The organism is Vibrio sp. 2433-A1, assembly GCF_056726085.1.
In genome coordinates this window covers 1-56,877 of the sequence record NZ_JBRESC010000025.1, presented here as the reverse complement: position 1 = coordinate 56,877, position 56,877 = coordinate 1, and the positions used below count along the sequence as shown (strand labels likewise).

At 45.4% G+C, this 56,877-nt stretch carries 49 protein-coding genes, 1 pseudogene and 1 other annotated feature; of the genes and pseudogenes, 21 read left to right on the top strand and 29 right to left on the bottom strand.

From position 1 onward, the window contains the following. Window positions 1-126: 126 nt before the first annotated feature. A complete protein-coding gene (gene tnpA / locus ACU01J_RS19060; protein WP_481083863.1) occupies window positions 127-573 on the top strand; it encodes an IS200/IS605 family transposase in 447 nt (148 codons plus the stop codon). A gap of 95 nt (window positions 574-668) precedes the next feature. Here the strand turns inward: tnpA and ohr are convergent, their stop codons facing one another. Then, complete coding sequence (ohr, locus tag ACU01J_RS19055) at window positions 669-1,091, bottom strand: organic hydroperoxide reductase Ohr (protein WP_481087119.1); 423 nt, start codon at window positions 1,089-1,091, stop codon at window positions 669-671. 123 nt (window positions 1,092-1,214) lie between these two features. On the opposite strand from ohr, the gene ohrR reads away from it, so the two are divergent. Next, window positions 1,215-1,673, top strand: coding sequence for a transcriptional regulator OhrR (ohrR, locus tag ACU01J_RS19050; RefSeq protein WP_481087118.1), 459 nt, complete (start codon window positions 1,215-1,217; stop codon window positions 1,671-1,673). Between the two features lie 19 nt (window positions 1,674-1,692). Next, window positions 1,693-2,250: a GNAT family N-acetyltransferase gene (locus ACU01J_RS19045; RefSeq protein WP_481087117.1), complete on the top strand. Its 558-nt coding sequence runs from the start codon at window positions 1,693-1,695 to the stop codon at window positions 2,248-2,250. Between the two features lie 20 nt (window positions 2,251-2,270). On the opposite strand, the gene ACU01J_RS19040 is transcribed toward ACU01J_RS19045, so the two are convergent. From ACU01J_RS19040 to ACU01J_RS19000, 9 genes and pseudogenes are all read right to left on the bottom strand, one after another. Next, on the bottom strand, window positions 2,271-2,960 hold the full coding sequence (locus tag ACU01J_RS19040; RefSeq protein ID WP_481087116.1) for a DNA-3-methyladenine glycosylase I: 690 nt from the start codon (window positions 2,958-2,960) through the stop codon (window positions 2,271-2,273). A 111-nt stretch (window positions 2,961-3,071) separates the two neighbouring features. Beyond that, on the bottom strand, window positions 3,072-5,519 hold the full coding sequence (locus ACU01J_RS19035; protein WP_481087115.1) for a molybdopterin guanine dinucleotide-containing S/N-oxide reductase: 2,448 nt from the start codon (window positions 5,517-5,519) through the stop codon (window positions 3,072-3,074). Between the two features lie 19 nt (window positions 5,520-5,538). Further along, entirely contained in the window at window positions 5,539-6,633 is a 1,095-nt protein-coding gene (locus ACU01J_RS19030; protein WP_481087114.1) for a NapC/NirT family cytochrome c, read from the bottom strand. Window positions 6,634-6,829: 196 nt separating this feature from the next. Further along, window positions 6,830-7,012, bottom strand: a pseudogene (locus tag ACU01J_RS19025) (hypothetical protein); the annotation flags it as partial. A gap of 173 nt (window positions 7,013-7,185) precedes the next feature. Further along, window positions 7,186-7,704, bottom strand: a complete 519-nt coding sequence (locus ACU01J_RS19020; protein ID WP_481087122.1) for a lipocalin family protein — start codon at window positions 7,702-7,704, stop codon at window positions 7,186-7,188. Window positions 7,705-7,716: 12 nt separating this feature from the next. Further along, window positions 7,717-7,986 carry a hypothetical protein gene (locus ACU01J_RS19015; protein ID WP_481087113.1) on the bottom strand — a complete coding sequence of 90 codons (270 nt, stop codon included), beginning with the start codon at window positions 7,984-7,986 and terminating at the stop codon, window positions 7,717-7,719. 58 nt (window positions 7,987-8,044) lie between these two features. Beyond that, the gene (locus ACU01J_RS19010) at window positions 8,045-10,867 is read right to left on the bottom strand and encodes an Hsp70 family protein (protein WP_481087112.1); all 2,823 of its coding nucleotides are present in this window, start codon (window positions 10,865-10,867) and stop codon (window positions 8,045-8,047) included. Window positions 10,868-10,944: 77 nt separating this feature from the next. Next, window positions 10,945-12,870, bottom strand: a complete 1,926-nt coding sequence (locus ACU01J_RS19005; RefSeq protein WP_481087111.1) for an Hsp70 family protein — start codon at window positions 12,868-12,870, stop codon at window positions 10,945-10,947. Beyond that, the gene (locus ACU01J_RS19000; RefSeq protein ID WP_481087110.1) at window positions 12,870-13,502 is read right to left on the bottom strand and encodes a DUF2760 domain-containing protein; all 633 of its coding nucleotides are present in this window, start codon (window positions 13,500-13,502) and stop codon (window positions 12,870-12,872) included. Before ACU01J_RS19000 ends, ACU01J_RS19005 begins: the two co-directional genes overlap by 1 nt. A 442-nt stretch (window positions 13,503-13,944) precedes the next feature. On the opposite strand from ACU01J_RS19000, the gene ACU01J_RS18995 reads away from it, so the two are divergent. Together ACU01J_RS18995 and ACU01J_RS18990 are read left to right on the top strand one after the other, a co-directional pair. Further along, entirely contained in the window at window positions 13,945-15,354 is a 1,410-nt protein-coding gene (locus tag ACU01J_RS18995; RefSeq protein ID WP_481087121.1) for a sensor domain-containing diguanylate cyclase, read from the top strand. Between the two features lie 87 nt (window positions 15,355-15,441). Further along, window positions 15,442-15,972 (top strand): 3'-5' exonuclease, encoded by a 531-nt coding sequence (locus ACU01J_RS18990; protein ID WP_481087109.1) that lies wholly within the window; start codon window positions 15,442-15,444, stop codon window positions 15,970-15,972. A gap of 66 nt (window positions 15,973-16,038) precedes the next feature. On the opposite strand, the gene ACU01J_RS18985 is transcribed toward ACU01J_RS18990, so the two are convergent. The 3 genes from ACU01J_RS18985 to ACU01J_RS18975 all read right to left on the bottom strand — a co-directional run bounded on the left by ACU01J_RS18985 (window position 16,039) and on the right by ACU01J_RS18975 (window position 18,839). After that, a complete protein-coding gene (locus ACU01J_RS18985; RefSeq protein WP_481087108.1) occupies window positions 16,039-16,491 on the bottom strand; it encodes a tellurite resistance TerB family protein in 453 nt (150 codons plus the stop codon). A gap of 77 nt (window positions 16,492-16,568) precedes the next feature. Continuing rightward, entirely contained in the window at window positions 16,569-18,470 is a 1,902-nt protein-coding gene (locus ACU01J_RS18980; RefSeq protein WP_481087107.1) for a metallophosphoesterase family protein, read from the bottom strand. Between the two features lie 3 nt (window positions 18,471-18,473). Then, a complete protein-coding gene (locus ACU01J_RS18975) occupies window positions 18,474-18,839 on the bottom strand; it encodes a VC1380 family protein (protein ID WP_481087106.1) in 366 nt (121 codons plus the stop codon). A gap of 118 nt (window positions 18,840-18,957) precedes the next feature. On the opposite strand from ACU01J_RS18975, the gene ACU01J_RS18970 reads away from it, so the two are divergent. The 6 genes from ACU01J_RS18970 (at window position 18,958) to ACU01J_RS18945 (ending at window position 25,942) form a co-directional block, all read left to right on the top strand. After that, a complete protein-coding gene (locus tag ACU01J_RS18970; protein WP_481087105.1) occupies window positions 18,958-20,283 on the top strand; it encodes a MipA/OmpV family protein in 1,326 nt (441 codons plus the stop codon). Between the two features lie 524 nt (window positions 20,284-20,807). Further along, the gene (locus tag ACU01J_RS18965) at window positions 20,808-23,255 is read left to right on the top strand and encodes a DmsA/YnfE/YnfF family dimethyl sulfoxide reductase (protein WP_481087104.1); all 2,448 of its coding nucleotides are present in this window, start codon (window positions 20,808-20,810) and stop codon (window positions 23,253-23,255) included. Next, a complete protein-coding gene (locus ACU01J_RS18960; RefSeq protein ID WP_005483443.1) occupies window positions 23,255-23,884 on the top strand; it encodes a DMSO/selenate family reductase complex B subunit in 630 nt (209 codons plus the stop codon). Before ACU01J_RS18965 ends, ACU01J_RS18960 begins: the two co-directional genes overlap by 1 nt. Then, the gene (locus ACU01J_RS18955) at window positions 23,884-24,735 is read left to right on the top strand and encodes a dimethyl sulfoxide reductase anchor subunit family protein (protein ID WP_481087103.1); all 852 of its coding nucleotides are present in this window, start codon (window positions 23,884-23,886) and stop codon (window positions 24,733-24,735) included. Before ACU01J_RS18960 ends, ACU01J_RS18955 begins: the two co-directional genes overlap by 1 nt. 111 nt (window positions 24,736-24,846) lie before the next feature. Next, window positions 24,847-25,458, top strand: a complete 612-nt coding sequence (locus ACU01J_RS18950; protein WP_481087102.1) for a TorD/DmsD family molecular chaperone — start codon at window positions 24,847-24,849, stop codon at window positions 25,456-25,458. After that, window positions 25,445-25,942: a 4Fe-4S binding protein gene (locus ACU01J_RS18945; protein ID WP_481087101.1), complete on the top strand. Its 498-nt coding sequence runs from the start codon at window positions 25,445-25,447 to the stop codon at window positions 25,940-25,942. The genes ACU01J_RS18950 and ACU01J_RS18945 overlap by 14 nt, the downstream gene beginning before the upstream one ends. A 54-nt stretch (window positions 25,943-25,996) precedes the next feature. On the opposite strand, the gene ACU01J_RS18940 is transcribed toward ACU01J_RS18945, so the two are convergent. Next, on the bottom strand, window positions 25,997-26,581 hold the full coding sequence (locus ACU01J_RS18940; RefSeq protein ID WP_481087100.1) for an FMN-dependent NADH-azoreductase: 585 nt from the start codon (window positions 26,579-26,581) through the stop codon (window positions 25,997-25,999). Window positions 26,582-26,776: 195 nt separating this feature from the next. Between ACU01J_RS18940 and hrpA the strand changes: the two genes are divergently transcribed. From hrpA to ACU01J_RS18915, 5 genes are all read left to right on the top strand, one after another. Further along, window positions 26,777-30,706, top strand: coding sequence for an ATP-dependent RNA helicase HrpA (gene hrpA, locus ACU01J_RS18935; RefSeq protein WP_481087099.1), 3,930 nt, complete (start codon window positions 26,777-26,779; stop codon window positions 30,704-30,706). A gap of 104 nt (window positions 30,707-30,810) precedes the next feature. Beyond that, complete coding sequence (locus tag ACU01J_RS18930) at window positions 30,811-31,302, top strand: outer membrane beta-barrel protein (protein ID WP_481087098.1); 492 nt, start codon at window positions 30,811-30,813, stop codon at window positions 31,300-31,302. Window positions 31,303-31,473: 171 nt separating this feature from the next. After that, window positions 31,474-33,264, top strand: coding sequence for an ABC transporter ATP-binding protein/permease (locus tag ACU01J_RS18925; protein WP_481087097.1), 1,791 nt, complete (start codon window positions 31,474-31,476; stop codon window positions 33,262-33,264). A 74-nt stretch (window positions 33,265-33,338) separates the two neighbouring features. Then, window positions 33,339-34,652, top strand: coding sequence for an ABC1 kinase family protein (locus ACU01J_RS18920; RefSeq protein ID WP_481087096.1), 1,314 nt, complete (start codon window positions 33,339-33,341; stop codon window positions 34,650-34,652). Window positions 34,653-34,813: 161 nt separating this feature from the next. Beyond that, on the top strand, window positions 34,814-35,263 hold the full coding sequence (locus ACU01J_RS18915; protein WP_481087095.1) for a GNAT family N-acetyltransferase: 450 nt from the start codon (window positions 34,814-34,816) through the stop codon (window positions 35,261-35,263). Window positions 35,264-35,332: 69 nt separating this feature from the next. Here the strand turns inward: ACU01J_RS18915 and ACU01J_RS18910 are convergent, their stop codons facing one another. The 8 genes from ACU01J_RS18910 to trpL2 form a co-directional block, all read right to left on the bottom strand. Then, window positions 35,333-36,592 carry a dicarboxylate/amino acid:cation symporter gene (locus ACU01J_RS18910; protein ID WP_481087094.1) on the bottom strand — a complete coding sequence of 420 codons (1,260 nt, stop codon included), beginning with the start codon at window positions 36,590-36,592 and terminating at the stop codon, window positions 35,333-35,335. Window positions 36,593-36,931: 339 nt separating this feature from the next. Further along, on the bottom strand, window positions 36,932-37,738 hold the full coding sequence (gene trpA / locus ACU01J_RS18905) for a tryptophan synthase subunit alpha (RefSeq protein WP_481087093.1): 807 nt from the start codon (window positions 37,736-37,738) through the stop codon (window positions 36,932-36,934). Beyond that, entirely contained in the window at window positions 37,738-38,928 is a 1,191-nt protein-coding gene (gene trpB, locus ACU01J_RS18900) for a tryptophan synthase subunit beta (RefSeq protein ID WP_481087092.1), read from the bottom strand. The genes trpA and trpB overlap by 1 nt, the downstream gene beginning before the upstream one ends. Window positions 38,929-38,982: 54 nt before the next feature. Next, the gene (trpCF, locus tag ACU01J_RS18895; RefSeq protein WP_481087091.1) at window positions 38,983-40,410 is read right to left on the bottom strand and encodes a bifunctional indole-3-glycerol-phosphate synthase TrpC/phosphoribosylanthranilate isomerase TrpF; all 1,428 of its coding nucleotides are present in this window, start codon (window positions 40,408-40,410) and stop codon (window positions 38,983-38,985) included. A 21-nt stretch (window positions 40,411-40,431) separates the two neighbouring features. Continuing rightward, window positions 40,432-41,430 (bottom strand): anthranilate phosphoribosyltransferase, encoded by a 999-nt coding sequence (gene trpD, locus ACU01J_RS18890; RefSeq protein WP_481087090.1) that lies wholly within the window; start codon window positions 41,428-41,430, stop codon window positions 40,432-40,434. 11 nt (window positions 41,431-41,441) lie between these two features. Further along, complete coding sequence (locus tag ACU01J_RS18885; RefSeq protein WP_481087089.1) at window positions 41,442-42,032, bottom strand: aminodeoxychorismate/anthranilate synthase component II; 591 nt, start codon at window positions 42,030-42,032, stop codon at window positions 41,442-41,444. Window positions 42,033-42,044: 12 nt separating this feature from the next. Continuing rightward, window positions 42,045-43,619: an anthranilate synthase component 1 gene (locus ACU01J_RS18880; protein WP_481087088.1), complete on the bottom strand. Its 1,575-nt coding sequence runs from the start codon at window positions 43,617-43,619 to the stop codon at window positions 42,045-42,047. A 128-nt stretch (window positions 43,620-43,747) separates the two neighbouring features. Next, window positions 43,748-43,851: a sequence feature (Trp leader region), on the bottom strand. Further along, complete coding sequence (gene trpL2 / locus ACU01J_RS18875) at window positions 43,798-43,923, bottom strand: tryptophan operon leader peptide (protein WP_004414369.1); 126 nt, start codon at window positions 43,921-43,923, stop codon at window positions 43,798-43,800. It overlaps the preceding feature by 54 nt. 82 nt (window positions 43,924-44,005) lie before the next feature. On the opposite strand from trpL2, the gene rnm reads away from it, so the two are divergent. The 3 genes from rnm to rluB all read left to right on the top strand — a co-directional run bounded on the left by rnm (window position 44,006) and on the right by rluB (window position 46,574). Further along, window positions 44,006-44,872, top strand: coding sequence for an RNase RNM (gene rnm / locus ACU01J_RS18870; RefSeq protein WP_481087087.1), 867 nt, complete (start codon window positions 44,006-44,008; stop codon window positions 44,870-44,872). A gap of 36 nt (window positions 44,873-44,908) precedes the next feature. Continuing rightward, complete coding sequence (locus ACU01J_RS18865; RefSeq protein WP_481087086.1) at window positions 44,909-45,529, top strand: L-threonylcarbamoyladenylate synthase; 621 nt, start codon at window positions 44,909-44,911, stop codon at window positions 45,527-45,529. Between the two features lie 106 nt (window positions 45,530-45,635). Continuing rightward, window positions 45,636-46,574, top strand: coding sequence for a 23S rRNA pseudouridine(2605) synthase RluB (gene rluB / locus ACU01J_RS18860; protein WP_053438125.1), 939 nt, complete (start codon window positions 45,636-45,638; stop codon window positions 46,572-46,574). A gap of 129 nt (window positions 46,575-46,703) precedes the next feature. On the opposite strand, the gene ACU01J_RS18855 is transcribed toward rluB, so the two are convergent. From ACU01J_RS18855 to trxB, 6 genes are all read right to left on the bottom strand, one after another. Next, window positions 46,704-47,132: a bactofilin family protein gene (locus ACU01J_RS18855; protein WP_481087085.1), complete on the bottom strand. Its 429-nt coding sequence runs from the start codon at window positions 47,130-47,132 to the stop codon at window positions 46,704-46,706. After that, complete coding sequence (locus ACU01J_RS18850; RefSeq protein WP_481087084.1) at window positions 47,036-47,989, bottom strand: M23 family metallopeptidase; 954 nt, start codon at window positions 47,987-47,989, stop codon at window positions 47,036-47,038. The genes ACU01J_RS18855 and ACU01J_RS18850 overlap by 97 nt, the downstream gene beginning before the upstream one ends. Window positions 47,990-48,228: 239 nt before the next feature. Beyond that, window positions 48,229-48,381, bottom strand: a complete 153-nt coding sequence (locus tag ACU01J_RS18845) for a DUF1289 domain-containing protein (protein WP_481087120.1) — start codon at window positions 48,379-48,381, stop codon at window positions 48,229-48,231. A 141-nt stretch (window positions 48,382-48,522) separates the two neighbouring features. Further along, complete coding sequence (cydC, locus tag ACU01J_RS18840) at window positions 48,523-50,244, bottom strand: heme ABC transporter ATP-binding protein/permease CydC (RefSeq protein ID WP_481087083.1); 1,722 nt, start codon at window positions 50,242-50,244, stop codon at window positions 48,523-48,525. Beyond that, window positions 50,237-52,024, bottom strand: a complete 1,788-nt coding sequence (gene cydD, locus ACU01J_RS18835; RefSeq protein WP_481087082.1) for a heme ABC transporter permease/ATP-binding protein CydD — start codon at window positions 52,022-52,024, stop codon at window positions 50,237-50,239. The genes cydC and cydD overlap by 8 nt, the downstream gene beginning before the upstream one ends. 146 nt (window positions 52,025-52,170) lie before the next feature. Next, on the bottom strand, window positions 52,171-53,133 hold the full coding sequence (gene trxB / locus ACU01J_RS18830; protein WP_481087081.1) for a thioredoxin-disulfide reductase: 963 nt from the start codon (window positions 53,131-53,133) through the stop codon (window positions 52,171-52,173). A 403-nt stretch (window positions 53,134-53,536) separates the two neighbouring features. On the opposite strand from trxB, the gene ACU01J_RS18825 reads away from it, so the two are divergent. Both ACU01J_RS18825 and ACU01J_RS18820 read left to right on the top strand, forming a co-directional pair. Beyond that, window positions 53,537-54,193, top strand: a complete 657-nt coding sequence (locus tag ACU01J_RS18825) for a 2OG-Fe dioxygenase family protein (protein WP_481087080.1) — start codon at window positions 53,537-53,539, stop codon at window positions 54,191-54,193. Next, on the top strand, window positions 54,177-55,412 hold the full coding sequence (locus ACU01J_RS18820; protein WP_481087079.1) for a cysteine desulfurase-like protein: 1,236 nt from the start codon (window positions 54,177-54,179) through the stop codon (window positions 55,410-55,412). Before ACU01J_RS18825 ends, ACU01J_RS18820 begins: the two co-directional genes overlap by 17 nt. Before the next feature lie 38 nt (window positions 55,413-55,450). Here ACU01J_RS18820 and ACU01J_RS18815 read toward each other — a convergent pair whose 3' ends face one another. Then, window positions 55,451-56,782 carry an IS4 family transposase gene (locus ACU01J_RS18815; protein WP_481084253.1) on the bottom strand — a complete coding sequence of 444 codons (1,332 nt, stop codon included), beginning with the start codon at window positions 56,780-56,782 and terminating at the stop codon, window positions 55,451-55,453. Window positions 56,783-56,877 lie beyond the last annotated feature (95 nt).

Below are 56,877 nucleotides of genomic sequence, written 5' to 3'. Positions count from 1 at the left end.
TTTTTATTTTCTAACCTTAAACCACCTTCTTTAGAAGGTGGTGATCGTTCCTTTGGGCTATGCCCGAAGAACGCTCATGTTCAAGATGTCCTCGGTTGTAACCAGCAAATGAAGGAAATAAAGAACATGAGCAAATATGAATCCGCCTCACACGTATATTATAGGTGTCAGTACCACATAGTCTGGACGCCAAAATACCGCCTGAAAATCTTGAAAGGCAATTTGGGTAAGGAGCTTTACCGAAGTATCTATATCTACAGTAATATGAAGAACTGTAAGGTTGTAGAGCTGAATGTTCAAGTAGACCACGTGCATCTGGTCGTGAGATTGCCACCTAGCTTGAGTGTTTCGACATATATGGGTTTTGTAAAAGGACGAACCGCAATTCGCTTGTTCAACAAATTTCCGTATTTAAGAAAGAAGAAATTATGGGGTAACAAATTTTGGCAAAGAGGCTACTTCGTTGATTCAGTAGGGATGAATGAGGAAATTATACGTAGGTATGTCCGGCACCAAGATCGTGTTGGAAAGGAAGAAGAAGAGCGTCAGATGCGTTTGGGGTTAGAAAACTAACAGTGAGCCCCCTTTTAGGGGGCCTTTCAAAGCCACCTGCTATGCAGGTGGATTTTTACTGTGACTCGCGTGTAGTGAATTAGCTTTATGACTGCTTAAATCGCTTCACCATTTACAGTCACTGCCACATCAATATTTCCGCGTACGGCGTTTGAGTATGGGCAAACTTGATGAGCAACACGCACTAGTTCTAGTGCCTGATCTTGAGGCAGTTCGATAGCTGCGGCTAGGCTAACCGTTAGCGCAAAACCACCTTGGTCATTTGGGCCAATACCTACTTCAGCAGTAACTGGTGCCTCTTTAAGTGCAACTTTACCTTCACGAGCGACGTGCAAAATTGCGTTCGAGAAACACGCAGAGTAACCCGCGGCAAATAGCTGCTCAGGGTTTGTTGCTAGGCCAGAACCGCCCATTTCTTTCGGATAAGACAGCTCAAGATCTAGAAGACCATCGTCAGTTTTTACTTGGCCATTTCGACCAGCTAGAGCAGTTGCTTGAGTTTTGTATAGAGTCGCCATGATGTCATCCTCATTAATTTAAGTTGTGTGCAATTTAATTGTTTGCAATATTAGATCGAGAAATGATTTGAATGCAAGTATATTGTGCGCAATTTATTTTTAATTGCTTGTTAGAGGGTGAGTATGGCCAGTTGCGACAGTGATATGATTAGCGCTCAAGAAGAGAGTTTACGGCTAGATAATCAAGTTTGTTTTCCTCTTTACAGCGCAGCAAATGCTGTGATTCGGACTTACCGTCCGCTACTTGATTCGATTGAGCTGACTTACTCGCAATACCTAGTGATGATGGTATTGTGGGAAAATGATGGTATTAGCGTCAAAGATATCGGTGCTAGATTGCACCTAGACTCGGGCACATTGACACCATTATTGAAGCGTCTTGAAGCGAAAGGCTTTGTCAGTAGAGGTCGCAGCGAGCATGATGAGCGGGTGAGAGTATTAAAGCTCACCGATGCTGGTGTTGAACTGAAGTCGACAGCGTTGTCAGTGCCGCAAGCAATGAAATGCAAAATAGAGCTTGAGCTGGAAGAGTTGATTCTTTTAAAGAAGCTGTGCGAAAAAGTTATTGCGACACTCGATTAATGATTAAGGGCAGGGAAGCATGTTAGAAACCGAACGTTTACGATTAAGGCAATGGCAAGATAGCGATGTTGAGCCATACATTCGATTGAATGCTAACCCAGTGGTTATGCGCTACTTTCCATTTGTGATGACTGAAGAGGAAACGAGAGCCCAAATTGGCCGCGCGAAAGCTTACATTGAGAATAAAGGCTGGGGATTCTGGGCGTTAGAGCTAAAAGAAACGGGAGAGTTTTTAGGCTTTGTTGGTTTGCTTGGGCAAGATGAACAACGAGAAATACCTAACACACCGTTTGTTGAAATCGGCTGGCGTTTAGACGAACAACATTGGGGTAAAGGTTACGCGCCAGAGGCTGCCCAAGCGGCGTTAGATTTTGCGTTTAACCGACTCGATTTACCTGAAGTTTACTCGTTTACCGCGCTGCCGAATCACCCTTCACAGCGGGTGATGGAGAAAATTGGCATGGTGAATACCGAACAAGATTTTGACCACCCGAAACTAGCCAAAGGGCATGAGTTAGAACGCCATTGTTTGTATCGAATCACTAAACAACAATGGCGAGAGTCTAGCGGGTTATAAAACTGGATTATTGAACCCAATTATAAAACTCGGTTATCGCCTGTACTGTAGGCGATAACTTGGCTGATCTGAGTTAGACCACGGCCACTTTCTTGTTGCCAATGGCTAAAGGCATTATTCGCCGCTTCTAGAGAACGCTTAGTATCTTTTCCGCCTTCAATGACCTTGCAGTTGCGTAGATAACTTTCGACATCTCCCGATAAAATGAAGGTATCTACACCTAATTGACGCAAACTATAAGGGCCGGTATTGCCACCTAATCGGTTACCATGTTTCTTTAAATAGAGCCACAAACCAGTGATATCTTCACTCGGCCAATTGGCGACCATTTTGGCGAAAGAACCGTGTTCGATAGACGCTTCATAGATCATTTGAGCATTGGCCAAAATGGATTTCACTTTAGCGTGGTGGCGAATGATTCGAGTATCCGCTGCTTTGTTATCCCATTGCTCTTCCGACAGCATTAATAACGGTTCAATCTTAAAACCGAAAAACACCTCTTCAAAATTTGGCCATTTGTTTCTAACCACTTTCCAAGAAATACCGCTTTGAAATACCTTCATGCTGAACGCTGCTAACCAGCGGTCATTGGGTATTTCTATCAGCTCCTCTCGACTTAAAGGAGTGGCTAATAGCGACTCTAAGTTCGCTTCTCCACCTTTTCTAGCTGCGGCTCGATGGTAGATGTCATCAAATTTTTCAAGTGTCATAGGTTAAGCTTCTTTGGCTGGGTATTCGTCAAATATCCTAACTGATACGGATAAAAAAACCAGAGCGTTAAAGCTCTGGTTTTACGATGGAATTTTAGTTATTGAACGCCGTTAACCGTTTTTAGGCGGAACAAATGCCGTTAGCTCAAGTGCTGGCCCTGTGTATTTTTCAATACGAACCAGTGACGAGTTAGCCGCACAACCATTCGCCAAACGTGATGTCGGGATATCTGAAGTCAGAACGTTAGCGCCGCCGTTTTTACATAGACCGGTTTTCGCATCGAGATCCGGCCAACCACCTTCGTGGATACAAACAGAGCCTTGCTTAATACCGTCTGTGACTAACGCGCCGACTAACACTTGGCCGCGATCGTTGTAAGCTCGGACCAAATCACCACTCTTAATACCACGCGCTTTTGCGTCTTCAGAGTTGATAGAGATTGGTTCTCTGTTCGCAATTGCGTACTCGTCACGAAGCTTAGCGTAGTTAAACTGGCTATGAAGACGATGAGCAGCGTGAGCCGTCATTAACTGTAGTTCACCTTCTTTGGCAGAGCCGGTGTATTCCGTTGGCTCCATCCAAGTTGGGTGAGCAGGGCAGTCTTCAAGTTTGTAGCCTTCGATTGTTTTAGAGTAGATCTCGATTTTGCCACTTGGCGTTCCTAGTGGGTTCATAACCGGATCTTTGCGGAAGTCTGCGTGACGAACAAACTCAGCTGCTTTCTTATTGAACTTCATTTCGATTAACTGGTTGTCATCCCAGAATTTACCGAATTTAGGCATACGAATACGTGCAGAACGTCCTGCTTTTTGCGCCACTTCGTAGAAGCCTTTTAACCAACCCATCTCATCTTTGCCTTCTGTAAAGACATCGCGCCCACCCGGCTTGATCATCTCGGCCATATCAGCAAACACATCAAAGTCGTTACGAGCTTCACCTTGCGGCTCGACGACTTGCTTCATCGGTACTAGGTGTTGGTTACTGTAGTCACCAGTCATCGTCATATCATTACGTTCGAATGAAGTCGTGATCGGAAGTACAACGTCGGCGTGCTTAGCTGCAGCGGTCCAGTAAATTTCTGAAATAACCACAAGCTCCGGTTTTTGCCATGCCTTGATCAGACGGTTGGTGTCTTGGTGGTGAGTGAAGTTACCACCGCCTGCCCACCAGATCATCTTGATGTCAGGGAACGTTAGATCATGACCATTGTGGTGGAACTGCTTACCTGGGTTTTCTAAAGCTTCGACAATACGAGCGACAGGGAAGCTGTTTACCGCGCCAGACACAGCCCAGTCATTACCTGCAGAAGAGCCGCCGCCGATAGACGCTGAAATTGCAGGAAGAACCGCAGCATCACGTGTTGGGTTACCTCCGTTAGAGTAGTGGTAAGAGAAGCCAAAGCCACCGCCTGGCAGACCGATTTGACCAAGCATCGCTGCAAGAGTAACGACCATCCAGTGGCGCTGTTCACCAAACTGCTGGCGCTGAATGCCCCAACCAGCCATCAACATTGTGCGGTTCGCACTGAAGATATCTGCTAGTAGTTCGATTTGTTTTGCTGGGACGCCAGTGATGCCTTCTGCCCATGCTGGTGTTTTTTCTACGCCGTCTTCTTTGCCTAACAGGTACTGCTCGAATTTATCGTAGCCAGTGGTGTACTTGTCTAGGAAAGCTTTGTCGTGTTTGCCTTTAGATACTAGTGAGTGAGCAACACCCATCATTAACGCAACGTCCGTCATCGGATGTGGGGCGATCCACTGAACGTTGTCGCCTAGGAACTCAATGGTTTCAGAGCGCATAGGGTCGATAGCGATGATGGTTTTACCAGACTTCTTCAGCTGGTGGAAAAACTCAAGGCCAGAACAGTCAGTAGAACTCCAAGCAATCTTAAGTGTGTTCAGTGGGTTCATACCCCAAAGAACAACAACGTCTGAGTTCTCTAAAACGACAGGGTGAGTTGTTTGCTGTTCATAAACTTCAATTGAGCCCATTACGTGCGGCATGATGACTTGCGCAGCACCTGTTGAGTAGTCACCCAAGTGACCGGAGTAACCGCCAGCCATGCTCATGTAACGTTGAAGAAGTGTCTGCGCTTTGTGTAGAACACCACTTGAACGCCAACCGTAAGAACCAGCAAAGACAGACTCTGCACCGTTCTCTTTACGAATGCGCATGTGTTGTTCGTGGATTAGCTTGTACGCTTCGTCCCAAGACACACGAACGTATTCGTCACTACCACGAACCCCCTCAGGTTGGCTTGGATTTGCTAAGAAACCTTTACGTACCATTGGGTATTTGATACGTGCTTTAGTGTAAACCTGATCCGGACCAGTGGTTTGTAGGCTATTTTCTACAGTCTGCGCGACTGCATTGGTAGTTGAGACTAATTTGCCATCTTTAACTTCACAAAGCATTGGTCCCATACGACCCGCTGTTAATACACCAGAACCTCGTTTGTTTGCGGCAGATGCTGTTAGAGGCGTTAAGGAGGTAAACGCCATCGCGCCCGCTGCCATACCAGTCCCTTTGAGGAATCCGCGACGTGTAATATCAGTCATAATCTTTTCCTTATGTTTCTTAGTGACCAGCCACATCTTTTGCGTGGTTCTGGAAGAATTTAGTCAGCACTTCTAAGTCGTACTCTGAAATGTCGGTACGGTCGCCCATGCCTTTTGCTACAGGGCCCCAAGCGTTAACTGTGAAATGACCCGCGGCGATTTTGGCGTGACAAGTTGAACAGTAAACGGTGTCTAGTTGCTCTGCGTAATCCCATAATGGTTGTTGGCTATCGAGCACGGGGGCGGTGATTTCAGTTTGAAGAGAAGCTGAGCGCCATTCATTGCCATACTCATCGGCTTTGTATTCACCAACCGTAAGTGCAGCTTGGCCGGCATCAGTCAGCATCGCGACGATTGCACGTTGACCTTCGCCAAAGTAAAGAACTTGTTCTGCGCCTTTCATCTGGTACGCGTCAAGCTGAACAGTACGAGATGTGTCAGTTTGAGCGATTACGTGCAGTTCAGTGGTTGGGTTGATCGTACCTAAATCACCCATTTGAACCGCTTCAACTGGGTAAACTGTCTTGGCATTTGGGTCGGTTTTCTCAGTGAAGGCGATTAGGTTGTCGAAAGCCGCGCTGTCCATCTCTGGCTCTGGAGCGAAGTGAGCGACACCTTTGTGGCAGTCAATACAAGTTTGATTGTTGTCTTGGCCGTATTGGTGCATTTTGGCTGCGTCTTCTGACTGCTCGTATGTATCCATTGCTCCGAATTCATGGCATGAACGGCAGGTTGCAGAATCATTTGCTCTTAGTTGAGCCCAGACTGTTTCCGCCATCGCCATTCGATGTTCTTCGTACTTATCTTCTGTATCGATCTTTCCAGTGACAAACTCATGGTAGATGTCTTTGCTAGCACGAATTTTAGTGATGACATAATCAACCGGATCCGATGGGATATGACAATCAGCACACTCAGCTCGTATGCCTTTGGCATTGCTAAAGTGAATCGAGCCTTCGTACTCTTCGTGTGGAATTTCCATGGAGTGGCAAGAAACACAGAATTCGGTACTAGATGTGTAGTGCATAACCGCGGCTGTACCACCTAATGTCAGCCAGCCGATACCGATACCGATAACAGTAATCAAAGCGATGTAACGTTTCTTTATTGACATAGAATAACTCTTCACAAAGCTGAATTATTAGTCACAGACTACCCCTTTAGTAGTGCTCAGTATTGATCTCGCTCATATCCATGCTCATGTTTTCATTACGGTGAATTGGAGTGGAATTGGATTCAAAAAAAGCTATTTTTCGGAATTATATTACGTTTATTTGGCATGAAAGTTAACTGGGGAGGAGTAGCATAAGTCAGCCAGTTTTGTGAAGGGAGGCATAAAGTGTAAGAAAGAAATTAACTAACTTGTTGTACTCTTCATATGAACGAATTTGGTCTGGTTTAACAATGTATTTGTCGTTGTTCAAAACGCCCGGTACGCCAATCAAAGTACTTTTCTCAAACTGCTTATCGAAGCCACATTGCATTGAGCCAACGTAACGGTTTGAACAAGAGGCGTTTTTAACAAACAGATAGATGCACAATAGTGATGGCTAATCCCTCAATCACCGTGATCGGGTTCTGGACACTCTGCTGGGTGCATAGTCAGTTCGAAATCGTAGCAAAAGAGAAGAGACGGTAAGCGAAGTTGTTAACTTAAGGCCATTCACTATCGTTTGTGATTAACAAAAATTAGTTGGCTGGTGTCGAAACCATGCTGCTTTGCTTGAGCGATGAATTGGTTAGTAATCTCTTCACTCACGTTTGGCGTTCTTGCGAGCAGCCATAAATAGTCGTTATTTGGCCCTGAAACAAAGGCATACTCATAAGCTTGTTGGTCGAGTTCAAATACCACATATGCGCCATAGAATGGGCCGAAAAACGAAACCTTGAGATATCCTTGGTCAGAATCTTCAACAAAGTACGCCTTGCCTTCCGCTTCTTTCCACTCGCCTTTCTCTACTGAGAAACCTCTATTGATGACTTTAACGCCCCCATCTTCTTGCATCGAATAGGTTGCGGTTACATTGTCTAGCCCCCGCTCAAAAGAGTGGTCTAATCGGGCAACTTCATACCAAGTCCCTAAGTAACGATCGAGTTGAAAGTTTTCAACGGGTGTGACGCTTTTCGGCATGCCGAGACAGCCGCTGAGAAGTAACGTAATAGAAAGAATCAGAAAAGGTTTCATCATACGGGCTCGTTATTGATTGTTGGTTTTTGATGTTATACGCGAGATCTTGTGGCCGATAGCAAAACTGCTAGTAGTAAGTGTGACCACAATTAGTGTGGCATAAACGTAGCCAACGGTCGCTGAGACGCCAAAGCCCCACACCAGTGAAAAAACGAGACCTTGAAATGCTTCATAAGGCCATTGAATGACTGGGAAGTGGGTATCGGATGCCAGCAAATAGATACAAGCCATTAAGCAAGCAAGTGAGGTAACCAAACCTGAAAATGAGTGTCTGTTCATCGCCAATCTCTCATTTCAAAAAGGCGGCTGCCAATACTCTGGCAGCCGATAGATGTGTTTAGTGATTTACCAATGTTAGGCCGCTTGGTAATGCATCGCCAAATACGCGTTTTGATTCGCTTTCCGATAACTCTTTAACCTGTTCTACGAGTAAGAGCCAAGAATCGGGCACTTTGCTTTGTTTGAGCTTGGCGATGACCTGATTACGGAAGTCATCTGAGATATCAAATAGACGATCGCCAGTCTTACGACAGATCATCACTGCCGCGAAGGCAATCATTGGCTCTTTTTGCCAGTTTTGCTCTAGCAGTTTTGGTAACCATTGTTCAGCTTGTTCACGAGGAATAACACTGTGCTGACTACCGTACAGAGGCGTACGTGATGCTAGTCGGCCCAATGCCCACCAATGTGCTTGTTCAAACTGGTTGTGGTTGATCGCTTTACTCAGACACCAAGAAGCGAGTAGCACTTTGTCTTCTACTTCTAAATGTTCTAACGATGCAGCCAAACGAACCATAGATTCGTAACCCATATCCTGCGCCGCTTTGGCAGATTGAGGATTCTTCATCGCGCCCGGGTGTAGATACTTGGCAATATCAGCCAGAATCGTTTCTTGTTGCTCTTGGCTAAGCCCGCCAGCGATACGACGCCAGAATACCCACCAGTCAGTCCAACCTTGGTGGTTCTTAAACTGAATCCCTTGTTGGTAGAGTCCCCATACTTGTTCTATACGCCATGAGTCGGTGGCATCGCCAAACCCGGGACGTAGTGAAAAGCCAGCCAGTCGTAACCAGTTTTTCTCATGAGGCTCAGAGCGACGGCGACGTTTACGACCAAGAGCAAAAGAATCGAATAGGTGGCGTAGAGTCGTGAAATCCCACTCATCACGTTTTCCGAGTTTTTTCTCTAGCTCTTTGGCCAACGTCTTAATTTCTTTTGAATCCGCACTCTTCTTATTACTGCTGTAAATGCGAGAAATCAGCTCTTTACACTCACCAAGTCGAGGGTGCAGATCTTGCTGTTGTTCGTCATCCGCTTTCTGATTGCGAACTTCAAATTCTAATGCCCAACGCTTCGAATCATCATCGACATGAACACACTCCATCTTAAGTGTGCCTACCTCAGTCAACTGACATGCGAGTTGAACTTCGACACGCTCTTTTTGGTTGGCTTGAAGTTCGGCACCTTCACCTTCTAATGTAGAGATATAAGGTGGGAGAGGGGAGAACAAGTCAGGATCAACATCGACCATCACGCCGTTTTGAATCGCGGTGTTGTTCGATAGCGTATCGTGAGTCGTTGTGAGTAGATTGAAACGAACCGGTTCGCCAAGAGTCAATGAGAAGCGACGACCACTAAGGCGAATCTCTTGACCTTCTTCGGTACCTTTTGAGAGCAGGCAAAGCGCCTTACCCATTTTGTTCTTCTCTTGTAGATGCAAGAAGTAAGAGCGTGCGGCGCCACCACCAATTTTTAGTTGAGCACCACGGCGAGCTTTACCGAAAGCTACCGCACCAAGCGCAACCGACCAGTCTGGATGTGGGTTATCTAATACCGTGACAGGAGCACCACGCCAATTGCCGAGTAAGCTAATGACACGCTCTGTAACTAGCTCACTGTTAAATACGCCACCATTAAGTAACAAGCCCACTGGTATCGCTGGTTGCGATTGGTCTTCTTGATTCAGCGCAGAGTAAGAAACTTGCTGGTGCTGATTTAAAAACTCCGCGACGTGTTTACTCACCGCTGGGTCAGCAACGTAAGGCAAGCCAAACTCAACCACCGCACTGCGGCGCTTATCCGGCGTGGTATTGAAATCGCTGAGAGGGAAGAAACCATCTAGGGCAATTTGGTGCACTTCTTGTTTTGAAAGGCCGATACTTTTTGTGCCACCCAGCAGTTTTGAACCACTCCCGAGCATAGTGATTTTAACTTCTTCAGGGGCATTTGCGGAAAGCAGGTTCTCTTTCGCTTTTCGAGTTTGCTGAATTAGCTTAGTTAAGCTTGCTGCATTGAGTTTTTTCGATTGGTTAAAGCGAGTTTCTGCTAGGTGAGCGAGCGCAAGGTCAAGGTTATCACCGCCAAGCATCAGGTGTTCACCGACACCGATACGATCTAGGGACAACTCTTCTTGCGCGCCACTTTCAGCATTAAAGCGCGCTTCAATTAAGCTCAAGTCAGTGGTACCACCACCGACATCACAGACCAGAATCAAAGGTAACTGTTTTAGCTCATCAGCCGCTGTGTGCTGGTGGCGTGCGTACCAGTCGTAACAAACGGCTTGAGGCTCTTCTAACAGCACTATCTTGTTAAGGCCGGCGAGCTTAGTCGCTTCTAGTGTCAGTTTACGCGCCGTTTCATCAAATGAGGCTGGGACGGTCACTACCACATCTTGGTCTTCAAGTTTGTTACTTGGATTGCGATAATTCCAAGCTTGTCGAATATGATTGAGGTAGCTCGCGCTAGCAATGACCGGAGAAACTTTGTCGACGTCTTTAGCACCTGCCCAAGGGAGAATGTCACTACTGCGATCGACGCCTTGGTGAGAAAGCCAGCTCTTAGCACTTGAGACCTGACGACCTTCCACTTTAGCGCCTAGCTCACGTGCCCATTCACCAACGATAACGTTGCGGATGTCTCCCTCTACGGGTTGATCTTCCCAAGGTAGAGTGAGGTCAGATGGTGAAATTTGGCCTTGTGCAGGGTGGTAGCGAAATGAAGGGAGTAGCGGTTTACGTACTACTTCGCTGGGGCCAATTAACTGATCAATGTTGAATAGGGATACATCGGATTGTTGTAAGTCGTCGGTAATTTCACAGAATGCGACAACCGTATTGGTTGTACCTAAATCAATACCGACAAGAAAACGAGGAGATGCCATAAAAACCCTTATTTTGCCAATGTGATGACGAATTCTTATTATAAAAGAGCGGCACCCCAGAGGGTGCCGCACATTGATTAAATTTGCTCGCTGTCAGCTGCGTTAGTGTCTTCGCGGACATCGAACTCAACGTGCCATTTTTGACCGTTGTCGGTTGCGATGGCTTCTAGGTAGAGTGTACCGAGCTCAGTAACGCGTGAGGCTAGAGTGACAGGAACAACTTCACCTTCGCGGCGGCCTTCTGATACAGGAAGCGTCACTTGAATCTCTGGTAACTCATCAAGCTCTTCTGGCCCCCAATGGTCGAGATGTGTCCCTGCGAGATCTTCACGACGAACCGTTGAACCGAAGAACTGGAAGTTAACTGGCTGACCGATGATTAGACCGAATTCTTGACTCGGTACATCAACACTTGAACCTTCTTCCATACCAAATGGTGCCACACATAGCGCTTCCATTGGCGGCGCCATGCCTGGGATTGCTGGCATCGCACTTTCGATACCTACGTAGTAGCTAGATGCGATACCGCCGCGGATACGAACGCCTTGTCCACGACGAACGCTGCCATAGTATGAAGCGCCACTTGCAACAGCTAGGTCTAAGTCTACGCCCGTTAGGAGCTTCGCCATTTCAGCATCAGCAGTAAGTAGCCACTCATTGATGGTATCTTCTAAGCGATTAGCCAGTAGAGCAGACTTAAGTACACCACCGTTAAATAAGATTGCGGTAGGCTTGATAAAGTCAGCAGCAGATTCACCGCCCATATCCGGCATGTTAGCAAACGGGTTAAAGTCTTGTGCTGGAGTTTCACCGTTCTGTGCGTTTGCTTGCTTGGTTAAGAACGCAGCAATATGACGAGTAATACCTGCATCTTGAGCGTACGGCAGACCCATTTGAGTCAAAGCGCCGCGATTGCGTTGAACAGGGTGCTCGGTTACTGCCACTTGCGGGAAGAAACCGTCGACGAGCGTCTGCTGTACTTCTTGCTGAGTCAGTTCAGTCTTTAGCGTAGCGCCTAGTAGTTTAGAGCCACGGCTAGGTACGACGATAGGCACCGACTGAAGCTCACTGTCGTTTAGCAATGCTTCTTTCGCATCACGACAAGCGTGAGTCATCGCCTGAACTTGCCAAGGTTGAAGTTCTTTGCCTTCTTGGGCTAGCTTCATTTTCAAGCGGTACGCAAGCGCTAAGTCCATGTTGTCACCGCCAAGTAGGATATGCTCACCTACAGCGATGCGGTTTAGAGTTAGATTACCTTCGTCTTCAGTCACTTCAACTAAAGAAAGGTCCGTAGTACCACCACCAATGTCGACAACCAGAACAATATCACCAACAGCGACTTCATCACGCCACTTGTCGTTGCTGTTATCAATCCAGTTGTAAAGTGCCGCTTGTGGCTCTTCAAGCAAGGTTAGGTGAACAAAGCCGACGTTGCGCGCTGCTTCAGCCGTTAGGTCACGGGCTGCAGGGTCAAATGACGCCGGCACCGTGATAGTCACGTCTTGATCAGCGAGCGGGTTGTTCGGATTAGTATGATCCCAAGCATGCTTTAGATGCTCAAGGTAAAGCTCAGTTGCGCGCAGTGGTGATACTTTTTCAACTTCTTCTGGGCTACCAGCTGGTAGGAACGCGTCACGGCGATTCACTCCACCGTGGCATAGCCAAGATTTTGCGCTAGCAATAAGACGAATTGGCGTCTTAGCACCAAGGTTACGTGCAATTGCACCAACCAAAGCCGTTGGCTCTGAAGACCATGGCAATACGCGCGATGACGGATTCATTTCATGTTCGTGTGGTTGGTACAAGAACGAACCAAGTTGGCTACGCGTTTCTACTGTTCCAGGCGCAGTTAGCTGTGGGATTGGCATAACTTGGACACGTGCTTCTTCTTGAGTGGTATCCACATAAGACAACACACAGTGAGTGGTACCTAAGTCGATACCAACGCTGAATTTAGGTGTTTCAGATACTGGTGTTTGTTGTGCTAGATCTTGGTGTTCCATTACAGCTCAACCTCAGCAGGAGCAATAACAGACGCATCGTAGTTTTCAGCCAGTTTCGGCAAATTCATCGCATTTGCTTTCCAACCTTTGTGAACAAGCGTGCCATTGAAAGGTGCGCTGCCAGTTACGTTACCAGTTAAACGAACTTCTTGTGGGTTGAAACCTTCTTGAACTGTGATGCGAGTTTCTTCATCTTCGCTGCGGATGTGCTCTAGCGTTACGTAGTCAGCTAGGACTTTTTGTCCGCCGGTATGAATAACGCGAGCTGCTGCACCAACTTCTTCGTCAGAGAATGAAGTTAGGTCTTCTTTCAGGAAGTCAATTAGGCGCGCTTCTTGTTGCATGATTGAAAGCAACTGCATTGCTGAGTCTGTTGATGCGGTCGCTAGCTTTGATTCGACTTCAACGACTTTCTCGATTACTTTTTCTACTTCGACCACTTTTTCAACTTCAACGATCTTTTCGACAGGCTTTTCAACCTCAACGATCTTTTCTACTGGTTTTTCGACCACTTTCTCAACCACTTTTGACTTGCGTGAAACAGCGATTAGAAGCAGAAGAACGCTTGATGCAGTCAAACCCGCATGAAGCATATCGAACGTTTGAGGGATCATTTGTAAATCGACAATCATGACAATTCTCTTTTGTTTAAGTGTACTGAGAGATTGGCTCAATCTCTGCTGTGGCTCTACTAATAAATTAAGAGCCAATTTATTCTGATAAATTGGGGCTGATAGTAGCATAATCAAGGTGCTATCCGGCTACAAAAACAGGTCTAATCTTATGTTTAAACGATTAACTGGTTTGTTTTTGCGCAATTTTTGGAGTGAAGATAGAGGGATGGTGCATAAAAATAAAGGTTTTTACATTATCTGGTTAATAGTTCTTCCATCCTATAAAAGTATACGGATAAAATGAGGGTATATTTCGATCAGCTAAAAGCGACAAGGCTTTATGCAACGAGTTATAAACAAGAAATTTTTATATCCAATAATCACCTTAATTGTTGCGTTGTTTGTTACCAGTTACGCGTTATGCGTTTTCCGTAAAATGCGGCTTGAACAAGACGCATTTATGGTGGAAAAGTTAGCAGAACAGCAAGCTCAAAATATACAAAAAGCCGTTGAAATCGATTTAAGCTATATCGGTGCTGGTGCAAATTTTTATCATGCTACTAAACCAAATAACTGGCAGAACTTTGCTGTTTTTGGTCATGATCTGGTTTCTCAATCTGATACTTTAATCACTTTACAGTGGATGCAGCGTGTTGAAAAAAACGACCTTACTCAATATATCAACAGCATGCGTCAAAAGTATCCCGACTTTCAAATCTATACTGTTCCTCAAGATGGCCCAAAAACTATGGGCTACAGTATGGCCGACAATCAAGCTATCTTTGTCGCTTCTGATGTTTTTCCGCATAGTGAAAGAAACTTGAGCGTACTCGGTTTCTACTCGTCACGATTACGTTTTCAACGGGTGATTGAAAGTCTAAATAAAACAAGAAAGCCAAGTGTTTCGGATAAAATTCGATTGCTTCAAGATGGCCTCGATAAGCATTTAAATAAAAATGGGATGCTGGTTTATCACCCCGTGTTTGATAGCAAAAATAGCCAACAATTATTAGGCGTTGTTATTGGCGTAATACGAACGAATCGTTATTTTGACAGCTTAGTGAAACGTACCGCAACAGAGCCGGACTTGTTGCTCAAAGTCGTTGATATGGGATTTGATGCTGAAGATGACCCAATTCTATTCCAGAGCGAAAAATGGGAAGAATCTGAAGGCATAGAAGTCACCAAACGGGTCACGCTGCCGAATCGAGAGTGGTTAGTTGATTTTAAATTGGTTGATACCACAACAGAAAGTGAACATTTTATTGTAACTTTGATTAAACTGGCGGGGAGTATTTTCGCTGGATTGGTCTGCTATATCATTTGGTTACTTATGCGAGAAAAAGAACATCTTGCGTTACTACTTGCCGACCGAACAGAAGAACTTCAATTTATGGTCGACCATGATTCGCTCACTGGCTTATACAATCGACGAGCATTTAACCGCTTCTTGTCTGAAAAGGTGGAGCAAGGGCTGTGCTTTACATTGGTTGGTTTTGACATTGATAGATTTAAATCGATCAATGATCACTTTGGTCATCATATTGGCGATGAAATGCTGATTTTTGTCGCTAATACGGTTCAAGCTCAATTGGATGACGATGATATTTTTGTTCGTATGGGCGGTGATGAGTTTTGTATTATCACCCAGAAAACGGATAAAGAAGAACTGTATTCTTATCTAAAAAATGTTTGTCGAGTGGTTGCTAGTTCAGTTTACGAATTCGACCACCACAAAATTCGCTGTACACTGAGTGTTGGTGCAGCAATACGTAAGTTAGAAAACCAAGAAGAGATATTGCAAGCGGCAGATGCTTTACTCTATGAGAGTAAAAAGTCAGGTCGAAACTGGGTCACTGTTGCGGATTAACTGACCAGTTAACTGAACAATATTCGAGTTTTATGCGATTCTCATGTAGAATTTTGCGCTTTCTCAATTGTTGAACATAGGCGAATCATGAACCATAACCGTGTAGTTTGTTTCGATTTAGAGATGTGCTGTTGGAATGAAAACGGTGTCGGTACGACTGGCGAAATTATTGAAGTAGGGCTAGCTGAAATTGATCTTGTCAATGGCAAGATAGTTAAGCGAGCGCAATATTATGTAAAGCCAGAGCATGATGAAGTATCGCTGTTTTGTTCTCAATTGACAGGGATTACGCCGCGAAAAGTGGAAAAGCAAGGTCGACCGCTTGAAGAAGTTCTCAAGTCGATGGTTAAAAATTTCGGCGGCGCAAACAAAATCTATGCGGCTTGGGGACGAGATGACCGCATCTTGCTCAAAGAGTGTCAAGACAAGGGTATCGAAATGCCTTTTAACGAGTTCATTAACCTAGCGACTCTGTATCGAATCCAAAATCGCCTCAAAGACAAGCGCATTGGCCATAAGGCTGCGCAAGAAGCAAAAGGTATTGAGTGGGAAGGGCGTCAGCATTCAGGTTATGTTGATGCGTATAACCTTGCGAAACTGGCTTTAACCATGTTTTAAGACAGACGAGAAGATCATAAAAGGGAGCATTGCGCTCCCTTTTTGCTATTTCGTGTTTTGATTCGGTTAGTGCTTTGAGTTAGTCACGTCTAACTTAGCGCGAATAAAGTCACTGTGATCCACATAGAGTAATTCGGCTGTCTTACGAATCACAGAGTCTTCAAGTGGGTCTATCTCACCATCGGCATGAGCGATTTCCCACATCGCTTTAATTAACTCAAAACGTGTTTCTTGGCTCAGTTCGCGTAGTTGTGAAGTAAAATCATACAAAGAAGCGGACTCTTTGCTTTTGGCTTCTGCGCGAGACAACAATGCGATCGTGTCATTCTCTTCAAGATCCAATAGTCTAGCGAGCAATACCCTCTTAGCTTCCACTTCTACTTGTTCAATTTGGTGGTCAGCGCCGGCAACTTCGCACAGCAAACAAGCAATAGCAAGATTACTGTCTGCATGAGTAGCGTGGCCTAAATCGTTTCCTTCAAGCAGCTGCTTGAATAATGAAGTAATAGAGTTGAGCATATAACGGGCCTTTATTGGGTTGTTATTGATATAGATAGTGCTTATCGAATCACAACTCAAGGCTCTTTACAGAAACCTTACTTTTCTTCTATCGGTGGAAAGTCCCATTCAACGCCTTCACCGGTCAGTATAGAAATACGTTGTGGCTTACCATGGCTATCGAGTTTTAACTCACCAATAGCACTGGTATTAACCAATCTACGGCGGCCCGGAGTGTTTGGATCTCTTTTCTTTATCTTGAGTCGTTTGCGCTTAGTTAAAAAGTTAAGCGGAGAGCGAGGCGAATAGAGTAGGCGGTCGGCGTGGTCACATCCTGCCAGTAGTGGCTCTGGGAATTGGTTCTTAAAACCGCTACAGGTTATTTGGTAGATGTTAGGGCTGTTGCGCCTAAATCTTAATTTGATGTCATAAGCGAATGAGTAGTGGACATCGCCTGACAAAATGACAAAGTTGGTCGGTGTTTTAGTGTGAGTAAAAATACTCAACAAGGTATTGGCACTACCAGGATGGGCCATCCAGTTTTCAGCATCAATTAGCAGTGGCTGAGCCGCGATTGTTGCCGCCTTTTGCATTGCCTCAATGACTTTAACACCAAACATCGGCGCAGCGGAGACCACGACGACTTTGTCTTGGTGCATCAATTCATGTTGAAACTCGATCAGAGCTTCCCAATCCATTAAACCAGAAGGCTTATTCATGCGTGACTCAGAGCGCCAACGACGGGTGCGCGTATCGAGGACTACAACCTTCGGCGACGTATGAATGGTGTAGTGCCAGCGCTCAAAGGTGTATAGGTATTGAATAAACTCATCTTGATAGCGCTCACCTGGCTCTGATAAGAAGCGTGTCGCGACTGACATGAACTCTTGATTGAAGTTATCTGGTTCATTCCCCCAACCTTGGCAAAGCCAGTACGCGATCAGACCGTTACCTATTATTCGGTTAGAAAAAGGGTTGCTGTAAGCTGCTTTCTCCCAACCAATGGTGAGATTCCAGTCATCCGTGACATCATGATCGTCAAAGATCATATACGTCGGAATGTGGGCGAACATACGCTGTACCTGAGGCAGGCCATTAACGAACTGGTCGATAATGGTTTTTTCTTCGCGCCATTTTTGCTGCCATTTAGGCTCAAGCTTTTGACCTGCGTGCGTAAACTGGTTGTCGTGTAGGCGTGAAGTATTCAGCACTGGCCACAATGTTGGCGACCAAACTAACAGGTACATGGCAAAAAATTCAGAGAAGCTCACTAGGTGATTCTCAGCTTCGCGCGAGCTGAAGATTGGCGTGTTACGATGCGGGAACAGCTTTGTTAATAAGCTGCCGTCATCGACATAGTGCGGCAGGATTTTATCGCGACCGTAGTAACAATCAGCATGGCTAAACAGCTCCGTTGCTGAAGAAATTGGAGCTTCACCATATCGCTCATCTGGTAGACCCAGCAGTTCTATGGTTTGAATTATCGCATCGAGTGTTGGTCCAGCAACATGATCGGCATAGATTTGATCGCCACTCATCATCAATAGATCAGGACGCTCTTCAATTGGCAACGCTGCGACCTTGTTGTCAGCACTGACTAACGCGTCAGGGCTAGGGTGGTGAGGATTGCGGCAAGAGCCATGCAAAATGTAGTCGGCTTGCGTAGATATCTTAAAGGTCAGCCGCGTTTCATCACTATAAAGTAGCTCTGGATAAAGCTCACTTAAGGCACCTTGGTCGGTGTGGAACTCATAGCTGAGTGCAACATTAGCGGGGAAGTCACCGCGGAAATGAGTCAGCGTAAGATAGCAGTGGCTGCCGATTTGTAATTGGTTGCAACGATCTAAGTCTTCACTAAAAATCTGCCCTTGGTCAGGCTCTAGATTAAGCGAGAAATGACCTTTAAGTGGTTGGCTGGTGACAAGCCAGAAAACCAGCTCATTGGGAGTCACTTTACGTAAAATTGGGCCTGCAATAAGAAAAGGTAAACGCGTTTTCATTCACTACTCGGTCGGGTCTTTAGGTACGTCAGGATCTTCGAGTATTTCGATAATTTCGGAGCTAGAAAGTTCATGCCCCATTAAAAATAGCGCTAACATCGCATCCGCTTTGGTTTTGATATCTTCGCTATCGATCAAGATTTGCTCAAAACGGTATCGAATCATGTCAATTTCATGTTCAACGAATCCGCGTCCTTCTTCATCGCCTTGGATATCTTCTGGCGCAGAGTCGAATTCAAGAAACATCAGTTCGCCGTTGAGTTTTGCATCGACTAAACGTTCAGGTAACCACTCTTCGCCCATCACAATTTCTGGGTCGCTATCGTCCGGTAAGGAGTCGAGTAATCTTTTTAATTCTGAGGCTTTCACTTTTTTTAAATTTGATGGATTATATACCGTTATTTTAACGACCAATCGTCAATAAACATAAGTATTAACGGAATTAATTGGTCAGAATTTGAGTGCCTTCGGTACTTTTGAGTAAAAAATGTCAAATTATAAACGTCTAGCAGGCTTATTTTTAGCCAGTAGTGGATTAGTAACAACGTCGGTACAAGCGGAAGAAACCTCAGCAGTAGCAGAACAGGAGTGGGGTATTGCCGCAGTTTATCGTACCGCTTCAATCCCTTTTGATACTCATGGTGGGGATCAAACCGTGGGTACATTTGTGCCTATGATGTTTTTTGAAAACGAGCGTGTTTTCATTAATGGTTTAGAAGGCGGCGCGTATCTTTTTGAAACCGATGACGAACAGTTTCAGCTTAATGCGCTGATGCGTTTGCGCTTCGTCGATATTCCGGCGTCGGCGCAGAATGCCAATGAAGGTGACTCTGTAGACTTTGGTGGCCAGATTCGTTATCGAATCAATGATGAGTGGGCACTTGATACTGAGCTACTAGCCGATAAAGACTTTCGTTTTCATGGTAACTTAACTGCGACCGGTGATTATGAGTTTGGCGATTGGGAATTAAAACCGCAAGTTACTTTACGTTACAAAGATGCTGACTTTAACAGTAAGTATTACGCATTTTCTGCCCATACAGGAGAAATCATCGGAGCAGGCATCGATATGAATATTGGGGTGAGCGCTCGCTATCATGTTGCTTCCAACCTTTACCTATTAGGTGCTACCAGTGTGACGCGCCTTGACGACAATGCGTATAATTCTTCGATTGTTGAAGACAGGTATCAAGGTGAGTTTTACCTCGGTTTCGGTTTCTTCACTGACAAGAGTAAAGCGAAAAAATCCGAACTAACCAACAAACGTTACGTTCGAATTGCGCATGGCTGGGCTACCCCTTCTAATATCGGCGACATCATGAAGTTCAACGCCGAAAAAGACCCTCACAATAATCAGCTAACGTCGTTTTTCTATGGTCACCCGTTAACGGATGAGCTGTTTGGCTTGCCGGTTGATATCTACCTGACACCGGGTATTGTCCATCACTGGTCGTCAGACGTTCAATCTTCATCAACGGAATATATTGCTGCAATCAAGGCGTATTATACCTTTGATTGGCCGACCAAATGGCGCTTTGGTGTCGCGGAAGGTATGTCGTACATCGACAACATCACTTATATCGAAGACACTGAAATGGTCGAGAAGGGATATACGGCGAGTAACCTCCTTAACTACTTAGACTTTTCGTTTGATTTAAATGTTGGCGACTTAATCAATAATCGTGATTTAGGCAATATGTGGGTCGGCTACTCGCTTCACCATCGTAGTGCTATCTTCGAACAAGCGTCTCAATACGGTCGAATCAAAGGCGGCAGTAACTACAATACGATTTACGTGCAGTTCGATTTCTAATCTTACCTGAAAATAATTACCAAAAGCCTCATATAGACATGAGGCTTTTAAATTATGTTTAATTTGGTAATTATTATTATTTCCATTCCTCTATATTCGCATTTGTTATTTATTTGCCTGAAAATATATTTCAATATTTGATTGATTTAAAACCTCTTTGACCTATTAATATTTTGTTCATATAAAGCGTTGAAATGAAATGTAAGATTGCATTTTGCTTATTCTTAATAATTGACAGTGGTCAAGATTATTGCCCGTTAAATTCATAAGAATATTAATAGTGGCAGATGGCCATGCCTTAGTCGCTCAAGGCCTGTGCTATCTAGCTTAATTGATGGTGTTGCAGATATGTTGCTTTGATTTATCCTGTGCATTAATTAAAGCGAAATTAGATGCTTTCAATGAATGCCTATTTTGAAAATACAATCTCTATGACTTTTATTTCTAACGAGTGTTCTTTCCCCACTTTTAGCCATTAATTAAGCGCTACGACCAAATTCAAAAACGTAATTTAGGAAAAAACCATGAGTCAAAATGGTAAGTTTAATATTACTCGGCGTGATGCTTTAAAGGGTGGTTCTGCACTTGGCGCTTTAGCGTTAGCAGGAAACGCGCTTTCTCTCCCGTTCGCAACTAAAGCGGTTGCCAAAGAAACGCCAGCGAAACCAAATGAAAAAATTGTCTGGTCGGCATGTACCGTAAACTGTGGTTCTCGTTGTCCACTTCGTATGCACGTAGTCGACGGTGAAATCAAGTGGGTAGAAACCGATAACACGGGTGATGATGTGTATAACCACAACCATCAAGTTCGTGCTTGTTTGCGTGGTCGCTCTATGCGTCGCCGTGTATACTCGCCAGACCGTTTGAAATACCCACTTCTTCGCGTTGGTAAACGTGGTGAAGGTAAGTTCAAACGCATCACTTGGGATGAAGCCTTTGACCTCATTGGGGATAATCTAAAACGCATCATTAAAGACTACGGTAATGACGCGGTTTACCTAAACTACGGAACGGGTACCTTGGGTGGTACGGTAACAAAGAGTTGGGATCCTAGCGCAACATTGGTTGCACGTATGATGAACCTGTGTGGTGGTTACCTCAACCACTACGGCGACTACTCAGCAGCGAACATTGAATGTATGTCTGAGTATTTCTACGGCACTTGGGTAGACAACAACTCGATTGACGACGTACAAAACGCAGATCTTTGTCTTATGTTTGGTAACAACCCGGCAGAAACTCGTATGTCGGGCGGTGGTCAGGTTCACAACTACGTGGACGCAAAAAACATTAGCCACACACGTACGATCTGTATCGACCCTCGTTACACCGATACTGCCGCGGGTCGTGAAGACCAATGGGTACCAATCAAGCATGGTACTGACGCTGCACTGATCGCTGCTATCGCACATGTATTGATCAGCGAAGATAAAGTCGACCAAGACTTCCTTGACCGTTACTGTGTGGGTTACGATCGCAAAACACTGCCTGCGTCAGCGCCAGAAAACGGCAGCTACAAAGATTACATCATGGGCACAGGTCCAGATGGTATCGAGAAAACGCCAGAGTGGGCACAGCCAATCACAGGTATTCCGGCTGATGTGATTTTGAAACTTGCGCGTGAAATCGGCGATGCAAAACGCATTTACATCACCCAGGGTTGGGGTCTACAACGCTCAGCAAATGGTGAGCAAGCGTGTAAAGCGATCATGATGCTGTCTCTGCTTCGTGGTCAGGTTGGTCTACAAGGTGGTGGTACTGGTGCTCGTGAGGGTAACCATTCTTACCCATTCCAACGCTTCCCGAAAGTGCCAAACCCGATCAGCGCTTCCATCCCAATGTTCCTTTGGACAGACGCGATTTTCCGTGGCACTGAGATGACCGATCTTACTGACGGCATTAAAGGCGTTCAAAAGCTACAAAACAACATCAAGTTCATCTGGAACTACGCAGGTAACTGTCTGATCAACCAACACTCAGACATCAACCGCACACACGAAATTCTTCAAGATGAAAAAGCGTGTGAAATGATTGTCGTGATCGACAACCACATGACCTCTTCTGCGAAGTATGCCGATATCGTACTGCCAGACTGTACAACGTCAGAGCAATCAGATTTCTGTATGGATGGTGCAGCAGCCTCAATGCCTTACTTCATCTTTGCAAGTCAAGCGATTCAACCTCGTTTCGAATGTAAGCCAATCTACGACATCATGTCTGGTGTGGCGAAGCGCATGGGCGTGTTTGATGAATTTACTGAAGGTCGCACTCAAGAAGAGTGGCTTAAGTGGATGTACGCTCAGACCGTTAAACAAAACAACGATCCAAACCTGCCGTCTTACGATGAGATGAGAAAGCAGGGTATCTACAAGAAGCAGTTCGATCGTCCACATGTGGCGTTTGAAGATTTCCGTCGTGACCCAGAAGCGAATCCATTGCCTTCACCGTCAGGTAAGATTGAGATCTACTCAGAGACCCTAGCGAAGATCAACGAAGAATGGGAACTGGACGAAGATGAATCGATCAAGCCATTGCCTGAATACGTATCGACGTTCAACGGCTGGGATTCACCAGATCGTAAAGAGTTCCCGCTTCAGTTGACGGGCTTCCACTACAAAGCACGTGCGCACTCTACGTATGGCAACGTGGACATCCTAAAAGCAGCAGCACCACAAGAGCTTTGGATCAACCCAGTCGATGCCGCTTCTCGCAACATTGATAACGGCGATTTGGTCAGCGTGCGCAGCCAGTTCGGTGAAATGAACGTTCGCGTAAAAGTGACCCCACGTATCATGCCACACATCGTTGGCTTAGGTGAGGGCGCATGGTACTCACCAAATGGTAAAGGTGTTGACCAAGCAGGTTCGATCAACGTACTGACTACACAACGTCCAAGCCCGTTGGCAAAATCGAACCCGAGCCATACCAACCTCGTTGAAGTGACGCTAATTAAGAAAATGGGGGCTAAATAATGAGCACAGCGAAGCAGTATGGCTTTTACATTGATTCAAGCAAATGTACTGGCTGCAAAACATGTCAGCTCTCTTGTAAAGACAACAAAGATCTGGGTATCGACCGTAACTTCCGTCGTGTTTATGAATACGTAGGCGGCAACTGGACGGAAGAAAACGGCGCGTTCCGTCAAAACGTATTCGCGTACTACCTATCGATCTCTTGTAACCACTGTACTAACCCTGCGTGTACCAAGGTTTGTCCATCTGGAGCAATGCACAAGCGTGAAGAAGACGGCTTTGTTGTTGTCGATGAAAGTGTGTGTATCGGCTGTAAATCTTGTCACATGGCATGCCCATACGGTGCACCTCAATACAGCGAAGAAAAAGGTCACATGACAAAGTGTGATGGCTGTTACGAACGTGTTGCAGAAGGTCTAATGCCAATCTGTGTGGACAGCTGTCCATTGCGTGCGATTGAGTTTGGTCCAATTGATGAGCTACGCGCGAAATACGGTTCAAACGCGGATGTGGCACCACTACCAGATTCTCGCATTACGAGCCCGAACCTGATCGTGAAGCTAAATCCAAATGGTCGTCCAACCAATGACCGCACTGGTTTCCTACAGAATCCAAGAGAGGTGAAATAATGTTATACGAAGCACCATTAGTTGCCTTTACGGTTCTCGCTCAAACAGCGGTTGGCGCGCACCTAACGGTTAATGCGTTCGAGAAATTCGGTAAGCCACCACGCGTGACTGAACCTCGTATGAACATCGCCCGTTTCGCTATTTTGGTTGTAATGGGATTGGGTTTCTTGTTCTCAACCACTCACTTAGGTAGCCCACTTCGTGCCTTCAACGCATTAAACCGTGTTGGTAGTGCGGCGCTATCTAACGAGATCTTAACGGGTGCAAGCTTTCTTTCTCTAGCGGGTTTGTACTGGTTGCTAACGATTCTAAAAATCGGTAGCGAAGGCGTGCGCAAAATCGTGAACTGGTTGTCTATCGCGGTCGGCGTGATTTTCATGTTCGCGATGGCCAATGTTTACCAAATCGAAACGGTTCCAGCATGGTACTCACCAATGACAACGGTTGCCTTTTGGTTCACGGTCGTGACTTCGGGTCTGATGTTCGGTTACACGCTGATCAACGTATTGGACGTGACAGCTGAGAAAACCAATCGTCGCCTAATGTGGGCTGGTGTCAGCCTGATTGCGTTGAACCTAGCGTTCTCAGTAATGCAGACGATTTACTTCGCAGGTATCTCAACGGCAATTCACAGTGGCTTAGATCAAATCACTATGCTATCTGGCTATGTTGCCGGTCATGTACTGTTGCTTGTGGTTGCTGCTGCTCTTTGGGTCTTCGCTGAGTTGTTTACCGCAGAAGGTCGTCAGAAGAACTTGTTAGTTATCGTGGCATTCGCTGCCTTGTTTATCGCAGAGATTCTAGGTCGCAACGTGTTCTACGGCATGCACTTTACATCTGGTTTGTACTAGTAGCCGTTATTTGTACTGATAACCATTAATAGAGGGGGGCGATTGTTCGTCCTACCTCTATTCCGTTTTATTTAATCGAAGAATAAAAACACCAGCCATCAAAGGTACTTCATGCAAATTTCTCAACTTGAACCACAAGATACCAGCATCGTTCTTAAGCTGTTTGGTGCACTGTTTTACTACCAGCCAAAAGATTACCCAGCGGCAAATCTCGATACGTTGCTGAGTAATACTGATACGCCAATCGAAGCGCTTAATGACATGCTGCGCAGCTTTCAAAACGAGAGCGAAGATGCACTGCAAATGGAGCACGATCGCATGTTTGCCGGTATTGGTGAGATGCCAGCGCCACCTTGGGGTTCGGCTTATCTAGATAAAGAGGCGGTGTTGTTTGGTGAATCAACCATTGAATATCGTTACTTCTTGCAGCGTTGTGGTTTTGCTTTGGAATCTGACCAACGTGAGCCAGAAGATCAGATCGGCTTGATGCTGATGGTGTTAGGCATGTTGATTGAAACTGAACAGCAAAAGCTGGCATCTGAAATGCTGCGCGAGCACTTGATGACGTGGTTTGGTTTTTTCAACAAGCGCTTCAAAAAAGCCGTGACTCTCACGCCTTACTCAAAACTGTCGAACCTTACCGAAGAATTACTTCAATCCTTGAGTGAGCAATACCAAGTCGTTGTGTCAGCAAAAAGAGATTACTCGGATGCGCCAGTCTGAATCGGTTGATCTAAGCAAGCGACGTCTGTTTTCATTCCGTCGTGCACCAGTAGAGAAAGCTCAAGAGCCTCGTGTTAACGCGAGACCACCGTACGCGGTGGAAGAGTCGATGTTCACAAGGCTATGTGATGGATGCGGAAAGTGCGCTTTAGCATGTCCAAGCCAAATCATAGAAATGGTTGAAGGCGTTGCCGCGTTAGATATCAGTTACTCGGCATGCGATTTATGCGGCGCGTGTAAGTCGGCGTGCCCTACATTAGCGCTTTCAAACCAAACAGAGTCTACAGGCTTAATTGCTACTATCTCAAACAGCTGCGAAAACTTATACGGTTACTGCGGCAGTTGCGAGGACAGCTGCCCTTATGATGCCTTGCAGTGGCAAGATGATGTCAAACCTAAAATTGACGCTGCCAAATGCAAAGGTTGCGGACAATGCGCGCAAAGTTGCTACAACAGCATCATTAGCTTTGACTTAAAACGATAAAAAGGGATTGGCGCGAACCAATCCCTTTTTGTTTGTATTCAATTCTATTTAATCTTATGCCAAGGTTGCCAATTGGCTTTGTGCGGCTGAAATGCCTTTCGCTGCTGCGTCTTCGCCCATGTTTAGTGCTTCTGCGTAAACAAATTCCACATCCGTGATACCAACAAAGCCCAATACTGTGCGTAGGTATGGTGTCATGCTGTCGGTTGGTGAGTCTTTATGAAGACCGCCGCGAGTGGTGACTACGATTGCCTTCTTATCTTCAATTAGACCTTGAACGCCGTTTTCTGTGTATTTGAATGTCACGCCTGCACGAGCAATCAAATCAATCCAGTTTTTAAGCTGAGTTGGAATCGTAAAATTGTACATTGGCGCTGCGATAACCAATGTATCTGCCGCTTTGATTTCTTCAATCAAGGTATCAGATAGGTCAACCACTGCTTGTTGTTCTTGTGAAAGATCTTCTGTTGCACGAAGTGCGGTCGCGACTGAAAAGTCTAAAACAGGCAGTGGATTTGCAGCTAGGTCACGAACAGTTAGCTTATCTTGGTCTACATTTTTGATGAAGTCTTCGACCAGTTTGTTCGATTGAGAGTAATCTCCAAGGATGCTTGATTTAAGAGCGAGTACACGAGACATATAGAGTTCCTTTAATAAGTGCTTTCGGCTATGTGATGCATTATAGGTAATGCACTAAGGCTCAAAACCCTATGGATTTGCTTAAGTTGTTCGAAAAAATTGAATGAAGGTACAATGCCGCTTTCCGTTATCTTGTTCTAGCCCTTATGTGATACAATTCATGCAGTTTTATCGATAAAAAGAATAGGTAACGCTTTGACTTCGTCACAGCCAGAAAAATCGACCGCAGCTGAGGGTAAAGCTCAGGCCAACAATGCGGCGTCACTTCGCAAAGCACTTAACCAGTGCATGATCAAAGACAGATTCCGTTTAAGTAAACGTATTTCCGGCGCAAATAAAATTAAGAAAGATGCCGCGAGAAACGCCGTTTTCGACGAGATCGCATTAGATATCGCTAAGTCCATGATGGATGCTGAGCAGCGCGGTAACTACACCCCGACCATTGAATACCCAGAAATTCTTCCTGTAAGCCAGAAAAAAGATGACATCGCTAAGGCGATTGAAGAAAACCAAGTAGTAATTGTTGCCGGTGAAACGGGTTCAGGTAAAACCACCCAGTTGCCAAAAATCTGTGCTGAACTTGGCCGTGGTAAGTTTGGCTTAATTGGCCATACGCAGCCTCGTCGTTTGGCGGCTCGTTCTGTAGCGAATCGTATTGCAGAAGAGATGGAAACTAAACTGGGCGAGTTTGTTGGTTATAAGGTTCGATTTAACGACCAGATCTCTGAAAATACCCAAGTAAAATTGATGACGGACGGTATCTTGTTGGCAGAGATTCAACATGACCGTTTTCTCAATCAATATGACACCATCATCATCGATGAAGCGCACGAACGCAGCCTGAATATCGATTTCATCTTGGGTTACTTAAGAGAGCTATTACCTCGTCGCCCAGATCTAAAAGTGATCATTACGTCAGCGACCATTGATCCTGAGCGTTTCTCTAAGCACTTTGATAATGCACCGATTATCGAAGTGTCAGGTCGAACTTACCCAGTTGAAACACGTTACCGTCCACTTCGCGGTGATGATGACGTCGATCGTGATCAGCTTGAAGGTATTTTTGAAGCAGTTGATGAACTGTGCGATGAAGGGTTAGGTGACATCCTAATCTTTATGAATGGTGAACGTGAGATTCGAGATACCGCTGATGCGCTGAGTAAGCGAAACTTAAAGTCGACAGAAATCGTACCGCTATACGCACGTTTGTCGGCTGGTGAACAGAACAAGATTTTCCAACCTCATGCAGGTCGCCGAATCGTGCTTGCAACAAACGTTGCTGAAACATCGTTGACTGTTCCGGGTATTAAATACGTCATTGACCCGGGTACGGCGCGTATTTCTCGCTACAGCTACCGCACTAAGGTTCAGCGCTTACCAATTGAGCCAGTTTCGCAGGCGAGTGCCAATCAGCGTAAAGGTCGCTGTGGTCGTGTAGAAGAGGGTATCTGTATTCGTCTTTACTCTGAGGACGACTTTAACTCACGTCCTGAGTTTACCGATCCAGAGATCCTGCGTACCAACCTAGCATCGGTTATCTTGCAGATGACCGCACTTGGTTTGGGCGATATTCAAGCCTTCCCATTTGTGGAAGCGCCTGACAAACGCAACATCCAAGACGGTGTTCGCCTTCTCGAAGAGTTAGGTGCAATCAATGCGGAAGCGAAGGATCCTAAGAAGCGATTGACCAGTATTGGTCGTCAACTGGCACGTTTGCCTATCGACCCACGTCTAGCGCGTATGGTACTTGAGTCGCCAAAATACGGCGCAACTAAAGAGTTGATGATCATTGCTTCAGCGTTATCGATTCAAGATCCGCGTGAACGCCCAAGTGACAAACAGCAGTCGTCAGATGATAAGCACAAACGGTTCTTCCATGAAGAGTCAGATTTCCTAACGTTTGTGAACCTGTGGGACTACATCCAAAAGCAACAGAAGAATCTGTCAGGCAATCAGTTCCGCAAGCAGTGTAAGCAAGATTACCTAAACTACTTGCGCGTTCGTGAGTGGCAAGATGTCTACTTCCAAATCCATCAATCAATGCGTGAGATGGATTTCAAACTCAATGATGAACCAGCGTCGTATCAAGGCGTGCACTCAGCAATCTTGGTTGGTTTGCTGTCGCATATTGGTATGAAAGACCAAGAGAAGAATGAATATCAAGGTGCGCGTAATGCTCGCTTCCATATCTTCCCTGCATCTGGCCTATTCAAAAAGCAGCCTAAATGGATCATGTCCGCTGAGCTGGTGGAAACATCTAAGCTTTGGGGCCGAATTATTGCCAAGATTCAACCAGAATGGATTGAGCCTTTAGCAAAACACCTGATTAAACGTAGCTACAGCGAACCGCATTGGTCGAAGAAGCGCGCTGCCGTTATGGCTCACGAAAAAGTGATGCTTTATGGGGTGCCAATTGTACCAAAACGCCTAGTTAACTATGGCAGTATTGATTCGACGGTAAGCCGTGAGATTTTCGTTCGCAGTGCACTGGTTGAAGGTGAGTGGGAAACCAAACATGCGTTCTTCAAGCAAAACCGTAAGCTACTGCGTGAGGTAGAAGAGCTAGAGCACAAGTCTCGTCGCCGCGATATCTTGGTTGATGACGATGAGCTGTTTGATTTCTATGATCAACGTGTCGGTACTGAAGTGGTATCTGGCAAGCACTTTGATACTTGGTGGAAGAAAGCATCGAAAGAAAACAGTGAACTGCTAAATTTTGAAAAAGAGATGCTGTTCAAAGGCGATGCGAGCCACGTTACTGATCTCGATTATCCGAACTTCTGGCATCAGAATGGGCTTAAGCTTAAGTTAAGCTACCAATTTGAGCCGGGTGAAGGCAACGATGGCGTGACGGTTCACTTGCCGCTGCCGATTCTTAATCAAGTCGAGCCAGGTGGCTTTGATTGGCAGATCCCTGGGCTGCGCCATGAATTGGTGGTGAGCCTAATTAAGTCTCTGCCAAAGACCATCCGTAAGAACTTTGTTCCTGCGCCAAACTACGCGGACGCATTCTTAGCACGAGCAACAGCGATGGAAGCTCCACTTCTCGATTCGTTGGAGAAAGAGCTACGCCGTATGACGGGTGTTGAAGTACTGCGCGAAGATTGGAAGCTTGAACAAGTGCCAGAACACTTGAAGGTGACGTTCCGAGCGGTCGATCACCGTAATCGCAAGCTGAAAGAAAACCGCGACTTGCATGAGCTTAAAGAGAGCCTAAAAGACAAGGTTCAAGAGACCTTATCTAAGGTCGCCGATGATGATATTGAGCAACAAGGTTTGCATACGTGGAGCTTTGGTGAACTGCCTAAAGTGTATCAGCAAAAACGTGGTGGCTACGAAGTGAAAGCCTACCCAGCACTGGTTGATAGCAAAGATAGTGTCGAGATTAAGCTATACGAAACAGAGTATGAGCAAGTCACTGCGATGAAAGCAGGCCAACGTCGCTTAATCTTGCTCAACGTACCATCACCGATTAAGTACCTGCATTCGAATCTACCGAATAAGTCGAAGCTAGGTTTGTACTTTAACCCTTACGGCAAGGTACTCGATCTCATAGATGACTGCATCGCTTGCGGTGTTGATAAGCTTATCGAAGAGAAAGGTGGCATCGTTTGGGAACCAGAGCAGTTTGAAGTGTTAAAAGAGCATGTCAGAGCGGAATTAGGTGACACCGTGGTGGAAATCGCTCAGCAAGTTGAGACTATTCTGACAACCGCATTTAACATCAATAAGAAGTTAAAAGGTAAAATCGATTTCACGATGGCTTTTGCCTTATCTGATATCAAAGCTCAGATTGAAGGACTGATATTTAAAGGCTTTGCAACCGAGTGTGGCTGGAAACGTTTGACAGATATTTTACGTTATATGAAAGCAATAGAGCGTAGAATGGAGAAGCTACCGATCGATCCAAATAAAGATCGCTTACACATGCTCAAAATTGAATCAGTAGCGAATGATTACAAAGAGTTACTGAACAAAATACCAAAAGGTGTCGCGGTACCTGATAATGTTAAAGAGGTTCGCTGGATGCTCGAAGAGTTGCGAGTTAGCTATTTTGCACAGCAACTTGGAACACCTTACCCAGTATCAGACAAGCGCGTGAAAATGGCCATAGACGCTTGTTAGGCACATTATTTGCATACTTATTGGGTATCAATCGGAATTTTGACTATACTGGCAGAGGTTTGCCGCAGCGAACTTCTGTTTTAAATAACTAGAGAAGGTTTATTATGAAAAAGACACTACTAGCGCTAGCTCTAATCGGCGCGTCAGCTACAGCTTCTGCTGATTCTTGGATTTACGGTAGCGCAAGTGTAGGTCAGGCCGATCTGAATGGTGAGACAGGAACATCATACAATGTGCATGTTGGTACCGGTATCCTGCCATTAATTGGTTTAGAGGCGGGTTACCAAGACTTTGGTGATTTTGATGGTGTTAACTATGCGGGGCAAATTCGTGACCTTGAAGGTTCAGCGGTTTACTTTGCTGCTAAACCAAGCATTGATTTTGGTCCACTGCACGTTTACGCAAAAGCGGGTCTTCACTCTTACGAGCTAAGCGGTACTAACTTCAAAGAAGACGAAATCGACATGATGTACGGTGTTGGTGCTGAGTACTTCGTAATGGGCCCTATCTCTCTAGGCGCTAGCTACAACGTATTCTCAATGAAAGAAGAAGACGTGAAGAACTTCTCTCTAAACGCGACATTCCATTTCCTATAATGAGTTCGCGGTTGTGATTTAAAAAGCCTGACTTCGGTCGGGCTTTTTTGTGTTTACTGATCGCTCGTCGGTGTATCACAACGCACACTATTTACCCGAACGACTTGCGAAAGTTATAGTTGCTCCAATAACTTATGTTAGAGCGCTAACGTATGGTGAAAAGGTATCTAAATGCAATCAGCATCAAATCTCGAGTCAGATAATCCCCAAGTCACCAAGAAGAACCTTGGAATCCTTTTTGAGCTGCTAAAGTTCATTAAGCCTTATCGAGTAAAAGTTGGTGCAGCCTTGGTTGCCTTGATCTTTACGGCTTCATTGACGCTTACCGTTGGCCATGGTGTGAGAATACTGATCGACCAAGGTTTCGCTCAGCAATCAACGTATGAGCTTGGTAGTGCGATTGGCTTTATTCTGATCGTTACCGTCCTTATCTCGATCGGTACGTTCTTTCGCTTCTATTTAGTGTCGTCAGTGGGAGAGCGAGTCAGTGCTGATATTCGATTAGCCGTGTTTAATCATATCGTTACGCTTCACCCAAGTTATTTTGAGACCAATAGCAGCGGTGACATCATGTCTCGTATAACCACAGATACTACCTTGCTGCAAAGTATCATTGGCTCTTCGTTCTCGATGGCAATGCGCAGTGCTCTAATGTGTGTTGGCGCTATCATTATGCTGTTCGCCACCAACATCAAATTGACCCTCATAGTATTGGCTTCAGTACCGTTTGTTTTGGTGCCGATTCTATTTTATGGCCGAAGAGTTCGGGCTCTGTCACGCCAAAGCCAGGACTCTATGGCTGATGTGGGTAGCTATGCTGGTGAAGCGATTGAGCATATCAAAACCGTACAAAGTTATAGCCGAGAAGCTGAGGAAAAAAGTTACTTCTCAAAAGAAGTAGAAAAAGCATACGACATTGGCCGTAAACGGGTAAAGCAACGTGCGATCTTAATTTCCGGTGTGATTGTTATCGTCTTCAGTGCGATTTCAGGAATGCTGTGGGTTGGGGGCAGTGATGTCATCAACGGCACAATGTCAGCGGGTGATTTAGGTGCATTTGTCTTCTATGCGATTATGGTTGCCTCTTCATTAGCGACGATTTCTGAGGTGATGGGGGAACTGCAAAGGGCGGCAGGAGCGACTGAACGATTGGTCGAAATTCTTCAGGTGAAAAGTGACATTGTCGCACCTAATGTGTCGGTCAAACCTTCGTCATCTTTGGCTGCCGAAGTCAGTTTCAATGATGTGACGTTTTATTATCCATCACGACCAGATACTCCCGCATTAGAGCAGTTAACCTTGCAAGCTGAAGAGGGCAAAGTTCTGGCGTTGGTTGGACCTTCAGGTGCGGGTAAGAGTACTCTGTTTGAGTTATTGCAGCGTTTCTACGATCCGCAAACGGGTAAAGTTATGTTTGGCGGTGTTGATGTGCGAAACTTTGCGCCAAGTGAACTTCGTGAACAGATGGCACTTGTTCCCCAGCAACCCGCATTGTTTAGTAATGATGTGTTCTACAATATTCGTTACGGAAACCCTGATGCTACCGACGAGCAGGTAATTGAGGCAGCGAAGAAAGCGCACGCCCATGATTTTATTATCAAACTGCCAGAAAGTTATCAGAGCTTTCTAGGAGAGCGAGGCGTGCGATTATCTGGTGGGCAACGCCAACGTATTGCCATTGCGAGGGCCATCCTAAAAGATCCAAGTATCTTATTGCTTGATGAGGCGACCAGCGCCTTAGACAGTGAAAGCGAGCACCATGTCCAACAAGCCTTAGATGAGCTGATGCGCGATCGAACTACCATCATTATTGCGCACCGACTGTCTACTATCCAACATGCTGACAAAATCGCAGTCTTTGACGATGGAAAGCTGGTGGATATCGGCAACCACCAACAGTTGATGGAGGGGTGTGAGTTGTATCAACGCTTAGTTGAACTTCAATTTAAGCACCTTAACTGAGAACAAATCGTTGCTAGTTAAGCCAAAGTGGTCTGTTGAACGTATACAAGTGTGAATCATTAAAGAGATAGTTCATGTCGACAAAACAGAGAAATATACCTACCCATCGAATCTCACGCTTCGGAAAGCTTGCGTCACTGGCCACACGTGTTGCAGGTAACGTTTTAACTGAAGGGACAAAGCAGTTGGCAAAGGGTCAAAGGCCTAAGGCGAAAGATCTGATTCTGACACCAGCGAATATCTCAAGACTCACCGAACAACTGGCACACTTACGTGGCGCAGCAATGAAGCTAGGTCAAATGCTATCTATGGATGCTGGTGACGTTCTTGAGCCGGAACTTGCTGATATTCTCGCAAGGCTACGATCGGATGCCGATCCGCTACCTGCGAAGCAGCTCAATCAGGTGTTAGAAGGGGCGTTAGGGGCAGATTGGAAACAAAGGTTTGCGGCTTTTAACTTTAAGCCCGTGGCCAGCGCTTCGATCGGTCAGGTCCACCAAGCCTATAGCGATGCTGGTGAAAAGTTGGCGGTGAAAGTGCAATATCCAGGAATCAGAAAAAGCATCAATAGCGATGTCGATAACGTGGGGACATTGCTCAGTATCGTTGGTCTAATTCCAGAATCGGTTGATTATAAGGGCTTACTCGAAGAAGCGAAAAAACAGCTGCACGATGAAGCTGATTACCAGCGTGAAGCGAATTTTGCGCAGCGTTATCATCAAGCTTTGCAAAACACTGACCACTTTGTAGTGCCGAGTATTCATACTAACATAACCTCTGAATCTGTCTTGGCGATGGACTTCCTTGAAGGTATTTCAATCGAGAATGTAGAAACCTTAGCGCAGCCTGAGCGTGACCTTGTAATGCATCGTTTGCTTGAGTTGATGTTCAAAGAGTTGTTCGACTTCAAAATGGTTCAAACTGACCCTAATTTTGCTAACTACCTTTACATGCCAGAAACAAAGAAAATTGGCTTACTCGATTTTGGCGCGACGCGTGAATACAGCGATAGGTTCAGTAACGGATATCGCAAGGCTTTTTCATCGGTGGTGCAGGGGAACGAGTCGGGCTTGAACGATGCCTTGGAACAAATCGGTTTTTTCAGCCAGGACATTTTACCGGAGCAGCGCCAAGCCATTCTCAACTTGGTTAAACTTGCCTGTGAGCCTATGCTGGTGGATGAAGAGTATGATTTCAGAGCCAGTGGCTTAGCTATGCGTTTAAGAGAGGCCGGAACGATATTAAGTATGGAGCAAGACTACTGGCACACACCTCCGGCTGATGCACTGTTTTTACACCGCAAGATTGGTGGTATGTATTTACTGGCTGCGCGAATAGGAGCAAAAGTGAATATCCATCAGTTAGCCATGCCTTACTTAAAGGTCTAAAGGGGGCTATTTAGAGCGTGTTTCACCTGATTACTTAGACGATATAAAGATCAAAGGCTTAGCTTTGAGACATGCCTTTTAAACTTAGAAGTTAGCGTTGAGAATTATTGAGTCAATTGACACTATCTAAAGCATTTGAAACAAGGAATGTGAGAACACCATTGACTACTAACATCATTAGAGCCAGCGTCAAGCAACTAGACTTGGTTGCCGACCTATTCAACCAGTATCGAGTTTTTTACGGTCAAGAGAGCGACTTCAAACTCGCTCATCATTACATCAATGAAAGACTTCATAACGATGAATCCGTCGTGTTTCTAGCAGTGAATGCTGATGGTGAGGCGTTGGGCTTTACTCAACTTTATCCGAGCTTTTCATCTGTGTCAGCACAGCGTAGCTGGATTCTAAACGATCTGTTTGTCACAGAGAATGGCCGTTCGGGTGGCGTAGGTCGAGCATTAATGAATGCCGCTACACAACATGCGATAGACACCGGTGCGAATGGATTAAGCTTAGAAACCGCCCATGATAATGTAGTTGCGCAAAGTCTCTATGAATCATTAGGCTATAAAAAGGAAACGGCTTACCTAAGCTATTTCTTGAGCGTGTAGATTGAAACTTTCTACCATTAAAAAAGCCACTCGTTTGAGTGGCTTTCGTTTATCTAGAACAAACAGAACTTAAGCTTGTTGTTTTTGTAGCTCAGCTTCTTTTTCTTCGTCTTCGATTAGCGCATCAACGATAACCGCACACGCAGCATCACCGGTGATGTTAAGTGCTGTACGAATCATGTCGAAGATACGGTCAAGAGCGAACAGTAGTGGTAGACCTTCGATTGGAATGCCAGCCGCTAGAAGTACCGCAACAACAAGGAATGAAGGACCTGGAACACCTGCTTGACCTACCGCACCTAGTGTAGAGGTTACGATGATCGCGATGTACGCGCCCATACCTAGGTCAATGTTGAATAGTTGAGCAAAGAAGATAGCAACCAAGCCGTAGTAGATTGCGTTACCGCTCATGTTGATTGTGGCACCTAGAGGAAGAACGAATGATGCTGTAGAGTTCTTAACACCCAGTTCGTGCTCAACGGTATCTAATGTTACTGGTAGCGTTGCCATTGATGATGCAGTTGATAGAGCAACCGCTTGAGGCTTCTTCATTGCCACTAGGAACTTCTTCGCAGAAGTCTTAGTGAAGATATGCACCATTAGCGGGTAAGCAACAAAACCGAATATAAGAATCGCAGCAACATAAACAACGAATAGCTTGAACACCACCATTAGTGCACCAAAGCCAAACGTACCAACCGCCTCAGCCATTAGACCGAATACGCCGATTGGAGCAATGATCATAACTTTGTTGATCATCCATACCATTGCGTCAACGATGGCGTTTACACCGTTGATGATTGGATCACGCTTTTCTTTCGCTTGTTTAGAAATCGCAATACCAAAGAACATACAGAAGACTAGGATCTGTAGGATGTTTGCTTCATTCAGTGATTGGAAAACGTTGGTAGGGATCATACCAGTGATGGTCGCCCAGAAAGAAGGAAGATCACCTTTTGAAGCGTATTCAGCTGAGAACATACCTTCGACGCCGGATACGTCGATGCCCATGCCTGGCTTGAATACTTCACCCATAAATAGGGCTAGCGCTACTGCTAGTGCAGAGGTTAGGCCGAAGTAGCCCAAAGTCACCACACCAACTTTACCAGCTGATTGGCTATTACCAAGTCCAGCAGCACCAGAAATCAGTGCAACGGCTACCAATGGGATAACCAGCATTTTAATTAGGTTGATGAAGATCGCACCTAGAGGAGCGAACATGGTTGCGCTCTCGCCCATGAAGGCACCAACGGCAGTACCGATAATCATAGCGATGACAACTTGTACACCAATATTGCTTAGCAAACTCTTTTCTTTTAACACTTCCATAACCTCTGTGCTAATAAAATTTAAAAATCCAGGATTACCATCTGAGTTAAAACTCAAACATGGTTAATAATCTTGCCTCGCTTTTGTACACTTAAATTTTACAATTAGCAATACGTGTCAGTAATGAGAGACGTATTTAAAAACAGTTTTGTTGATAAGTGACAATTTTTTGCTCAATAGCAAACGATTACTTGGTGGATTGTAACTGCTGGGTCTATTTTATTTTGTAGATCTATTTGGGATTTGAATGATGGGAGTGGTGAGGTGAATGTTAAAAAGAAGATCGATTTCTCACGGCGTTAAGAAATCGATCTCATAGAGGTTTAGATGGCTAACACGTTACTTTTGTGTCGCAGCCTTCATGGATGAAACAAAGTTCTCAAGCTGCTGTAACATGTTGTCTGGCTGCTCGATATTGTTTTCAATGATCTTAACAACAGCTGATCCTGAAATAGCGCCTGCTGCACCGGCTTCGATCGCTTGCTTTACTTGCTCAGGTTCAGAGATACCAAAGCCCAGTAGCGCAGGTGGTGCATCAAACTGGTTTAGGCGCTCAAGTAGAGTGCTCACTGGCATGTTGGCTTTGGTTTCTGCACCAGTCACACCGGCACGTGAAAGTAGGTAAGTGTATCCACCACCCAGTTTTGCCACTTGGTCTAGAGTTTCGTCAGAAGCGGTTGGTGGCGCAATAAAGATTGGCTCAACACCATGCTTTCTCGCCGCTGCAACAAACTCTTCACTCTCGTTAGTCGGAACGTCAGCAATAAGAACTGAGTCGATACCGGCTTTGGCACAGCGCTCGTAGAAGTTATCAATGCCACGAGAGTAAACAAGGTTGGCGTACATTAGCAGACCAATCGGAAGGTCTGGGTACTTAGCGCGAATTTGGCTAATCAGATCAAAACAAATATCAGGAGTTGCCCCCGAATCTAAAGCACGGATGTTTGCACCTTGAATCGTTGGGCCATCCGCTAATGGATCAGAGAATGGAATACCAAGCTCTAGGGCATCAGCGCCGGCCTCGACCAAGGTTTCCATAATTTGTAGGGACTGCTCAGGATTCGGATCGCAAACTGTTACGAACGGAACGAAAGCACCTTGATTTTTATCGTTTAGGCGCGCGAATAGCTTTTCATAACGGTTCATTAGATCGCTCCTTTTTGTTGCAGAATGTCATGTACAGTAAAGATGTCTTTGTCACCACGACCAGATAGGTTAACCACCAGTAGTTGTTCTTTCTCTGGGTTCTCACGAGCCATACGCAGTGCGTGTGCAAGAGCGTGAGATGACTCAAGAGCAGGGATGATACCTTCGCTACGCGCTAGCTCTTGGAACGCATCTAGTGCTTCGTCATCAGTGACGTTGTCGTATTCAGCACGGCCAATTGCGTTAAGGTGTGCGTGCTGTGGACCAACTGATGGGAAATCGAGGCCAGCCGATACAGAGTAAGACTCTTCAACCTGACCATTTTCATCCTGCATCAATGGTGCTTTCATACCGAAGAAGATACCGGTTTTACCGTGTTTCAGCGGAGCGCCGTGTTGGTCGGTATCAATACCTTTACCAGCAGGTTCAACACCGATAAGACGAACGGTTTCTTCTTCAATGAAGTCTGCGAACATACCGATAGCATTTGAACCACCACCCACACAAGCAATCACTGCGTCCGGTAGGCGACCTTCGCATGCTAGAATTTGGTTCTTAGTCTCTTCACCAATCATGCGTTGGAAATCGCGAACAATAGTTGGGAACGGGTGAGGACCTGCTGCAGTACCTAATAGGTAATGGGCGTCTTCATAGCTTGCTGACCAGTCACGTAGAGCTTCGTTACAAGCGTCTTTGAGTGTTGCAGAACCAGAGTGCACAGGGATAACTGTTGCGCCCATTAGCTTCATACGGAATACGTTCGGGCTTTGACGCTCAACGTCTTTTGCGCCCATGTATACGCGGCACTTAAGACCCAGTAGGGCACACGCCAGCGCAGTAGCTACGCCGTGTTGACCTGCACCAGTTTCAGCGATGATCTCTTCTTTACCCATACGCTTGGCTAGTAGAGCTTGACCTAATACTTGGTTAGTTTTGTGTGCGCCACCGTGAAGAAGATCTTCACGTTTTAGGTACAGTTTGGTTTTCGTACCCTTTGTTAGGTTACGAGTTAATGTTAGTGCAGTAGGACGGCCTGCGTACTCTTGCAGCAGAGTCATAAACTCGCTGCGAAACTCTGGGTCTTCCTGCGCGTCAATAAACGCTTGCTCTAGTTGCTCAAGGGCAGGGACAAGAATCTGTGGTACATACTGACCACCGTATTCGCCGAAGTAGGCATCTAATTTAGCCATGGTGTAAATCCTTCATTTTGGGATAGCGCCAGTTATTACTCACGCTACAAATAATTAGTAGTTTCGAATTGCTACAAAAACTTGCTCAAGTTTTTCTGCGTCTTTTTTACCAGGAGAAGATTCAACGCCGGAGTTTAGGTCTAAGCCCAGACAACCTTGCTCTGAAGCTTTTTGGGCGTTGAACGGAGTAATACCACCTGCCAACATGACCTTAGATGGGTCGCCAATCAGTGACCAATCAAATACAAGGCCTGTACCGCCGACTTGTTTACCAACTTTAGTGTCCAATAAGTGACGGTCGATATGCTCAGCAATCAGCGTTGGCATAGACTCGCTAACGCCATACGCTTTCCAAATCTCCACCTGCTCTGGAAGCTTAGACTTGAGCTCAGAAACAAATGTTTGGTCTTCGTCACCGTGCAGTTGCACGCCCGTTAGGCCAAGTTGCTCGGCAGTCTCTATGATCTGCTCGATGGAGTGGTTTTGGAATACGCCGATGTACTTTAGCGGTGCGCCGCTCATGGTTAAGCGCGCTTCTTCTAGGTTAACAAAGCGTTTAGACGCTTCAACGAAAATCAGACCACCAAAGATAGCCCCCGCTTTGTATACCTTAGCGGCATCGTCTGGGTGGGTCAGGCCGCATACCTTGTTCTCACCTAATATCACTTTACGTACTGCGAGCTCAAGGTTCTCTTCAGCCATCAGTGAGCTACCAATTAGGAAGCCGTCAGCATATGTCGCTAGATCTCTCACTTGCTGATGCGTGTAGATGCCAGACTCTGAAATAATGGTTGCTTCAGGCGCTAGCTCACGAATGGTTGGCGCAAGCTCTTTGGTGCGATTTAGGTCAGTCGAAAGGTCACGCAGGTTACGGTTATTGATACCGATAACCTTGGCACTTAACTTAACGGCGCGGTGCAGCTCTTCTTCGTTGCTGACTTCGGTCAACACGCCCATTTCGAGTGAGTGCGCAACTTGAGCAAGTTCAGCATACTCTTGGTCGTTGAGTACAGAAAGCATCAATAGGATTGCATCTGCTTGGTAGTGGCGAGCCAAGTAAACTTGGTAGCTATCAACCATAAAGTCTTTACACAGGATAGGCTGCTTCGCTTGCTTTCTAACTTGAGGTAAGAACTCAAAGCTACCTTGGAAATACTTCTCGTCGGTCAGCACTGAAATCGCATTCGCGTGGCTGTTGTATACCGACGCAATGTAATCTAAATCGAAGTGATCTCGGATCAGACCTTTCGATGGCGATGCTTTTTTACACTCAGTAATGAATACCGTATTTTGGTTGTTAAGAGCATCGTAGAAGCTGCGATCAGATGCCGTCAGATCGCTTTTAAATGTATCAAGTGGTTGTTGCTCTTTGCGCTCGGCTACCCATTGATACTTATCTTTGACAATTTTTGCCAATACTTCAGCCATTTCAGCTTCTTTTGCTGAAACGTGTTCGGATAGCTTATTTTTAACCTCAGTCATGATGTTTCCTTTTGCTCTGGGTTACGCGTGTGCGGCAAGTTTCTTGACAAGCTCGTAAGCTTTACCTGAATTCATTGCGTCGATGGCTTGTTGGGTATTGGCTTTAAGATCTTCATGACCGAATAAGCGCATTAGCAAGGCCACATTGGCAGCAACTGCGCCAAGCTGAGCGTCTGTCCCTTTACCCGTCAGCATGTTAGTGATGATCGTTTTGTTTTCTTCTGGATCGCCACCTTTAATCGCTTCAAGTGGATGAGATTCTAAACCGAAGTCCGCAGGGGTTAGGGTGTACTCAATAATCTCACCGTCCTTGATCTCAGCGACTGTGGTATCACCGTGAATAGCGACTTCATCTAAACCACTACCGTGTACCACGGCCGCGCGCTTCATTCCCATTTGTAACATGGTTTCTGCGATAGGGCGAACAAGCTCTCGTGAGTACACACCCATCAGTTCTATGTTTGGACGCGCCGGGTTAATCAATGGGCCTAAGATGTTGAAAATCGTACGCGTCTTCATAGTTTGGCGTACAGGCATAGCATGACGAACACCGCCGTGGTATTGCGGCGCGAATAAGAAAGCAACACCAATCTCATCGACGGCTGTACGCGTATCTTCGGCGCTCATCGCTAGGTTAATACCGAAAGAGTCCAGTAAGTCAGAGCTGCCAGACTTGCTTGATACACTGCGGTTGCCGTGTTTAGCGACTTTTAGACCACAAGCTGCTGCAACGAATGCAGCAGTCGTTGAAATGTTAATCGTGTTATGACCGTCACCGCCTGTACCGACGATATCAGCGAAATCATAATCCGGGCGCGGGAAAGGACTTGCATTAGCTAGTAGCGCTTTTGCCGCACCCGCAATTTCGTCTGGGGTTTCACCTTTGATTTTTAACGCGGTTAACGCAGAGGCCATTAGGATTGGCTCTAACTCACCACGAATGATGACATCAAATAGCTGTTGGCTCTCTTCTTGAGTGAGTGACTGCTGCTCGTAAAGTTTGTTGATAATCTGTTCCATGACATTACTCCTTATTTGTCGTTCTTCTTTAGAGCCCACTCAATCGCATTGGCCAATAAGGTTGCGCCGTAGGTGGTCATAATCGATTCAGGGTGGAATTGGAATCCACACACCTTGTCTTCTTCTTGTACTACAGACATCACTAAGTCATCAACTTCAGCTGTAATGGTTAGCGAGTCTGGCACATGCGTTGCGACTAATGAGTGGTAGCGCGCAATTGCAAGTGGAGAAGGCAATTGAGCATAGGTCGCGTGATTTTGGTGTTCCATCATCGACACTTTACCGTGGATGATTTCACCAGCGCCTGCAACAGTACCGCCGTATGCTTGAACAATTGCCTGATGACCAAGACAAATACCAATCATAGGCACTTTGCCTTTTAATCGCTGAATGATTTCCGGCATAGAGCCCGCGTCAGCAGGTGCACCAGGACCTGGCGATAATAAGACGACAGGGTTTTCTAACTGTTTAACCGCTGACTCAATTGTGTCAGCAGCAATGTTGTTGCGATAGATTTTGACTTCATGACCTAGGGAACGAAATTGATCAACTAGGTTGTAAGTGAAAGAGTCAAAGTTATCGATAAATAGGATATTCGCCATCTCTTCCACCTATTACTTATTTTGAATTGGCTGATGAGCCGCTTGAATCGCAGAGATTACTGCTTGAGCTTTACCGCGCGTTTCATCTGCTTCCGCTTGCGGGTCAGAATCAAATACCACACCAGCGCCAGCTTGTACTTGAGCAATGCCATTTTCTACATATGCTGAGCGAATCACGATACAGGTATCTAGTGTCCCTTCACCGGTTAGGTAGCCAACTGCGCCGCCGTAGCTGCCACGACGAGCTCCTTCTACATCGCGAATCAGTTGCATCGCACGAATCTTAGGTGCGCCGGTTAGCGTGCCCATGTTCATACAAGCTTGGTAGGCATGTAGAGCATCTAGATCGTTACGTAGTTGGCCAACCACGCGAGAAACCAAGTGCATTACGTGGCTATAACGGTCAACTTTGAGTAGGTCAGCTACATGGCGAGTGCCTGCTTTAGAAATGCGTGCAACATCGTTACGTGCTAAGTCAACCAGCATCATATGCTCTGCGTTTTCTTTTTTGTCGGTGCGAAGCTCTAATTCAATGCGGCAGTCTAGATCGAAATCAATGTCGCCATTTGGGCGTTTGCCGCGGCGGCGAGTGCCAGCAATCGGGTAGATTTCAACTTGGTTGGTATGAGTTTCGTACTTAAGTGCACTTTCAGGTGACGCGCCAAACAGGGTAAACAGCTCATCTTGCATATAGAACATGTAAGGGCTTGGGTTTGATTGCTTAAGCTCTTTATATGCGGCAAGAGGAGAAGGGCACGGTAAAGTAAAGCGGCGTGATGGCACGACTTGAAACACATCGCCTTTAACAACGTACTGCTTTAATTCTCGTACGGTTTGACAGAAGTCTTCATCGGAAACACTTGGTACTGCGCTTGTATCCGCCACAGGGGTTGCATCTGGCAGTTGCTTTAACGTTGAACAAGCTTGACGTATTTCTTCTAAACGCGTTTCAAGTACAGACTTTTGTTGGTCATTGGCAAACAGTGCCGCTTGTAAGTCACAGCTCTGTTTTTGGTGATCGACAACCAACAGAGTCTCGGCGACATAGAAGACGTAATCCGGGCATTGGTTGGTTGCCTGCGCGCTACCTAAAGGTTCAAAATTGGCCACAAGGTCGTAAGCAAAAAGGCCACCGATAAAGATCGCATGTTTGTGTAGCCCTTCAATATCGAAGCTGTGCTGAATCAGTCTGAGTGCATCGAAAGAAGAAGCTTCACGCAGTCGCGAATCTTCATCAAGCGTATCGCAAGGAGAACTGTACTCTAGAACAAGCTCTGTTCCGTCAAAACGGTTTTCAATACCGTCGTTAATATTATGAGTTAAGTGAGAAAGTAGGTGCTTACCGTTTTCAGTCAGCGCGGTCATAGTGACAGTGTGACCAAAACATACGATGCGTACTGCAGAATCAACAATCAGTAAGCTTTGAAGGTCTTGCTTAGAATCGATCTCGGCCGACTCTAGTAACAGGCTATCTGTCTTGTTCTCGCACAGAGTATGGAACAACTGTGTTGGATCCTGAGCGTAAGGCGCGGTAGTACGAATGAGCTCAAGGTTACCTAGCTTTTGAATATTAATGGCCTTGTTCACAAGACCTCCTTTTCTCTTAATAATTTTTCTTCCTGCCGTACATATTCGCATAAAGCAAACGTTCTCCCAATTAAGATTTGGTCAAATCTGGTGATTGTTTAAGCACTTAGATGCAAGGCAGACAACAAAACAAAAAGCCCGCTATGGTAGCGGGCTTGATATACATGAAATCTATAATTTAGAAGTACACGTTAGCCCACCAAGAACTTGTCCAAGTGCGCCACCAAGCAAGGTCAGCTGAGCTACGATTGATCGTATCAGCGTTAACTTTTGCATTTTGCTTTAGGTTGATGTCTTGTAACATAGTGAGCCCAAATTCAGGTACTTCGCATTTGTGTACTAGTTAACTAGTGCAGAGGTAAAAAGTCAACTAAAAAAACAGAATTATGAGAATTGATTTACATAGCCATACCACCGCCTCTGATGGACGATTACCTCCGAATGAACTGATTGATAGGGCACTAAGCTTTAACCTCGAAGTTTTAGCTATTACCGATCATGATACGATTGACGGTTTGGATTTGGCTCGTCAATACATTAATGACAATGAACTGCCGATCAAACTCATAAATGGTATTGAGATCTCTACGGTTTGGCAGAATAAAGACATTCATATTGTTGGACTTAATATTGACCCGACAAGCGATGCACTACTGTCTCTTATTGGCCAACAAAAAAGCCATCGAGAATCTCGTGCGGAGCTGATCGCTCACCGTCTGGAAAAAGCGACCAGAGAAGGGGTGTTAGCTGAGGTAAAACTCATTGCTGGAGATGCGCCAGTAACTCGCGCCCACTTTGCTAAGTGGTTAGTTGATAATGGTTATGCCAAAACGATGCAGCAGGTATTTAAAAAATACTTAACACGCAATAATCCAGGCTACGTGCCACCGACGTGGTGTTCAATGAAAGATGCGGTTGATGCTATTCATGCCGCTGGTGGGCAAGCCGTTTTGGCACATCCTGCGCGATACGATTTGACTGCTAAATGGCTCAAACGTCTATTAGCGGCTTTTGTTGAAGCAGGTGGAGATGCGATGGAAGTCGCTCAACCTCAACAAGGGCAACAAGAAAGACGCAACTTGGCCGATTATGCTATACAATACAAACTATTAGCCTCACAAGGCAGTGACTTTCATTATCCGTCACCGTGGATGGAGCTAGGACGAAACCTTTGGCTACCGTCAGGTGTCGAAGCAGTATGGAAAGATTGGGGTATTGAGCCTTCTAAATCAGATTCAATCAATACCAATTAACTATAGAGTCGTGAGACTCGATATTGAGGAATTACAATGAGCCAGTTTTTTTACGTTCACCCAGAAAACCCACAGGCTCGCTTGATTAACCAAGCTGTAGCAATCATACGTAATGGTGGGGTGGTGATTTACCCAACCGATTCAGGCTATGCCCTTGGCTGTCAGCTTGAGAACAAACAGGCGCTAGAGAGAATTTGTCAAATTCGTCGTCTAGATGACAAGCATAACTTCACGCTACTATGCCGCGACCTTTCTGAGCTGTCACTTTATGCGCGCGTTGACAATAGCGCATTTCGTCTACTGAAAAACAACACTCCAGGCCCTTACACCTTTATCTTTAAAGGGACTAAAGAAGTCCCACGTCGTTTGATGAATTCAAAGCGTAAGACGATTGGTATTCGTGTGCCGGATAACCGTATTGCTTTGGATTTATTAGAAGCACTGGGTGAGCCTCTAATGTCGACGTCACTTATCTTACCGGGTAACGACATCACTGAGTCAGATCCTGAAGATATTCGCGATAAACTAGAACACGCTGTTGACTGTATTTTGAACGGCGGCTACCTAGGTGAACAACCAACGACTGTCATCGATTTTAGTGATGATGAACCTAAAGTAGCTCGTTTAGGTTCCGGTGATCCAGCCCCTTTTGAATAATCAAAAGTTAGTGATTTCCTCCACAGTTTTTGCGATAATGTGCGGCCGCGATTTTGGGTCGCACTTGTTTATTCGACGTCTGAGAAGACGACACATAGGTAGATAAATGAACGAAAAATTACAGAAAGTATTAGCTCGAGCTGGCCATGGCTCTCGTCGCGAACTGGAAGCTTTAATTAAAGCCGGTCGCGTGAGTGTGAACGGCGTTGTAGCTAAGCTTGGTGAACGACTAGAAGATGAAAACGCCGTTGTGCGTATCGATGGTCATACTGTTTCTGCGAAAGCTCAGGAAGAGGTGGTTTGTCGAGTTCTTGCGTACTACAAGCCGGAAGGTGAGTTGTGTACTCGTCATGACCCTGAAGGTCGCCGAACTGTATTTGACCGTCTACCTAAAATCCGTGGCTCTCGTTGGATCTCAGTTGGTCGTCTAGATGCAAACACATCTGGTCTACTTCTGTTTACAACCGACGGTGAACTTGCGAACCGCCTAATGCACCCTAGCCGCCAAGTTGAACGTGAATACTTGGTGCGTGTGTTTGGTGAAGTAACTGAGCAGAAAGTTAAGAACCTAGTACGTGGCGTAGAGCTAGAAGATGGCATGGCGCGTTTCGAAGATGTTGTCTACGCAGGCGGTGATGGTATGAACCACACTTTCTATGTTGCAATTAACGAAGGTCGTAATCGCGAAGTTCGTCGTCTTTGGGAATCTCAAGATACGACTGTAAGCCGTCTGAAACGTGTACGTTACGGTGATATCTACCTAGACAAGAAATTGCCTCGTGGTGGATGGATGGAACTTGATCTGAAAGAAGTGAACTACCTGCGTGAACTAGTAGAACTTCGTCCAGAGAAAGAAACGCTACTTGATGAAAACAAAGCAAACACTTCTCGTAAGCGTGAGCGTTCTCGTAGCCAGAAGATTCGTCGTGCAGTTAAACGTCACGAAGAGCGCGTAAACAGCGGTGGTGGCCGTAGTAACAACCCATCACGCCGTAAGCCTAAGAAAGGTGCGGGTAAACCAAACGCACGTAATAAGCAGCGCTAAACAGTACTCTTAGCTAAGCAGATTCTAAATCCGAGTGTTGAAAAACACTCGGATTTTTTATTTCTGAAGCGCTAAGAGATTATTACGGAATTAAGCGGGTTGATTCTGTTCTATAGAACCTCTGATAGGCTAGGCGCTTTTGTGGCTTGAGAATGGTTTCGTTTGGCCTTCAGCCGATGGTTTATTAAGGCTCACCACTTCTTTTTCAGGTAGCTCTGCTGCTTCTCCGAAGAACTTACCGCCTGGTTCAATACTTAAATTATTGCTCCAGATTTTACCGCTAACACGTCCTTTCGATAGTACTTGAACACGTTCTACATAGCAGTTGCCATCAAGAATACCGTTGACGATAAGTTGCTTTGCGTAAATCTCTCCTTTCACACAGCCGTTCTCTGCAACGACTAAAGTGCCGTCTACGTGCAGTTGACCTTCTACGATGCCATCAATCTGAATATCGCTTTCTACCTTGAGTTCTCCGCTAACAGCACATCCTTTGGCGATGATAGTTGAAGTTGCTGAGCTACTCGCTGTTCTACGGTCTCGATTAAAGATTCCCATCGTATTTGTCGTTCCTTAGTAAAAATGTCGTCAAAATTATTCAGATTCCAGTCAACGAATGATCGAGGGTTCAAAGCTCTTCCGACAAAACGCACCTCATAGTGAAGGTGGGGACCAGAAGAGAGGCCACTGTTGCCTGAGATAGCGATAAGCTGTCCTTTTGTGACAAACTCACCGCTTTTGACTTTGAAACCCTTCAAGTGTGAATAAGAGCTCGAAAAGCCGAAAGAATGTTGTAAACGCAAAAAATTGCCCGACCCTTTACTGCTGTATCGAGTCACTTCAACAACCCCATCCGCAGGGGCGTATACTTTGGTACCCGTATTGGCAGCAAAGTCTAATCCTCGATGCATTTTGCTGGTTTTGGTCACAGGGTGAATGCGTTTACCAAAACCTGATGACATCCTGATGTCCCCAACTGGGGATCCGCTAGGGATCTGATTGAGCATCGCTAGTCTGACGTTTGAGGTAATAGCAGCGATATCTAAGCGTGTATCTAAACTGTGCTCAGTGGTCTCATTTGCGAACCCCAGGACTTTTTCTAACTCAACTAATCTCTCGGATACCAATTGTACGCGTTCTTCACGTTCAGATAAGTCAGTTTCGAGTTCCGACTTAAGCGCCTTTAAGCTATCTAACTCTTGGCCAATATTACGCGAATGTTCTGCCAGCTCTGACTGCTTTAGCATCGCGTCGCCAACTTGAGAGTAAAGATGATCAATGAGAAACACGGTTGCGGTGATTGCCAGTACAACCACAACTAAGCAAGTTTTTAAGTGACGCTGCATCGTTTTGCTGAAATACCAATGCTTGGAACCATTGATAGTCGAAACAGTAATTGTTAATTGGTCTTTCATGGTGTTTATTAATTCATTGGATTAATTGTTTTTTCATTATTGATAGCTGTGACTTTAAGGAAAAATGGTCGTTATTGCTAGAAGTTCACATGGATGAATTGTCAAGGCGTGAGCTGTTTTCAGACTATCGACAAAAGTTGTTTACGCGTTTGAATCTTACGAGATGTTTGTTTTTCAGAATAGGGGCACGAGTCAAATTTGAGAGGGTGAAATCGTAATAATGTATGTGTGAACGGAAGTTAATATCGATTATTTTTCGCTTGTCTTCGTTTACATTTGGCTAAGATAGCTTGCTTTTCTGCATTCGGTGACTGAGACCAGTGCAGAATTTCTTCAAGCGTGCGAAAACAACCCAAGCATACATCATTGTCATCGAGACAGCAGTTACGCACGCATGGATTAGGGAAGGTGGGCTCTTCATCAGGCGTTGTGTTCAAGAATTTGTTACCTGTATTCGTCTCATAGGTATAAATATACAAAAAGACCCAGCACAACGAGAAGTCATGCTGGGTCTTTTTTATCAATCACTCTGCCTATAAGGTTTGATTAAGTGCGTAGTAACGGCCTTGCACTGCCATCAGCTCGTCGTGGTTGCCATGCTCAACGATTCTGCCTTGCTCAATCAAACAAATAGAGTCCATTTTATCGAGGTCGACCAATCGGTGAGTAATGAACACTACGGTCTTACCTTTAAAGTGCTGTTCGAACAACTGCATCATTTGTTGCTCAGTCTGCTTGTCTAAACCTTCAGTTGGTTCATCCAATAGCAAGATTGGCGCGTTGTGTAATAACGCTCTTGCAATACCGATACGGCGCTTCTCACCACCAGATAACTGGCGGCCGCCATCACCGAGCCAAGTATCAAGTGCTGTATCTTCTAACAGCTTCGATAGGCCCACTTTTTCCAGTGCTTGAACAAGCTCTTGGTCATCGGCATCTGGTTTTGCCATCACAAGGTTATCGCGCAGTGAGCCATTCAATATATCAACGCGTTGACTAACGACACTGATTGCTTGGCGCAGTTGGCTCTCGCTCCATTGGTCAATTGGCTTCCCTGCTATCTCAATGGTGCCTTGCTGAACATCCCAATAGCGGTTCAATAATTGGAGTAGGGTAGATTTACCTGAACCTGTTTGACCAACAATGGCGATACGATGCTGAGCAGGAATGGTCAGCTCGACATTGGAGATAACTTGGCTATTGCTGTCTGGATAGTGGAAAGAAATATCTTTGTAAGCAATAGAGAACTCTTCTCCGTGCTCAATACGTTCTTCAGGAAACTGTACATCCGGTTGTGAAAGAATGATGTCATTGAGTCGGCGAGCAGAGGTTAATGTCTGGCCGAGATGCTGGAAGGCTCCGGCAATCGGCATCAGTAACTCGACGCTTGCCATCGTTGCGAATGCGACTAGTGCAATCATCGGATCTGGAGTGTTGCCGCCCACGCCATCGGCTGAAAGCCACAACATGAGAACAACTGTCCAACCGTTGGCTAACATAAGTAATGCTTGAGCAATACCGGAAAAGTGTGCGTTGAAGTACTGGTTTTTTAGTAGCTTATCTTGAGCATTAAGAATTGCATTGCGGTAGCGTTCTTCTGCGCCAAATAAGGTCAGTTCACTATAGCCCTGAAGCCAGTCGAGTGTTGAAACACGCAGTTGAGCTTTATGCTGAGTCAACTCGCTACCGTTACGTTTACCAAGCTTATAGAACAAGACCGGCCAAGCTAGAACCAGCGATAATAGGATCGCGCCAAGCGTTAGACCGAGATCTTTATCAAACCAGCATACAAGTGCAGTTAGGCCAAGAATACCGAGAGTGCCAACAACCATAGGGCTGATAAGGCGCAGATAAACGTGGTCCATTGCATCAACGTCAGCGACAAGGCGGTTGAGCAGGTCAGCATCACGCAGATTCGAAACTCGACCCGGAATGAGAGGCGCTAACTTCGAGAAGAAGAATACACGCAGATCGGTCAGCAGCTTAAACGTTGCATTATGGCTAACGACACGCTCTCCCCACCGTCCCGCAGTACGGCCCATTGCAAAGCCGCGTACAAAAGCACCCGGCAGCATATAGTTGAAGGTTTCGCGAGCAATGGTTAAGCCAGCCACAGCAGCGGCAGATAAAAACCAACCAGACAGAGTGAGCAGACCAATTGATGCCGCTACGGTCAAAAAGGCGAGTAACATGCCAAGAGATAGGCCAAACCAGTGCTTTTTATACAGCTTTAAGTAGGGAAGTAAATCACGCATCTAGGTTCCCCTTATTCGCTTGGTTTAAGGCTTGGTTAGCTTGCAACATTGACTGGAACAGACCTTGCTCTTGAGCCAGCGTTTCAAATTGGCCGGATTGAACCAGTAGTCCATTTTCCATGACAAGTATTTGGTCGACATTGCGTAATGGTGTTAGCTGGTGGGTGACCATCAGCGCAGATTTATCTGCAATTTGAGTGTCTAAGCCCTGCATGACCAACTTTTCGCTGCGCGCATCTAGACTTGCAGTTGGCTCATCCAATAACCAGAACTTACCATTTTGAACCATTGCTCGGGCGAGGGCTAAGCGCTGTGCTTGACCAACCGACAGACCACCTGAACGGTCTGAAATGGAGTAGTCTAACCCGTGCTGACTAACAAACTCAGCAGAAAACGACTTTTCTAATGCATGGTTGATTATTTCGTCACTCACATTGGATTTACCCAGAGTAATATTGTCACGAATCGAGCCATGTAAGAGAAGAGGGTTTTGACCAACCCAACTAATCTGTTCGCGCCAGTTTTCTAACGAGAGTTCACGGCGTTCGATACCGTTGATAGTGAGTGAACCTTTGTAGGGTAAGAATCCCAGAATCGCATTGATTAAGCTGGTTTTACCTGCACCACTTGGGCCAACAAGGGCAGTGGTTTGCTTTGCATTGAGTAAAAAGCTGATAGGGCCAACGAGCTTTTGTCCTTCAGGAGAATAGATTTCTAAATTTTGCGCTTGGATTACAACGTCATCTTCGTCATTGAGCGTCTTCTGTCCAGAGCTGACTGTTTCAACATCGGTTTCGATAAATTCGACAATACTTTCAGCTGCGCCCACCGCTTGTTGTTTGGCGTGATAGAAAGTACCCAGATCACGTAGCGGTTGATAGAACTCAGGGGCTAAAACTAGGATAAATAGGCCAGCAAACAGTGTGACTCCTGCGCCGTAATCACCAAAGTTCAATTCACCAATGAAGGCAAACCCGAAGTACACCGCGGTAAGAGCAATGGAGATTGAGGTGAAGAACTCAAGAACGGCTGACGATAAGAAAGCAATCTTTAACACATCCATAGTGCGAGTGCGGAATACTTCGGATGCACCGTGCATGACTTCGGTTTCCGCTTTGGTACGATCAAATAGTCGGATAGTAGTCATTGACTGTAAGCGGTCGTAAAAGTGGCCAGAAAGGCGTTGTAAGGCTTTGAAATTTTTACGGTTTGCATCCGCCGCTTTCATCCCAACTAATGCCATGAATAAAGGCACAAGTGGGGCTGTGATCAGGAAGATTAATCCTGCGGCCCAGTTAACAGGGAATACCACAATCAAAATAACGAAAGGTACCAAAACGGACAAAGACATTTGCGGTAAGTAGCGGGCAAAGAAGTCGTGCATGTCTTCGACTTGTTCAAGTAGCAAGGTTGCCCATGCACCAGCGGGTTTGCCTTTAATGTATGCAGGTCCTAATTCACGCAGTTTGTCCAAGATTAACTGACGGATATAGACACGGATCTGTTCTCCACAGCGGTAACCTGCTATTTCTCGTCCCCATGAGCAAAGGGCACGGACCGCAATGATAGTTACTAGGCCTAGAAAGTGGGGAACAAGCTGGTATTTGTCGACATGTTCGATGATAAGTTGGTGCAAAATAGTGGCAAGCAAAGCGGCTTGGGCCAAGAGAAATATGCTTGAAAGAACACCGAGACCCACAGCTATCATAAGCCAGCGCTTGGCGAGCTTACTCTGCTGCTTGAGCCATTGATTCAAGCTGCGTTGTTTCTTTTTATCCATCGTGAAGGCTTAATGAGAATTATTATTACGAATTAGAATGGCGCATTATACAAAAGAAAGCCCCGCGGGAATACCGCAGGGCTTTAAGGATTTGAGCTAAAAGTGAAAAATATTATTTACGTTTAGCGTGTAACTTATCAATGAGGTTACTTGTTATCAGCTAATCCATCTAAAAAACGTTCGGCATCTAGCGCAGCCATACAACCCGTACCTGCAGAGGTGATCGCTTGACGGTAGTTATGATCCATAACATCACCCGCTGCAAAAATACCAGGGATACTTGTTTGCGTCGCGTTACCTTCAAGGCCGGATTGAACGATAATGTAACCATCTTTCATCTCCAGTTGACCTTCAAACATTGCAGTATTTGGCTGGTGACCTATGGCAATGAAAGCACCCATCACGTCGATCTGTTCGATAGCATCAGACTGAGTATCTTTAATACGAACGCCAGTTACACCCATGTCATCGCCTACGACTTCTTCAAGTGTGCGATCGGTGTGTAGAACAATATGGCCGCTTTCGACTTTATCCATCAGGCGCTTAACAAGAATTTTCTCTGCGCGGAAGGTGTCACGGCGGTGAATTAAATGAACTTCAGACGCAATGTTTGAAAGGTAAAGCGCTTCTTCAACCGCAGTATTACCACCACCAACGACGGCTACTTTTTGGTTACGGTAGAAGAAACCATCACAAGTGGCACAAGCTGACACTCCGCGGCCTTTGAAGGCTTCTTCAGACTCTAATCCTAAGTACTTAGCTGAAGCACCAGTAGAAATGATTAAAGCATCACAGGTGTATTCGCTGCTATCACCTTTGAGACGAAACGGGCGCTGACTAAAATCAACCTCGTTAATATGATCAAACAAAATTTCAGTTTCAAAGCGTTCAGCGTGCTCTTTCATTCTGTCCATCAAACCAGGGCCAGTTAGACCTTCAGAATCACCAGGCCAGTTTTCAACTTCAGTTGTGGTGGTTAATTGTCCACCTTGCTGCATGCCCGTCACTAGAACAGGGTTAAGGTTTGCGCGAGCAGCATAAACTGCTGCGGTGTAGCCAGCTGGTCCTGAACCTAAGATAAGAAGGTTGCTATGTTTTACGTCGCTCATTTGTGCTCCATTAGCGGTGACGCTTTATCATCTATTTGACTTCGATTGTATGGAATATATGGGGTCTTTTAAAGCGTTAGCAAGGCGGTGGAATGTAATAATTGGTTATAGATTAGAACGCAAACGTTAACTTGCAGGATATAGATAAAACTCTAACGTATTGATGTTCAAAGTTATTTATAAACAGACTAGTGAAGTCATCTAGTTTTTGACATTGTGACTTTCTTAAACTGGTTTATGTGTCTGAATATTCTTCTATTTGTGGTTTATGCATCTTTATTTTAATTTTTGGTGGATTGAAATGCTAAATAAAGTTGATCTGCCGATATATATGCGCAAATAATAAATGTGAATAATATGTTAACTATAACCACAAGTATGTACCTTCATTAAGGAGATGATGATGCTGCATCAACGAGAAACAACCCTACAACTGACTAAGTTAAGCGATTCTGCCATTTCTCAACTAGCCCCTTCTTTCATGCATTTACCGCATACAGAGCACGCAGATGGGAAATTTCGCTTAAGACGTTATTCAGTGGTTGCACTTCAAGATGGTCAGGTCGTCGACTTGAATAAGAACGAGTTTATGCAAACGGACGATATAAACCGTTTCCAAGGCAATGTAGTTCGCCAATTTGAAGGTATTGAAGCGTTCATCCTAGAAAGTGAGGGTATGCGAGAAATGTGCTCTATGTTCGCTGCATCGAACCAGCTACAAGATGGTCAGGAAATTGAAATCCACCAAATTCGCATTTCCGCTATTTACGATGAAACCCAAGTCGCGCCAGAAGGTGTTCACCAAGACGGCTTTGAACATATCGCGCTGGTAGGTATGGGGCGTCATAATATTGAAGGGGGAGATATCATGCTGTACAACAGTTTCAATGAAGCTCCGTTCTTCCGCAAAGTATTATTAAGTGGTGAAGTAGCGATGCTTGCAGATAACAAGCTTTGGCACAATGCCCAGCCAATTCGTTCCGTAATTGAAGGCAAAGAAGGCCATATGGATGTGTTTGTTTTAACTGCAAAGGGCGCTACTAATGAGCTTCACTCCTAACTTATCAAGAGCGCAATTTAGCGCGTTAAGCCAAACGCACAATGAGCTGCCGATTATTTTTCTTGATGGCCCGGGTGGTTCACAAGTACCTAAATCAGTATTAGAAGCGATTCAGGCTTACCTAGGCTTCTTCAATTCAAACTTAGGCGGGCACTACTTTTCGAGTAGAAACACAACGGATTTAATGCAGCGAGCACGTGAACATGCTCAAGTATTGGTCAATGCTGAATCGGCTGATAACATGGTGTTTGGCGCCAACATGACATCTTTGACCTTTCAATTGAGCCGCGCGATTAGCCGCAGTTGGGAGCCGGGAGATGAGGTGATCGTCACAGCGCTGGATCATTATTCAAATGTTTCGAGTTGGCAGCAAGCTGCGCAAGATAAAGGTGTTGTTGTACATCAGGCTCGTGTGAACGAAGAGAATTATGGACTAGATATTGAACATCTACTGTCGCTGATTAACAACAATACTAAATTGGTGGCGTTGACGTTTGCTTCCAATACCACGGGATCAATTGTTGATGTTAAACGTGTGGTAGATGCGGCGCATGCTGTCGACGCGATGGTTTACGTCGATGCTGTCCATTATGCACCACATCATCTCGTTGATGTGCAAGCTTTGGGCTGCGATTTCCTAGCTTGTTCAGCGTATAAGTTTTTTGGCCCTCACATCGGTATCGCCTATGTCGCACCGAAATGGCTACACTCTCTTAACCCATACAAAGTTGAACCTGCTACCAATCAAGGCCCGGGTCGTTTCGAAACGGGGACGCAAAGCTTTGAAGGCTTGGCAGGTTTTATCGCAGCGGTAAAGTACCTGTCTCAATGGGGCAATAGCGCTGACTCGCTAAGAAAGCGTTTGGTCGATTCGTATAAACAGTTCAGTCAGCACGAATCTGCGATCAGCGAACGGTTTTTATCGCGCTTGTCGGAACTAAGCGGCGTTACCTTATGGGGAGAACAACAAGCAGACAGCGAACTGAGAACGCCCACGTTTGCCTTAACGTTTGATAACCATTCGCCAATCGAGGTTGCCAAAAAGCTAGGCGAACGAAATATATGTGTTTGGAATGGCCATTTCTACGCATTAGGTTTAGTGCGTCAACTCGGCCTAGAGGAAAGTGGCGGTGTGGTTCGCGTAGGGTTCATGCACTACAACACCTTAGAAGAAGTCGATATTTTCTTTGATGAATTGAAGATCATCTTGAATCAATAAAGCCAAAGAAACAGGCCTCCAAGTTGGAGTAATGCCAGTCAGTTAAGCTGACTGGCATTTTTTCTATTTGTTGCGTACTTCTTGGGTTTCAACTTCACCCATCGAGGATAACTTCTATCTTCTCTTCGAGGCGGTAAGATAAACATGGATACATGCTCTAGTAATACCTCATAGTGTTTAGGGAGCTTTCCTGGGCTTGTTAAAGGCAACGCTGCAAAGTATTGCGTCACAGCCATAGCGCTACTCGTAAAGCTCAGTTGATTTGGCCAGACGCTATCTAACCTACTTGCCGCTTTTGTCATAACCTGCCTGATAAGGTTATAGGCGAGTAAAATACCCCAGAGCTCCTGCTTAACCATATCTGGACGCTTGCTTCGCAATGTATACTCACTGTCAAGTAAGGTCTGCTTCATTTCCCGATAGCCTAATTCGATTTCCCAGCGATAACGATAGAGCTCTACGATTTCTTCGCCAGGAAAACGTAACCCATCACGCATTGATGTAAGCACCTGATACTCCTTACCTTTAATGATTTTTGAGACTAACCTTGCTTCAACTACATCAGGAAGTTCACTAAACTTCTTTCTTGCCTGAGGTGTTGTTTTAATCGCAACGATTGCATCACTCTTGCTGTACCTATGAACGACTTCATACTGGAAGTCTTTTCTCACAGGGAGCATCCAATGCCTCTCTTGGCCGACTTTGTTCCATCGGTTAAGCAGTCCCAGAGAGTAATATCCTTTGTCAAAAATAGTCAGAGAATGGTCTGGCGTTTGTTCTATGAGTTCTTCTGCAAGCCGCATTTCGTTGGTTCGATAGTCAGAGAATGCACTATCGATGAGCTGATGACTTGTAAGCTCCATCAAGCAAACCATGCGTATCTTAGGGTAAATATTTTCAGATGACTGATTACGCTGTGCTTTAAACTCTTGATGATTTTCAGGTGTATCTGCCGTTCTCCAAACGACACCATCGACAGATAGAAGATTGAGTCCACACCAAGTTTCAAACTTAGAAGATTGATAACTCTGAGCCGCCATCGTCTTAAAGACTTGTTTAACACCTTCTTCGCCTAATCTCTGCCTCGCTTGGACAACAGCACTTGGCGCAACAAAGCGCTGTTTGTCTGGTAGGACAATATCAAGTTGGTTAGCGATATCCCAAACAGATTGTTGCCGAAAAAGACTCATTCCTACAACGGACCAAAGTACTGCTTCCAAGGGTAAGCGTCTTCTTCTCACTGTTGCTACACCAGCTTTTTCAAAACCTTGCTGGATAAGCTCTGGACTAAGGATCTCAGAGTATTTGTCAAAGTGATGGAAGGTATTGCATGAGCGAAAAGTATTCGCAAGTTGGCTTTCTAAAGACATGAAAAATCCGATATTAGTTTCCTAATATCGGATTTTGAAGCCTTTTGAGGATCGGTCAAATGATCTCAAAAATTTTTCTTAACTGATCGGCATTA

What these genes read in the sequence shown, in the direction of transcription:
- tnpA (WP_481083863.1), top strand. Translation starts at nt 127, where the DNA reads ATGAGCAAATATGAATCCGCCTCACACGTATATTATAGGTGTCAGTAC.
- ohr (WP_481087119.1), bottom strand. Translation starts at nt 1,091, where the DNA reads ATGGCGACTCTATACAAAACTCAAGCAACTGCTCTAGCTGGTCGAAAT.
- ohrR (WP_481087118.1), top strand. Translation starts at nt 1,215, where the DNA reads ATGGCCAGTTGCGACAGTGATATGATTAGCGCTCAAGAAGAGAGTTTA.
- ACU01J_RS19045 (WP_481087117.1), top strand. Translation starts at nt 1,693, where the DNA reads ATGTTAGAAACCGAACGTTTACGATTAAGGCAATGGCAAGATAGCGAT.
- ACU01J_RS19040 (WP_481087116.1), bottom strand. Translation starts at nt 2,960, where the DNA reads ATGACACTTGAAAAATTTGATGACATCTACCATCGAGCCGCAGCTAGA.
- ACU01J_RS19035 (WP_481087115.1), bottom strand. Translation starts at nt 5,519, where the DNA reads ATGACTGATATTACACGTCGCGGATTCCTCAAAGGGACTGGTATGGCA.
- ACU01J_RS19030 (WP_481087114.1), bottom strand. Translation starts at nt 6,633, where the DNA reads ATGTCAATAAAGAAACGTTACATCGCTTTGATTACTGTTATCGGTATC.
- ACU01J_RS19020 (WP_481087122.1), bottom strand. Translation starts at nt 7,704, where the DNA reads ATGAAACCTTTTCTGATTCTTTCTATTACGTTACTTCTCAGCGGCTGT.
- ACU01J_RS19015 (WP_481087113.1), bottom strand. Translation starts at nt 7,986, where the DNA reads ATGAACAGACACTCATTTTCAGGTTTGGTTACCTCACTTGCTTGCTTA.
- ACU01J_RS19010 (WP_481087112.1), bottom strand. Translation starts at nt 10,867, where the DNA reads ATGGCATCTCCTCGTTTTCTTGTCGGTATTGATTTAGGTACAACCAAT.
- ACU01J_RS19005 (WP_481087111.1), bottom strand. Translation starts at nt 12,870, where the DNA reads ATGGAACACCAAGATCTAGCACAACAAACACCAGTATCTGAAACACCT.
- ACU01J_RS19000 (WP_481087110.1), bottom strand. Translation starts at nt 13,502, where the DNA reads ATGATTGTCGATTTACAAATGATCCCTCAAACGTTCGATATGCTTCAT.
- ACU01J_RS18995 (WP_481087121.1), top strand. Translation starts at nt 13,945, where the DNA reads ATGGTGGAAAAGTTAGCAGAACAGCAAGCTCAAAATATACAAAAAGCC.
- ACU01J_RS18990 (WP_481087109.1), top strand. Translation starts at nt 15,442, where the DNA reads ATGAACCATAACCGTGTAGTTTGTTTCGATTTAGAGATGTGCTGTTGG.
- ACU01J_RS18985 (WP_481087108.1), bottom strand. Translation starts at nt 16,491, where the DNA reads ATGCTCAACTCTATTACTTCATTATTCAAGCAGCTGCTTGAAGGAAAC.
- ACU01J_RS18980 (WP_481087107.1), bottom strand. Translation starts at nt 18,470, where the DNA reads ATGAAAACGCGTTTACCTTTTCTTATTGCAGGCCCAATTTTACGTAAA.
- ACU01J_RS18970 (WP_481087105.1), top strand. Translation starts at nt 18,958, where the DNA reads ATGTCAAATTATAAACGTCTAGCAGGCTTATTTTTAGCCAGTAGTGGA.
- ACU01J_RS18965 (WP_481087104.1), top strand. Translation starts at nt 20,808, where the DNA reads ATGAGTCAAAATGGTAAGTTTAATATTACTCGGCGTGATGCTTTAAAG.
- ACU01J_RS18960 (WP_005483443.1), top strand. Translation starts at nt 23,255, where the DNA reads ATGAGCACAGCGAAGCAGTATGGCTTTTACATTGATTCAAGCAAATGT.
- ACU01J_RS18955 (WP_481087103.1), top strand. Translation starts at nt 23,884, where the DNA reads ATGTTATACGAAGCACCATTAGTTGCCTTTACGGTTCTCGCTCAAACA.
- ACU01J_RS18950 (WP_481087102.1), top strand. Translation starts at nt 24,847, where the DNA reads ATGCAAATTTCTCAACTTGAACCACAAGATACCAGCATCGTTCTTAAG.
- ACU01J_RS18945 (WP_481087101.1), top strand. Translation starts at nt 25,445, where the DNA reads ATGCGCCAGTCTGAATCGGTTGATCTAAGCAAGCGACGTCTGTTTTCA.
- ACU01J_RS18940 (WP_481087100.1), bottom strand. Translation starts at nt 26,581, where the DNA reads ATGTCTCGTGTACTCGCTCTTAAATCAAGCATCCTTGGAGATTACTCT.
- ACU01J_RS18930 (WP_481087098.1), top strand. Translation starts at nt 30,811, where the DNA reads ATGAAAAAGACACTACTAGCGCTAGCTCTAATCGGCGCGTCAGCTACA.
- ACU01J_RS18925 (WP_481087097.1), top strand. Translation starts at nt 31,474, where the DNA reads ATGCAATCAGCATCAAATCTCGAGTCAGATAATCCCCAAGTCACCAAG.
- ACU01J_RS18920 (WP_481087096.1), top strand. Translation starts at nt 33,339, where the DNA reads ATGTCGACAAAACAGAGAAATATACCTACCCATCGAATCTCACGCTTC.
- ACU01J_RS18910 (WP_481087094.1), bottom strand. Translation starts at nt 36,592, where the DNA reads ATGGAAGTGTTAAAAGAAAAGAGTTTGCTAAGCAATATTGGTGTACAA.
- trpA (WP_481087093.1), bottom strand. Translation starts at nt 37,738, where the DNA reads ATGAACCGTTATGAAAAGCTATTCGCGCGCCTAAACGATAAAAATCAA.
- trpB (WP_481087092.1), bottom strand. Translation starts at nt 38,928, where the DNA reads ATGGCTAAATTAGATGCCTACTTCGGCGAATACGGTGGTCAGTATGTA.
- trpCF (WP_481087091.1), bottom strand. Translation starts at nt 40,410, where the DNA reads ATGACTGAGGTTAAAAATAAGCTATCCGAACACGTTTCAGCAAAAGAA.
- trpD (WP_481087090.1), bottom strand. Translation starts at nt 41,430, where the DNA reads ATGGAACAGATTATCAACAAACTTTACGAGCAGCAGTCACTCACTCAA.
- ACU01J_RS18885 (WP_481087089.1), bottom strand. Translation starts at nt 42,032, where the DNA reads ATGGCGAATATCCTATTTATCGATAACTTTGACTCTTTCACTTACAAC.
- trpL2 (WP_004414369.1), bottom strand. Translation starts at nt 43,923, where the DNA reads ATGTTACAAGACATCAACCTAAAGCAAAATGCAAAAGTTAACGCTGAT.
- rnm (WP_481087087.1), top strand. Translation starts at nt 44,006, where the DNA reads ATGAGAATTGATTTACATAGCCATACCACCGCCTCTGATGGACGATTA.
- ACU01J_RS18865 (WP_481087086.1), top strand. Translation starts at nt 44,909, where the DNA reads ATGAGCCAGTTTTTTTACGTTCACCCAGAAAACCCACAGGCTCGCTTG.
- rluB (WP_053438125.1), top strand. Translation starts at nt 45,636, where the DNA reads ATGAACGAAAAATTACAGAAAGTATTAGCTCGAGCTGGCCATGGCTCT.
- ACU01J_RS18855 (WP_481087085.1), bottom strand. Translation starts at nt 47,132, where the DNA reads ATGGGAATCTTTAATCGAGACCGTAGAACAGCGAGTAGCTCAGCAACT.
- ACU01J_RS18850 (WP_481087084.1), bottom strand. Translation starts at nt 47,989, where the DNA reads ATGAAAGACCAATTAACAATTACTGTTTCGACTATCAATGGTTCCAAG.
- cydC (WP_481087083.1), bottom strand. Translation starts at nt 50,244, where the DNA reads ATGCGTGATTTACTTCCCTACTTAAAGCTGTATAAAAAGCACTGGTTT.
- cydD (WP_481087082.1), bottom strand. Translation starts at nt 52,024, where the DNA reads ATGGATAAAAAGAAACAACGCAGCTTGAATCAATGGCTCAAGCAGCAG.
- trxB (WP_481087081.1), bottom strand. Translation starts at nt 53,133, where the DNA reads ATGAGCGACGTAAAACATAGCAACCTTCTTATCTTAGGTTCAGGACCA.
- ACU01J_RS18825 (WP_481087080.1), top strand. Translation starts at nt 53,537, where the DNA reads ATGCTGCATCAACGAGAAACAACCCTACAACTGACTAAGTTAAGCGAT.
- ACU01J_RS18820 (WP_481087079.1), top strand. Translation starts at nt 54,177, where the DNA reads ATGAGCTTCACTCCTAACTTATCAAGAGCGCAATTTAGCGCGTTAAGC.
- ACU01J_RS18815 (WP_481084253.1), bottom strand. Translation starts at nt 56,782, where the DNA reads ATGTCTTTAGAAAGCCAACTTGCGAATACTTTTCGCTCATGCAATACC.